Origin of the sequence: Pseudomonas sp. R2-7-07 (genome assembly GCF_003852355.1) — a bacterium.
In the GTDB taxonomy this organism is placed as follows: domain Bacteria; phylum Pseudomonadota; class Gammaproteobacteria; order Pseudomonadales; family Pseudomonadaceae; genus Aquipseudomonas.
This window is the reverse complement of record NZ_CP027759.1, coordinates 641,543-699,213: the sequence shown is the minus strand read 5'-3', so window position 1 is coordinate 699,213 and position 57,671 is coordinate 641,543. Positions and strand designations below refer to the sequence as shown.

Here is a 57,671-nt window from a genome sequence, read left to right as displayed (position 1 = left end):
GGTCAGCGGCATGCTGTCTGTGGATGGCACGGTGCGCGACGGCACACAGCGTATCTGGGCGCAGGCTGAATACCTGCGGGCATTGACCTTGCGGCCCGGCAGCGAAGCGGTGCTGCAACGCCAGTTGCTGGCGCTGCAGAACAACTTCCTGCACGACAAGGGCTGGCATGAATGCCTGGATGCCCAGGGTGCGGTGAGCCGACGGGACATGCCTTCTACTACCCCTTACCATTTGGCTACTTGCTATCAGGGGCTGATCCAGCACCAGGGCTGACCTTCAGGGCCTCATCGGGGGCAAGCCCCCTCCCACACGTTGATTTGTGAATGCATTCAAATGTGGGAGGGGGCTTGCCCCCGATGGCCTCACCTCGGTCTAACTGACTTCACGCAATCCACTTGCGATCCCCAGTAAAACTGATCGTCAACCAGCGCGCCGCATCCGGCGTGCCTAGCCCTGTGGATATCTCCTCGCGCAGCAGGTCGAGGGTCGCGACGTTATCCACCGGGTAATCCGCCGGCAACACCACATGGATTTCGATGAACCGCGCCCGCCCGTGCTTTTGCACATAGGACACGTAGTCATCGAAACCATGCCTGGCCTTGGCCGCGTCCATCACTTCGCGCACGGTGTCGTCCAAATGATCCGGGGCAATCCCCAGCACCTCACGCAACGCCGGGCGCAGGATCTTGAAGGCCGGCGCCAGCATGCTCAGGGCCAACAGGATCAGGATCAGCGGGTCGACATACACCGCCCATTCGCCATACCCCTGGGACTTGAGCAGCAGTGCCGCCAGAAAGCTGATCAACAGGCCTACCGACAGCATCGCGTCCACCAGCCAACTGATGTTGTCGAACTGGATCAGCGAGGATTTCAGCGTGCGATTGCGATAGCGCACATAGAAGAAGTAGGCGAACTCCACCACGGTAAACACCGCCGCATAAATGATCACCAGGCCCAACTCGATCTCGCGCCCGCCGTTGATGATGCCGAACACGCCGTTGAGAAACGCATAGATGGCGATCAACAGCAGAAAGCTGCCTTCGATCAACAGCACCATAGGCTCCAGGTGCCAGTAGCCGAACTGGAACCGCTCGTTGCTTTTCTTGACGATCAGCTTGGCCGTGATCAGCATCAACACCTTGATGGCGGTGGCGATCAGCGAGAAAAAGCCGTCGAACAGAATGGATTGGGCGCCGGATATCACACCCGTGACAATCCCGGCGATCGCAACTGCGAACATCAGGATGGTCGATTGTTTGAGCAGTGCCTGCTCACCTCGGTTACTCACATTTCCTCCCGTCAAAACCTTTAAACCGCACAGTGCGGAGGGTTTTCAGGAGCGGAGTGTACCTTTGATCGTTCCCACGCTCTGCGTGGGAATGCATGGTGTGACGCTCTGCGTCACCAGCAAAGCGCGACGCAGAGCGTCCCCGGCGGTATTCCCACGCGGAGCGTGGGAACAATCAGTTGAGCCTTACTTGGCCCCGCGCTCAATCGCAAACCCAGCCCAGGTCTGGCTCACCGGCATCAGCTCCAAGCGGTTGATATTTACGTGCGCCGGCGTATTCAGCACCCAGAAGATCGTGTCGGCAATATCCTGCGGCTGGATCGGCTCGGCGCCCGCGTAGGTCGCGTCATAACGCGCCTGATCGCCGCCGAAACGCACCAGGGAAAATTCGCTCTCGCACAAGCCCGGCTCGATGTTGGTCACACGCACACCGGTGCCTTGCAGATCGCAGCGCAGGTTCAGCGAGAACTGCTTCACGAACGCCTTGGACCCGCCATACACATGGCTGCCCGGGTAAGGGTAGTTACCGGCGATGGAACCCAGGTTGATGATCCCGGCGCCACGGCCATGGGCGATCAGGCGCGGCAGCAGCAGGTTGGTGGTGGTCAGCAACCCTTTGATATTGGTGTCGACCATGGTTTCCCAATCGTCGAGGTTGCACTTGGGCGCGGGATCGGTGCCCACGGCCAGGCCGGCGTTGTTGATCAGCCCGCGCAACGTGGCGAACGAGGGCGGCAGGTTGGCAATGGCGTCTTCCATGCCTTTGCGATCACGCACGTCCACCACCAGGCCATGCACTTCGGTTTGCTTGGAAAGTTCTTCGACCAGCGCATTCAAGCGCTCGGCACGCCGACCGGTGAGCACCAGTTTCCAGCCAGCTTCGGCAAAACGGCGGGCACAGGCTTCACCGAAACCTGAAGTGGCGCCAGTAATAAACAGCGTGTCGGACATGGTGGTCTCCTTGCGGGCAACGGGAAAAGTTGCCAGCAGAATGCCCTTACGCTGCCCTCGCGGCAACCGCTACGCGCGCATCTTCCTACTCGCCTGATCACTTTTTAACCACGCCGGGCAGAGCTATGCAGATCAAGGCCTGCAGCCACATACGCGCAGGTTATCCACAACTGCGCCCACAGTCTTTGGGGGCAAGTGCAAATCGCCTTGAGCCGCGTGATACAAGGCCTGCAGGAGCTTTTAGAAAGTTTTTTGCTTGACCTGGACAGAGGCGTATGTAGGCGTTTTCCCCGGTGAACATCTAGACGATGGCTCCAGGCCAGTCATTCCGGCCTCTGCGGCAGTCTTTCCAGAGTTTAGTCACAGACTTATCCACAGGCAGGAGTGACATGCAACGGTCATATACCTGTGTCTTTAAACAGGTTGACAAACCCCTCGAAGGGTCGCGAAAAAGTGGCTGATCAAATACTAACCACACCGCTGCAAGCCACGGTTTCAGAGGCCTGCAGCCAGCTACTCCCACCTTACCCACAGCCGGTTCCACAGCGGATGGGGACAAGTCAAAACTGTGACAAAACAGGGATTTGCGGCGGCTATATGTCGCGCTTTGGAGGGGAGCTGAATTTGTTTTCCACAATTTGGTGGAAGGCCTTGTGGATCACACAAAACAATGTGGGAGGGGGCTTGCTCCCGATGGCGTTTTGTCAGTCAGCACATCTGAAACTGACACTCCGCTATCGGGAGCAAGCCCCCTCCCACAGGGTACCGCGCAGTCAGTGACCGCCCAGGTAGGCGTTGCGCACTTCTTCATTCACCAGCAGTTCCTTGCCCGTACCGGTCAGGCGAATCTCGCCGTTGACCATTACATAGGCGCGGTCCGACAAGCGCAGGGCGTGGTTGGCGTTCTGCTCCACCAGGAAGATGGTCATCCCGGTGGAGGCCAGCTCGCGCAGGGTGGAAAAGATCTGCTTCACCACGATCGGCGCCAAGCCCAGGCTGGGCTCATCAAGCAGCAACAGCTTGGGCCGGCTCATCAGCGCGCGGGCGATGGCGAGCATTTGCTGCTCGCCACCAGACATGGTCATCGCGCGCTGGTTACGCCGCTCCTTGAGCCGTGGAAACAGCTCGAACATGCGTTGCATGTCTTCCTGCGCGAACTTGTCGCCAATGGGGATGGTGCCCATCAGCAGGTTTTCCTCGACGGTCATGTCGGGGAATACCCGCCGCCCTTCCGGCGACTGCGCGATGCCGTTGGAGGCGATGTAGTGGGACGACTTGTGGGTAATGTCCACGCCGTTATAGAGAATCTGCCCCGACTCGGCCCGTGGCTGGCCGAAGATCGACATCAGCAGCGTGGATTTGCCCGCGCCATTGGAGCCGATCAGGCTGACGGTTTCGCCTTCGTTGATGTACAGCGAGACTTTTTTCAGGGCCTGGATCGGGCCGTAGAACACGTCCAGGTCCTTCATTTCGAGGATAGGCCCGTTCATACGAGTTCCTCTTCGTCTGCGCCCAGGTAGGCGGCGATCACTTTCGGGTCGTTGCGGATCGCGTCCGGCCCGCCTTCGGCGATCACGTTGCCGTGGTCCAGCACCACGATGTGGTCGGAAATACTCATCACCATGCCCATGTCGTGTTCGATCAGCACCACCGTGAGGTCGTGTTCGTCGCGCAGCAGGCGAATCATCGCGCTGAGGGCTTCGGTCTCCTGGGGGTTGAGGCCCGCCGCCGGTTCATCCAGGCAGATGATCTGCGGCCGCGTGCACATCGCGCGGGCGATTTCCAGGCGGCGCTGCTGGCCGTAGGAAAGCTCGCCGGCGAGGCGGTTGGCGCAGTCCACCAGGTCGACCACTTCCAGCCAGTAGAACGCGTGGTCGAGGGCATCGCTTTCGGCCTTGCGGTAGCCCTTGGTGTTGAGGATACCGGCGAGCATGTTGCGGTTGACCCACATGTGCTGGGCCACCAGCAGGTTCTCCAGCACCGACATTTCCTTGAACAGGCGAATGTTCTGGAAGGTCCGCGCCAGGCCCGCGCGGTTCACCAAGTGGGTGCCGCCGAACATCTTGTAGTACACCCGGCTGAAAAAGCTTTTGGGCGAGACGAAATCGGTGGCCTGGAAGCGCTCACCCAATAACTGGATCACATTGGTCTGCTTGCCACGCACGTTGAGTTCGATCTTGCCGCCACTGGCCTTGTAGAAACCGGTGAGGCAGTTGAACACGGTGGTCTTGCCGGCGCCGTTGGGGCCGATCAGGGCAAAGATCGAGTTGCGCTTCACCTTGAGGCTTACATCGCTCAAGGCCTTGATGCCACCGAAGTGCATCATCAGGTGTTCAACGGAGAGGACGACTTCCTTGCTCATGGCGCCACTCCTTTACGTGGTGTCACACCGGTGCGGCTGATGCGGATCAAGCCGCGCGGTCGCCAGATCATCATCACCACCATCAACACGCCAAACAGCAGCACGCGGTATTCAGAGAAGCTGCGCAGCAGTTCCGGGGCAACGGTCAACACGAACGCCGCGATCACCACACCGACCGTCGAGCCCATGCCGCCCAAGACCACGATGGCCAGGATCAACGCCGACTCGAAGAAGGTAAACGACGACGGGTTGACGAAGCCCTGGTAACTGGCGAAGAACACCCCGGCCAAACCAGCCGTGGAGGCACCGATGGTGAACGCCGAAAGCTTGACCAGTACGTGGTTCAGGCCCATGGAGCGACAGGCGATTTCATCTTCGCGCAGGGCTTCCCAGGCACGCCCGACCGGCATGCGGGTCAGGCGATGCTTGATGTACAGCACGGCCAGCACCACCAGAAACAGCACGATGTAGATGAACATGAACTTGATATTGGGGTTGTAATCGATGCCGAAGAACTCGTGGAACGGGATGCCGCCGTCCTTGGCACGCTTGCCGAACTCCAGGCCGAGGAAGGTCGGCGAAGGCACCGGCATCCCGTTCGGGCCACCGGTGAACGACAGCCAGTTGTTGAGCACCAGGCGAATGATTTCACCGAAGCCCAGGGTCACGATGGCCAGGTAGTCACCATGCATTCGCAATACCGGAAAGCCGAGTATGCACCCCGCCAACGCCGCCGCGATGGCCGCCAGCGGCAGCACCGTCCAGAAACCCAGGCCGAGGTATTGGTAACCCAGCGCCAGGCCGTAGGCGCCGATGGCGTAGAACGCCACATAACCCAGGTCGAGCAGACCGGCCAGGCCGACCACGATGTTCAGGCCCAGGCCGAGCAATACGTAGATCAGCCCGAGGATCACCACGGTCAGCAGGTACTTGTTGGCAAAGATCGGAAACACGATGGCGATCACGATCAGCGCCGGAATGATCCAGCGCAGCCGCGACTTGTAGTCCGGCGCCCGCACGTGCACGCCGGAGCCGCTGCTCTCGAAACCCTGCAGGATCTTCACGCCCTTGGGGGTTTGCAGGAACAGGCTGAGGGCAAAGCGCCCGGCCATCACGATGGCGACCAACGTGGCCACGCGCGCCGGTTCCAGGTTGAAGCTGTAGCCGTCGAGCACCACGCCGACGATCGGGCCGAACACGATCAGCGAAATCAGCCCGGCGAGGACCGTATCGACCACACTTTTCTTGATATCGATAGATTTGGCAGCAGACATGTTTACACCTTCGCCACAAGTGGGCGACCAAGCAGGCCCTGGGGACGGAAAATCAGAATCACCACCAGCAGGGAGAAACTGAACACGTCTTTGTAGTCGGAGTTGATCAACCCCGAGAACAGCGACTCGGAGATACCGAGGATGATCCCGCCCAGCATCGCCCCAGGCAGGGAGCCGATGCCGCCGAGTACCGCTGCGGTAAACGCCTTGATGCCGATGATGAAGCCGGCGTAGAAGTCGAAGGTGCCGTAATTGAGAGTGATCAGCACGCCGGCCAGGGCGGCCATGGCGGCGCCGATGACGAATACGTAGGAGATCACGCGGTCGGTGTTGATGCCCAGAATCGAGGCCATCTTGCGGTCTTGCTGGGTGGCGCGGCACATGCGGCCGAGCTTGGTGTATTTGATGATGTAGGTAAGCAACGCCATGCCGGCGAATGCCGCCACGAGGATGAACACTTTGGTGTAGGTGAGTTGCACGAACCCGGTGCCGATATCGACGCGCCAGGCGCCGGCCAGCAGGGTGGGAATGCCTTGTTGCTTGGCGCCCTGGGCGATCTGCGCGTAGTTCTGCAGGATCAGTGAGATACCGATGGCGCTGATCAGCGGAGCCAGTCGGGTGGAGTTGCGCAGCGGTTTGTAGGCGACACGTTCGATGACCCAACCGTACACGCCGGTGACGACGACGGTGAAGACCAAAGTGCCGAGAATGAGCAGCGGGAAGGATTCGATGCCGAAGTAAGCCAGCAGTGCCAGACTGATCGCCGCGAGGTAAGCGGAAATCATATAAACCTCGCCGTGGGCGAAGTTGATCATGCCAATGATGCCATAGACCATTGTGTAGCCGATGGCGATCAGGCCATAGACCGACCCGAGGGTCAGGCCGTTGACCAGTTGCTGCAGGAAAATACCATCCATAACGCAATCTCACGCGGTGAGCACCTGCACACCGGTGGGTGTGCGGCGCTTCTGGAGGAAAAGACAGATCTTGATAACAGCACGGTCTCCTGTGGGAGGGGGCTTGCTCCCGATTGCGGTGTGCCAGTCAATAGATTTGAACCTGATCCACCGCTATCGGGAGCAAGCCCCCTCCCACATTGGGACTGTGGTGCAGAGCCTTACTTCTGCTTTTCCAGCTGGTGGTATTTACCGTCTTTGTCCCACTGGTAAACCACATAGTCGGAGATTTTCAGGTCGCCCTTGGTATCCCAGGCCTTTTCGCCCATGACGGTTTTAACCGGGTGAGCCTTCAGCCACTTGGCTGCGTCCTCGCCCTTGTTCGACTTGGCGCCGTTGAAGCCGGCGGCCAGGGCCTGGATCGAGGCGTAGGCGTACAGGGTGTAGCCTTCGGGCTCGGTGCCGTTTTTACGGAACTGCTCGACCACCGCCTTGCTGTCCGGCAGCAGGCGCGGGTCGGCGCCGAAGGTCATGTAGACGCCATCCACGTACTGCGCACCACCGGCGGTCGCCACCAGTTCGTCGGTTACGATGCCGTCGTCGGACATGAACTTGACGTCTTTCAAGCCAGCTTCACGAATCTGGCGAACCAGCGGGCCGGCTTCCGGGTGCAAGCCGCCGAAGTACACAACGTCGGCGCCCAGGGAACGGATCTTGGTGACCAGGGCGCTGAAATCTTTCTCGCCACGGGTCAGGCCTTCTTCCAGCACCGGCTTCACGCCGCGCTTGGTCAACTGGGCAGCGGTGGCGTCGGCCAGGCCCTTGCCGTAGGTGTCCTTGTCGTTGATGACCGCGACTTTCTTGCCCTTGAGCACGTCGACAATGTAGTCGCCGGCGACGATGCCTTGCTGGTCGTCACGCCCGCACATGCGGAACATGGCGCCCAGGCCGCGCTCGGTCACCTGTGGGTTGGTGGAGCCGGGGGTGATGGCGATGATGCCCGCTTCGTCATACACCTCGGAGGCCGGGATGGTGTTGGAGGAGCAGAAGTGCCCGACCACGCCGATTACTTTGTCCTGGTCGGCCAGGCGGTTGGCCACGGCCACTGCTTGTTTCGGCTCGCAGGCGTCATCGCCGGCCACCAGCACGATTTTCTCGCCGTTGACGCCACCCGCCTTGTTGACCTCATCGGCTGCCGCCTGGGCACCCTTCATGTACTGCTCACCGAAAGCGGCGTTGGCACCCGTCATCGGGCCTGCCACGCCAATTTTCACATCAGCTTGAACAAACGTAGAAACACCCAGCGCCGCTGCAACGGCGAGGGCCAGAAAACCTTTCTTGTAAAACGTCTGGGACATGAGTGGTGCTCCGATATTTTTGATTTTTGGCACGACAACTTGCGTTCAAACTTTTCACTGAAAGCTCAGAGCAAGCCGCGTGCCATTACTTTTTTATTCTTCAAAAAGACACGGTGTCATTGTTATTGCTGGCGTTTCGAGTCCTTTCGCCAGGACGTGCAACCGTCTAGCTCCGACAGGTGCAACCGGCACACCAAAAAAGTACAACCCAGAACGGTGGCACCTGCAACCGGAGGGATAAACGACAGCTCCACTACTTGTAACCAGCTGCGTAACGGAACTGCACATTTACAGTGCGCGATTGCTACGACTTGCACCAATACAGATGGGTAGCCGGCTAAGAAAATGCCGGCTTCCGCGCGCTATTTCGTGGATCAGATCACGATCCGCAGGCATTGCCCGGCGTGATACAGCGAGAATCCCGCTTCATACAGGCAACTGCGCAGGCATGCGCCCGCCAGGGGTTGCATCGGTGTAAAGGGAATCGGCAGCGCCTGGGGATTCTGGTGACACAGATAGTCGGCAAACGCTTTACCGACCACGCTGCCGGTGGTCACCCCGCGGCCGTTATAGCCGGTGACCGCCACCAGCCCAGGCGCCGGCTCAAACAAACGCATCAAATGGTCGGGTGTAAAGGCAATGCAGCCGGTCCAGGTGTATTCCCACTGCACCGATTTGAGATACGGAAAGTAGTGCTGCTGCACTCGATCGGCCCACGCCTTGAGGAACCAGGCCGGCTTCTGGTTGCCATTGCCCAGGCTGCCGAGCAACAGGCGGCCATCGGCATCACGGCGGATGCTGCTCAACACTTGGCGCGTGTCCCATGAACCCTGGCCACCCGGCAGGATGCGTGTGGCGGCGTCATCGGTGAGCGGTGCCGACGCAACCTGATAGTAATAACCGGGGAAGAAATTGCGGCGCAGCTCGGTCCATTCGCCTTCGGTGTAGGCATTGGACGCGATCACCACCTGTGCGGCGCGCACCGCGCCCTGGGCGGTCTGCACCAGCCAGTCTGCGCCCTGGCGTTCAAGCTGGGTCACCGGGGAATGATCGAATAACTGCCCGCCCAACCCGGCCGCCGCATTCGCCAGGCCGCTGGTGTAGGCCATCGGGTTCAAGGTGCCGGCGCGTCGGTCCAGCAACGCGGCGGCGATTTTCGTGGTGCCGGTGGCCTGCTCGCACGCCTGCCCGGTCAGCAACTCGACCGGCGCACCCCGGCGCTTCCATTGCGCTTCCCGGCTGCGCAAGTCCGCCTCGCCACGGGCGTTGTGCGCCATGTGCAAGGTGCCCTCGCGGCGCAGTTGGCAATCGATGGCGTATTTGTCGATCAGGCCGAATACCAGCGACGGCGCGGCGCCCAACATGCGATTGAGCTGACTGCCCACGGCGTCGCCGAAACCGGCTTCGATCTCGTCCGGCGGGATCCACATGCCGGCGTTGACCAGCCCGACGTTGCGCCCCGAACCGCCATGGCCGGTGCGGTGAGCCTCCAGCACCGCGACGCTTTTACCCTGTTCCAGCAAGTGAATGGCCGCCGACAAACCAGTGATGCCTGCACCGATCACGCATACATCCACCTTGATTTCGCCTTTGAGCGCGGCGCGATCCGGCCGGCTCGGGGTGAGGTGTTCCCACAAACATGTTTCGCGTAAGGGCATTGCCAGACTCCGATGAGACCTAACAAACAACTTTTCAGAATTGAAAATCCGGCCGAATGTGGGAGGGGGCTTGCTCCCGATAGCGGTGGGTCAGCTACAGAGTCGCTGACTGAAGCACTGCTATCGGGAGCAAGCCCCCTCCCACATTTTTGCTCTCACTTCGACTTGAGGGGGCTTCAGTCGAAGGTGATGCCCTGAGCCAGCGGCAACTCCAGCGAGTAGTTCACGGTATTGGTCTGGCGCCGCATATACCCGCGCCACGCATCCGAGCCCGACTCACGCCCGCCGCCCGTCTCCTTCTCACCGCCAAACGCACCACCGATTTCCGCGCCACTCGGGCCGATGTTGACGTTGGCAATCCCGCAGTCACTGCCCACCGCCGACATGAACTGCTCGGCTTCGCGCACATCGGTGGTGAAGATGCATGACGACAAGCCTTGTGGCACCGCGTTGTTCAGGCGCAGGGCCTCGGCAAAGTCGGTGTAGCCGATCACATACAGAATCGGCGCGAAGGTCTCGGTGCACACCACGTCGCTCTGCTCGGGCATTTCCACAATCGCCGGCGACACGTAGTAGGCGTTGGGGAACTGGTCTTCGAGCTGGCGCTTGCCGCCGAACACCTTGCCGCCCTCGCTCAGGGCTTGCTCCAGGGCGTCCTGCATGTTGTCGAAGCCGTGCTTGTCGATCAGCGGACCGACCAGGTTGCCTTCCAGCGGATGGCCGATGCGCACCTTGGCGTAGGCGGCCTTGAGGCGGGTGACGATGTCGGCCTTGACCGATTCATGGGCGATCAGCCGGCGCAGGGTGGTGCACCGCTGGCCGGCGGTGCCGACCGCACTGAACAGGATGGCGCGCACGGCCATATCCAGGTCAGCGCTGGGGCTGAGGATCATCGCATTGTTGCCGCCCAGTTCGAGGATGCTGCGGGCAAAGCGCGCGGCAACTTTCGGCGCCACTTCGCGGCCCATGCGGGTGCTGCCGGTGGCGCTGATCAGCGCCACACGCGGGTCATCCACCAGCGCGGCGCCGGCATCGCGACCGCCGATAATCACTTGGCTGAGGTACTGCGGTGCATCCTTGAAATTCTTCAATACCCGTTCGAACAGCGCCTGGCAGGCCAGCGCGGTGAGCGGGGTCTTTTCCGACGGCTTCCAGATCACCGCATTGCCGCACACCAGCGCCAGCGTGGTGTTCCACGCCCACACGGCAACCGGGAAATTGAACGCGCTGATCACGCCGACCACGCCCAGCGGGTGCCAGGTTTCCCGCATATGGTGGCCGGGGCGCTCGGAGGCGATGGTCAAGCCGTAGAGTTGGCGTGACAAGCCGACGGCGAAGTCGCAGATGTCGATCATTTCCTGCACTTCCCCCAGGCCTTCCTGGGTGATCTTGCCGGCTTCCCAGGAGACCAGCTCGCCAAGGTCGGCCTTGTATTGGCGCAACATGTCGCCCAACTGACGCACCAGCTCACCGCGACGCGGGGCCGGCACTTTGCGCCAGGCGTCGAATGCATGCTCGGCGCGACTGACCTGCTGCTCCACCTCGGCGGCGCCTTCCCAGTGCACACTGCCGATACGGCTGCCATCGATCGGCGAATGCACGGGTTGTGTACCCGCCTGGTACAGCGCCGGGTCTACCCCGAGACGGTCAAGCAATGCGGCAACCATGGGTCACTCCTTCAAACAAAAACAGAAAAATGTGCGCCGCAACCGGCGCGGCGATCCAGGCCTCATTTGTAGCTGGCCCAAGACTTGCCAACAAACGACGATTAGGCGAGATATCATTCCGTTTATTCATGCAAAGAATAAAAAGAGGCATGCCGTGCTGAACAAAAGACATTTGCCTTCGATCACCGCCCTGCAGTGTTTCGAAGCCGCCACCCGCCACCTGAGCTTTACCCGCGCCGCCGAGGAACTGAACCTCACGCAAAGCGCGGTGAGCAAACAGGTGGCGCAGCTGGAAGAGTTGCTGCAACACCTGCTGTTCCGCCGGGTGCGGCGCCGCTTGCAGATGACCCCGGCGGGCGATCTGTACCTGGTGGAAGTGCGCAAGATCCTCACCCAGGTGGAGATGTCTACTCACTATCTGCGTTCCTACGGCGGCGAAACCGAAGTACTGCGCGTGTCCACGCCCTACACCTTCGGGGCACGCTGGCTCGTGCCGCGCCTCAAGGGCTGGCGCCTGCGCCACCCGCAGATTCATTTGGACCTGTGCAACGAACAGGAACCGGACGAACTGCTGCAAGGCAAGGCCGACATGGCGTTCTACTTCGGCCAGGGTTCACGCCCCGGCACCGAAAGCTTGAAGTTGTTCAGTGAAGAACTCATCCCTGTGTGCGCCCCGGAGAGCCTGCCGACAGCGCCGTTCACCGACCCCACCCAACTGAGCGAGCTGGTGCTGCTGCAAAACGCCTCACGCCCCCAGGGCTGGCATGACTGGTTCGCCAGCCAGGGTTTCCACACAGAGCACAGTTATCACGGGCCGCGCTTTGACACCTTCTATATGTGCATTCGCGCGGCGCAAGTCGGCTGCGGCGTGGCGCTGCTGCCGCGGTTTCTGGTGGAGGAAGAACTGGCCGACGGCAAGCTGGTGATTCCCTGGCAGCATGCGATGCCGAGTCAGGATGCGTATTACCTGGCTTATCCGGAGCATTCGGCGGAGGTGCCCAAGGTGCGCGAATTTGTGAAATGGATGATGGAGCAAGTTGTTTAGTGCCTGAAATACCGCTATCGGGAGCAAGCCCCCTCCCACAGGTTGGAATGCATTTCAAAATGTGGGAAGGGGCTTGCCCCCGATGGCGCCAGTGGCCTTGGCAAAAAAATCACTGGCAAACCGACCCAGGTCTATGCGCCACTAGCCCCCTTCCTCAATTGAGCGTAAAGGCCGGCGCCCCTCGCCGACCCGTCTGGAGATTCCCGTTATGAGCGAGAGTGTGTTTGCCGATCGCATCGTGCAGAACCTGCTCGACACCGACTTCTACAAGCTGACCATGATGCAGGCGGTGCTGCACAACTACCCGAACGTGGAGGTTGAATGGGAGTTTCGTTGCCGCAACAGCGAAGACCTGCGCCCTTACCTGGCGGAGATTCGCTACCAGATCGAGCGCCTCGCCGAGCTGAGCCTGAGCCCGGACCAACTGGGTTTCCTGGAACGCATCAGCTTCATGAAGCCGGATTTTTTGCGTTTTCTCGGGCTGTTCCGCTTCAACCTGCGCTACGTGCAGACCGGTATCGAGAACGGCGAGCTGTTTATCCGCCTGCGCGGGCCGTGGCTGCATGTGATCCTGTTTGAAGTGCCGATGCTGGCCATCGTCAGCGAAGTGCGTAACCGCTACCGCTACCAGACCGTGATCCTGGAACAGGCCCGCGAGCAGCTGTACCGCAAGTTCGACTGGCTGACCGCCAACGCCAGCAGCGATGAGCTGTCCGAGTTGCAAGTGGCCGACTTCGGCACGCGTCGGCGCTTCTCGTACCGGGTGCAGGAGGAAGTAGTCAGCGTGCTCAAGCACGACTTCCCTGGGCGTTTTGTCGGCACCAGCAACGTGCACCTGGCCCGCGAGTTCGATATGAAGCCGTTGGGCACCATGGCCCATGAGTGGATCATGGCCCACCAACAACTCGGCCCGCGCCTGATCGACAGCCAGATCGCCGCCCTCGATTGCTGGGTCCGCGAGTACCGTGGCCTGCTGGGCATCGCCCTGACCGACTGCATCACCACCGACGCGTTCCTCGGCGACTTCGATTTGTACTTCGCCAAGCTGTTCGATGGCCTGCGCCACGACTCCGGCGACCCGGTGCAGTGGGCCGAAAAAGCCATCGCCCATTACCATAAGCTCGGCATCGAGCCGATGAGCAAGACCCTGGTGTTCTCCGACAGCCTGACGTTGCCCAAGGCCCTGGAGATTTTCCGTGCGCTGCGCGGTCGCATCAATGTGAGCTTTGGCATCGGCACCAACCTGACCTGCGATATTCCAGGGGTGGAACCGATGAGCATCGTGCTTAAAATGACCGCCTGCAATGGCCAGCCCGTCGCGAAGATTTCCGATGAAGCGGGCAAGACCCACTGCACCGACCCCAATTTCGTCGCCTATTTGCGTCACGTTTTCAAAGTACCTGCCCTATCCAGCAAGGAGTGAATCATGCAAGCCGTACAGCGTGAGATTGCGCAGCAGCTCAAGGTGCAAGCGCCGTTCAAAGACCAGGCCGCCCTTGAGGCAGAAGTCGCCAGGCGCGTGGCCTTTATCCAGGACTGCCTGCGCAATTCCGGGCTCAAGTCGTTGGTACTGGGCATCAGTGGCGGTGTCGACTCCCTGACCGCAGGCCTCTTGGCCCAGCGCGCCGTGCAGGAACTGCGCGCCAGCAGCGGCGACGAGGCCTATCGGTTTATCGCCGTGCGCCTGCCCTACGAAACCCAGTTCGACGAACTTGAAGCCCAGGCGTCGGTGGACTTCATCGAGCCGGACGAGCGCCACACCGTCAACATCGGCCCGGCGGTCAAAGCCCTGGCCAATGAAGTCGCGGCGTTCGAGGGCAAACCGGTAGCCTCCCGCGATTTCGTGCTGGGCAACACCAAGGCGCGCATGCGCATGGTCGCGCAGTACACCATCGCGGGCGCGGCCGGTGGGCTGGTGATCGGTACCGACCATGCGGCGGAAGCGGTCATGGGCTTTTTCACCAAGTTCGGTGACGGCGCCTGCGACCTGGCGCCGCTGAGCGGGCTGGTGAAAAACCAGGTGCGGGCGATTGCGCGGCATTTCGGCGCGCCGGAGTCGTTGGTGGAGAAAGTGCCGACCGCCGACCTGGAAGACCTGTCGCCGGGCAAGCCGGACGAAGCGTCACATGGCGTGACCTATGCCGAGATCGATGCGTTCCTGCACGGCGAGCCGGTGCGTGAGGAGGCGTTCAGGATTATTTGCGAGACGTACCGCAAGACTGAGCACAAGCGGGTGATGCCATTTGCGCCTTGAGGTGAGGCAGGTAGTGTTGCGTTGATTGTCAGAATGCTATCGGGGGCAAGCCCCCTCCCACAGTTGACCGAGTTCCGGCATGAGAACGCGGTCGAATGTGGGAGGGGGCTTGCCCCCGATAAACGATAACGCGGTCTTATTTCAGAACCACAGCACCCTTCATCATGGAGTTATGGCCTGGGAACGAGCAGAAGAACTCGTATTCAGTGCCCGCTGCCAACTTGGACACATCGAAGGTCACCGAATCTTTCTCACCAGCGCCAATGATCTTGGTGTGGGCAATGACGCGAATGTCATCTTCTTTCAGGTAGTTTTTGTCGATGCCGGCGGCCATGCCGTCGGCGGCAACGCCAGGCATGTCGGCCTTGGTGGTCAGCACCCAGTTATGACCCATGACGTTTTTCGGCAGGCTGCCAGAGTGAGTCAGCTCAACGGTGAACTGCTTGCAGCTCTTGTCGATTTCAATCGCTTTGGTGTTGAAAGACATCTGGTCGGTGGAGTCGACAGTGACCTTGCACTCTGCGGCAAGCAACTGGCCGCTAGCCAGAGTCAGCAGGGAAACAGCAACGAGTTTGGCGAACATGTGAATCTCCAAGGCAGGGTTGAATAACGCGTATTGCGACAAGGGTGCCTCATTCAGGCGTGAGTTCTTATGATCTGCATCAACAGATTGTATACAACTTTAGGCTATCAGACTGATCAATACAATCTACCAGCCAACGTCGCGGCAACCGAATATGATCGGCCCATCCCCCCTTGGAGCCTGAGCCATGCACCTCAATCAACTGTTCCACGGCCTGCTGGCCGCTTACGCCAGCGGTAAGTGAAGGCCAAGCGCGCTGCTAAGCTGCTACCATAGCGACCCAAGGCAGCCGCGCGCCGCCCACCCTCACCTTCGTACCCTAGAGGATCGCCCATGGCCAAACCTAATTACTCCTTCGCCAAACGTCAGAGAGACTTGGCCAAGGAACAGAAGAAAGAGGAAAAGCTGCAACGCAAGAAAGCCGCTGCAGATGAAGAAGCAGGTGCACTGAACCCGGATGCGGAAGGTGAAGTGGCAGCAGACGAGACTGAAACCCCGAAAGACCCGGCTGAATAATTGATCGTTCCCACGCTCTGCGTGGGAATGCAGCCTTGGACGTTCCGCGTCCCGGCGCACAGTGACGCTGAGCGTCACCGCAGGCGTTCCCACGCAGAGCGTGGGAACGATCCCGTTACATCAGCGGCATTACCGTCACCCGCACCTCCGGGTCATGGCTCCCTCCTCCCAGGATCACCCCTCGCAACGGCGACACATCGGAAAAATCCCGGCCCCACGCCAGGGTGATGTGCTCCAGCGCCGGCTGCACATTATTCGTCGGATCAAAATCCACCCAGCCCGACTCCGGGCAGAACACCGACACCCATGCATGCGACGCATCGGCGCCGATCAGCCGTGGCTGGCCGGGCGGTGGCTGGGTCAGCAGGTAGCCGCTGATATAGCGTGCCGCCAGCCCGCGCGAACGCAGGCAGGCGAGCATCAGGTGGGCGAAGTCCTGGCACACGCCGCGACGGCGTTCCAGCACTTCCACCAGCGGCGTGGCAACTTGCGTGGCTTCGGCATCGAAGGTGAATTCGCTGAAGATCTTGTGCATCAATGCCTGCACGCCTATCAACAAGGGCGCGCCAGGCGGGAAGCAGCTTTCGGAGAATTCGACGAAGGTTTTTTTCAAATGCACGTAAGGCGATTCGAAGCGATAGCGGCAGGCTTCGATCACCTCCAGCGACAGCGGTTGGCTGCTGTAGGTGAGGCTGTCACGGGTTCGGTCCCATGGCGGCGATTGCCGGAAGTCCAACGCGGGTCGCGCCAGCACTTCCACGGTCAGCCCGGCATTGACCAGCAGTTCATCATGGGGCCGCTCGAACGCCAGGCGCGTGATCGGGTTGCCGAATACGTCCAGTTCATCGCGGCGTGAAGAAGGCGGCGGGCTGATATCCAGGGTTTGCCAGGTGCAGCGTTGCCACGCACAGGGCCGTGGCCATAAATGCGCCAGCTGCTGGGCCAGGGACACCGGGCTGTCGTAGTGATAATGGGTGTCATGGAAAATCTGGTAGCGCGCACTCATCACACCGACACCGTTTGCTGGCTGACATCATCTACATGGGCAAAGTGACGCAAGGCCAGGCGATCCGACACTTGCCCGCTCTCATCGGCCACCGCTTGCAGCAGGTCGGCCAGGCCGTCCAACGCGGCGCGCACGCTGGATTCACCGAACAGCGGGTTCTCCAGGCAACCCAGGTCAAAGCGCGCCAACTGCTCCACCAACGGCCCCAGGCCGGTTTCCCGTGGCACGCCGAAATCATCGTTCAAGCGCCGCAAGGTACGGCTCACCAGTTTCAGCTGGAACAGCACCGCATGGGGGTTCTGCTCGTCGAGCAACAGCAGGTCGAGCACCGGAATCAGTTGCGGCACCGCCAGGTAACGCGAGCGGTAGGTGATGCTGCTGTTGCCCAGCTCCAGCAACCACTCCAGCCCGGCCTGATCGAATACCGCCACACCGCGCAGGAACGCCGCAAGGCTGCTGCTGAGAAACTGCAGGCGCTCGATACGCCGGCCCATCATCAAGAAGCGCCAGCCTTCATCGCGGGTCATATCGTCCAGGGCAAACCCCGACAGCGCCGCCAGGGACATCACCAGGCGGTTGAGGAAATCCAGCAACTCGCCGAAGTCCGGGGTTTCGCTCTCCAATTGCAGGGCTTCGCGTTGCAGCTCCACCAGGGCCTGCCAGTTTTCCCGGGACAACTTGCCGCGCACCTGGGACGCCGCCCACTGCAAACGCTGCAAATTGGCGCGCAGGCTCGACGGCCAATCATCGCCGAGCAACGCGGCCAGCAAGCGTTCGGGAAGCGCCCCTTCATCCGGCAACAATCGCAGGCTCTCACCCAGCTCCACCGCCGCCTGTAGCGCCAACGGATCGTCACCGTCGACATAGCGCGCCAGCACGATGCGCAACCAGCGCGCGCTGTCATCGCAGCGCTCGCAATAACGGCCAAACCAAAACAGGTTTTCCACCACGCGTGACGGCAGATACGGATCGCGGCGCACCAGGTCGTGTGCGCCGATCGCGCGCTGGGCGCGCCATTGCTCGCCACCGGGGGCACGTTCGCCGAGTACCCAGGTGTCCTTGCTCGCACCGCCGCGCTGCATCGACACCACTTCGGCGTCGGCGTCGGCGGCCACGCGGGTCAAGCCGCCGGGCAGTACGCGGTAGCCGTCGTCACTGGCCACGGCGTACACGCGCATGCCGATGGCACGATGTTGCAAGTGGTCATCCACGGTGTGCCACACCGGCGCCTGGGACAGCTGCGCCAATTCCTGGGCAACGTAGGCGTAGGGCCGCGCGCGCATGCGTTCGGCCAGGGCCTGGCGTTGTTCGGCGTTCAGGTCGCGCCCGAATACCGGGGCAAAACTCTGCGAGGGGAACGCCGGTTTGATCAGCAACTGCGGCAGCTTTTCCAGCGCCTCGGCCAGCACCGGCGCCTCACCGCACCACCAGGTGGCGATGGACGGCAGGATCAGTTGTTCACCAAATAAAAACTCGTTGATCTTCGGCAGGAAACCGAGCAGCCCCGGCGACTCCAGCACGCCGCTGCCCAGGGCATTGGCCACCAGCACATTGCCTTGGCGCACGGCATCGAGCAGGCCGGGTACGCCGAGGGCCGAATCGGTGCGCAGCTCCAGGGGGTCGCAAAAGTCGTCGTCCAGGCGACGCATGATCGCGTTGACGCGGCGCAGGCCACTGAGGGTCTTGAGGAACACCGTGCTGTCACGCACGGTGAGGTCGCCGCCTTCCACCAGCGGGTAACCGAGCTGACGGGCGAGGTAGAGATGCTCGAAATAGCTTTCGTTGAAGCGCCCCGGCGTGAGCAGCACGATCAGCGGCGGCTGGTCATCGCCGGGCGCCTGGCGGGCCAAGGTGTCCTGGAGGGTGCGGAAGAAACCGGTGAGGTGTTGCACCTGCAGGTCACGGTACAGATCCGGGAAGGCGCGGGACACGATGGTACGGTTTTCCAGGGCGTAGCCGGCGCCCGACGGGGCTTGGGTTCGGTCGGCAGTCACCCACCAGCGACCATCCGGCGTGCGGGCCAGGTCCACGGCGAACAGGTGCAGAAAGGTCCCGTCCGGCGGCTGGATACCCTGGCACGGCCAGAGAAAGTTGTTGTGGCCAAAGACCAGCTCGGCGGGCAGCAGGCCTTCTTTGATCAGGCGCTGCGGGCCATAGAGGTCGGCGAGGACGGCATTGAGCAGACGCGCCCGCTGGGCGATACCGGCCGACAGGTGCTGCCACTCATCAGCAGCCAGCACATGGGGCAACAGGTCCAGTTCCCACGGACGATCGGCGCCCTTGGGGTCGGCGTAGACGTTGTAGGTCACGCCGTTTTCCTGAATCTGCCGGGTCAGCAATGCCTGGCGCTGGGCCAGTTGGGCCGGCGTGCTGCGTTGCAGGTGGTCGAGCAGGCGCTGCCAATGGGCACGCACTGCGCCGCTGTCATCCAGCAGTTCGTGATAGGTGCCTGGGGTCAGGGGGTAACGGTCGAGCAAATCGGACATGGAACGCTCGGCAGAGGCAAGGGAAGTCAGGTTAACTCAACAAACACTGCAAATCCCCTGTGGGGGGGGGCTTGCTCCCGATGGCGGTGCATCAGCAACAGATATTCTGACTGACAGACCGCTATCGGGAGCAAGCCCCCTCCCACATTTGGATCGCATTCAATCATTTTTATTGGGGAAGCGGCGTAAATCCAGGGTCATTGGCAATTCATCGTTGATAACGACAGTTGGTACGTCCAGCTTGCCTGGACTATGCCCCAAGCGGAAAAACCGCGCCATCCGCCGGCTCTCGGCTTCATTGGCATTCACCGGCAGGCTGTCGTAATTGCGCCCGCCCGGATGGGCCACATGATACTGGCAGCCGCCCAGCGAGCGCTGCATCCAGGTGTCCAGCAGGTCGAACACCAGCGGTGCATGCACGGCGATGGTCGGTTGCAGGCAGTTGGACGGCTGCCAAGCGCGGTAACGCACGCCGGCGACGAACTCGCCGACGCGGCCGGTGGGCTGCAGCGGTACCGGGATGCCATTGCAGGTCAGCAGGTAGCGTTGCGGCGGCAAGCCGCTCAACTTCACCTGCAGGCGTTCCAGGGACGAATCCACATAACGCACCGTGCCGCCCACCGCGCCCTCCTCGCCCAGCACATGCCAGGGTTCCAGGGCCTGGCGCAGCTCCAGCTCGATACCACTGACGGCATAGTCGCCGACCTTGGGGAAACGGAACTCCAGATGCGCGGCGAACCACTCGGCGCGCAGCGGATAACCGGCGGCGTTGAGCTCGACGATCACATCCGCGAAATCCTGTTCGATAAAGTGCGGCAGCAAATAGCGGTCATGCAGTTCGGTGCCCCAGCGCGCCAGCTTCGGTGGCGCGTAAGGTTCACGCCAGAAACGCGCGACCAGCGCCCGCAACAGCAACTGCTGGGTGAGGCTCATGCGCGCATGGGGCGGCATTTCAAATGCGCGCAGTTCCAGCAGACCCAGACGGCCGGTGGCGCCGTCGGGGGAATAGAGCTTGTCGATGCAGAACTCGGCACGATGGGTATTGCCCGTCACGTCGATCAGCAGGTTGCGCAGCAGCCGGTCGACCAGCCAGGGCGGGCACTCTTCGCCCGGCGCGGGCATTTGCGCAAAGGCGATTTCCAGCTCATACAGCGCGTCGTTGCGCGCTTCATCCACCCGTGGTGCCTGGGATGTCGGGCCGATAAACAGGCCGGAAAACAGATAGGACAACGATGGATGGTTGTGCCAGTAACTGATCAGGCTGCGCAGCAGGTCGGGCCGGCGCAGGAACGGTGAGTCCTTGGGTGTCGCGCCGCCCAACACGAAATGGTTGCCGCCGCCGGTGCCGGTGTGGCGGCCGTCGATCATGAATTTCTCGGTGGTCAGGCGGGTTTGCCGCGCTTCTTCGTAAAGAAACTCGGTGCGCTCCACCAACTCGTCCCAGGTGGCGGACGGCTGTACGTTGACCTCGATCACGCCAGGGTCCGGCGTGACGCGAAAGTTGCTCAGGCGCGTATCGGCCGGCGGCTCATAGCCCTCCAGCAACACCGGGCAATGCAGTTCTTCAGCGGTGGCCTCAATGGCCGTCACCAGCTCCAGATAGTCTTCCACGCGCTCCAGCGGCGGCATGAACAGATAGAGGCGCCCTTCCCGTGCTTCGGCACACAGCGCGGTGCGGGTCAGCCAGTCGGCGGATTCATCCAGCTGTGGCTCACGCTCCTCACTCGGCGCGGGCTCGCCATGGCTTTGCAGTTGCGCGGTGGTCGGCAGTTGCGGTTGATCCTGATTCGGGTCGGTCGGATGCACGAACGGATATTCCGCTGCCGTCACCCAAGGTTGCGAGGCCAACGGCAGCCGATAACCCAACGGCGAGTCACCCGGCACCAGGCGGCAGTGATTGTCGCGCAGGTACCAGCGCCCGCTCTGCCAGCGATCATTGGCGGCGGTGCGCGCCAGCGGCAGCACCTGGCCGATGATTTTATCCAGGCCTTGGCCGAAGACTTTGCGCAGGCGTTCGCGTTCTAGATCGTCGCTCAGGCGCGGGTCCTGGGCGCTGACGTTTTGCGGTAGCGCACCTTCGCGCCACAGGTAGTAGAAATTGTCTTCGAACGCCGGAAACACAAAGTGCACCGGTAGCTTGAGGCGTTCGGCGACGCTGGCCAGGAAGCGCCCGGCCAACAGGCCATCCGCGCCATAGTCTGCTTGCTCATCGGCGATCAGCGCACTGTTGTGCCAGATCGGCACCCCATCGCGGCGCCAGTAGCAGTTAAGCGACCAGCGCGGCAATTGCTCGCCGGGGTACCACTTGCCCTGGCCGAAGTGCACCAGGCCCTGGGGCGCGTAGTGCTTGCGCAGGCGTTGGAACAGTTCAGCGGACAAGCGACGTTTGTCCGGCCCCAGGGCGGCGGTGTTCCACTCGGCGCCGTCGGGGTCGTCGATGGACACGAATGTCGGTTCGCCGCCCATGGTCAGGCGCACATCGTCCCTGAGCAGGTCACCATCGATCTGCCGACCCAGGGCCTGGATCGCCAGCCACTGCTCTTCGGTGTAGGGCTTGGTGACCCGTGGGGCTTCCCAGATCCGTTCTACTGACATTTCGTGAGTGAATTCGCACTCGCACGGTTCCACCAAGCCACTGATGGGTGCGGCAGACGACGGATCGGGACTGCAAGCCAAAGGAATATGCCCTTCACCGGCGAACAACCCGGAGGTGGCATCCAGGCCGATCCAGCCGGCGCCGGGTAGATACACCTCGCACCAGGCGTGCAGGTCAGTGAAGTCCACTTCGGTACCGGAGGGGCCGTCCAGGGCTTTGACGTCGGCGGTGAGCTGGATCAGGTAGCCAGAGACAAACCGCGCTGCCAGCCCCAGGTTGCGCAGCAGTTGCACCAGCAGCCAGGCCGAATCGCGGCACGAGCCCGAGGCGTTTTCCAGGGTGAATTCCGGGGTTTGCACGCCCGGTTCCATGCGGATCAGGTAGCCGATATCGGCGGCCAGGCGCTGGTTGAGCCCGACCAGGAAATCCACGGCCGGCAACGGTGTGCGGTCGATACCGGCCAGGTAGGCGGCAAACTTCGGCGTCAGCGGCAAGGTTTCCAGGTAAGGCGCCAGCTCGCGCTGCTCATCGGCGGCGTAGCTGAAAGGGATGTTCTCGGCGCAGGGCTCGAGGAAAAAGTCGAAAGGGTTGAAGACCGCCATCTCGGCGACCAGATCGACTTCGATGCGCAGCTGGTCAGTCTTTTCCGGAAACACCAGGCGTGCCAGGTAGTTGCCCTGGGGGTCTTGCTGCCAGTTGATGAAATGCTGCTCGGGCAGCACTTTCAGCGCATAGGACAAAATCCGCGTGCGGCTGTGGGCAGCCGGGCGCAAGCGCACAATCTGCGGCCCGAGTTCGACAGCGCGGTCGTAGCGGTAATGCGTAACGTGGTGCAACGCGACATGAATCGACACGGCGGCCTCCTGCGAGCCAGGGCATGGGCACAACGCGCGCAAGACTTATGCCAGAGCGGCAGTCATTGCGCTTTATCGTGGAGCCCGGTGCAGTACAGCACCAAAACAACGCCATCGTACGTGCCATGGTGCAGCCGCCGCACATATTTGTGGCGAACCTTTGGAGGGAGGTGGCGAATCTACCCAGTCATGGGGCCTTGTGCCTGGCGCCGAGGGCTTGGCGCAGGTGGCGAATTTCAACGAGTTTGGCGCGCATCTCGCGCTGCCCCTTGCTGTTGAGTATCAGCAGCCCGAACAGTGGAAAAACCAGCGCCAACCCATAAAGAACACGATGAGGGCCGTATTGGATCATCGGCAACACAAACAGCAGGCAGGCGACGTAGATACCGACCATCACCCATGTCCAAGCGGGCTTACCGCGCAAGATCATAAAGTTGCTATGCACCGTCAGCAGCGTGAACACCGCCCCGGCCAGCATGATCTTGAGCCCGACTTGAGCAAGGGGCGCATCATCAAAATAGGTGACGAACGCCAGCGCCACGGCCAACGCCAATGAAAAATACGCCGCAAATACGCCGCCCAGAAACGTCAGAAAGTAATGCCTGAAAAAGTCCCGGAGCGTCATCAATTCGCCCATTCTTTTACTTCCTCGTACAGCCCGATCGCGATGGTATTGACGTTTCCGGAGTAGGCGCTCCCGCCGAACCCTACTACTGCGCTCAGGGCGTCCTTAATCTGGGTCGTTGTGCCGTGCTTGAGCTGCGTAGGGGTGAAACGCTTGGTGAGTTCACCCGACGCCTGCCTCAACTTGAGCATCTTCGCGGTCAAGCTGGGATGGTTGATGCTCAGCAGCTCTTTCGTCAGCCTGGCTCTTTCCTGGCGATTCAAACCGCGCAGCACATCACGCAGGCTCTTGCCCGTCGAGGCTTTAGCGGCCCTGACCAGCTTGACCGTCGTGAGGGTCGAAGCGCCCACGCCGACCAGCGACGCTGCGTCGAGCACAATGGAAGCATTCTGGTACCAGCCTTCACTGTCGAGCCAATCGTTGACCTCGGGCTTGGCCACCTCAAGCGTCGTGCGGGCAAGGCCATTGATGCATTGCAGCGAACTCGCGCCCGCCGCCGCGTACCCTATCACCACAACGACGGAACTGGCGCCCGCACTGAACGGCACCAGGAGAGTACCGCTGGCAATCGCAGCCCAACTGATGACAGCGCCCAGACAAGAGATACCGGTGTTCACAGCCTCGCCGATCAGCCTGGACTCTCTGGGGTTGCTCGTCACATGTTGAGCGAATTGTGTGGGTGCAACGTATTTCTGCGCCTCCCGCAGGATGATGCGCTTGGGCTGGATGCTGCAGATGGGCTTGAATTCGCGCAGGGTAATGACGTTGAAGTCGGCGTCGATGTAGACAACGCCTGCGCCAACGATGCCTGGATCGGCGTCGATGGCCGCGAACAGGCGCGGCAGGTTGATCTGGCTTTCAATACGCTGGCGCGCCATGAACTGGGAGCGGTTGGAGTCCATGCCGATGGTGAGCAGGGGGTTGCTCATGGGGCGTTCTTCCTTGGTTTGGGTGGGGACTGGACGGGCGCTATCGGGAGCAAGCCCCCTCCCACATTTTGAATGTATTCACAGGTCAGAATGTGGGAGGGGACTTGCTCCCGATAGCGATCCAATGCCCGCCACCTTACCAAACAGGCTCACCACCGGCCAGAAAGCAAAACGCCAGCACTAGGCTGGCGTTTGGCATGTTCAGGTTGCGATCAACGCGGCACAACCGGCTTACGCGCAGGCTTGCCGCCTTTGCCCTTCGCCGCATCGGTACGTTCCTTCGCCGCCTGCTTGTTCCGCGCCTGGGCCGCTGCCTTGGCTTGTTCACGCTTGTCCCACGGGTTGCTGCCGTCGCTGCCACGGGGTGGCAGGCCGGTGTGCTGGGTGAGAATTTTGGTGGTGGTTTCCTTGGCGACCTTATGGCTGCCGGCCGGCGTCGAGTTCTTGCGACGGGCGCTCTGGTAGCTGTCGGTGGACGGCTGGTGCAGCGGGATCAGTTGGTCCTTGCCCGGCCCGATCAGGTCGGCGCGGCCCATGCGGGTCAGCGCTTCACGCAGCATCGGCCAGCCTTTCGGGTCGTGGTAGCGCAGGAACGCCTTGTGCAGACGGCGCTGCTCCTCGCTCTTGACGATGGTTACCGCGTCGCTCTTGTAGGTGACCTTGCGCAGCGGGTTCTTGCCCGAGTGGTACATCGCGGTAGCGGTGGCCATCGGCGACGGGTAGAACGCCTGCACCTGGTCGGCGCGGAAGCCGTTGCCCTTGAGCCACAGGGCCAGGTTCATCATGTCTTCATCGGTGGTGCCGGGGTGGGCGGCGATGAAGTACGGGATCAGGTACTGCTCCTTACCCGCTTCCTTGGTGTACTTCTCGAACATGCGCTTGAACTTGTCATAGCTGCCGATGCCCGGTTTCATCATCTGGTTGAGCGGACCTTCCTCGGTGTGCTCCGGGGCGATCTTCAGGTAGCCGCCAACGTGGTGGGTAACCAGCTCTTTCACATATTCCGGCGACTCGACGGCCAGGTCATAGCGCAGGCCGGAGGCAATCAGGATCTTCTTCACACCCGGCAACGCACGGGCGCTGCGGTACAGCTGGATCAAGGAGGAGTGGTCGGTGTTCAGGTTAGGGCAGATGCCGGGGAACACGCACGAAGGCTTGCGGCACGCGGATTCGATTTCCGGGCTCTTGCAGGCGATGCGGTACATGTTTGCGGTCGGGCCGCCGAGGTCGGAAATCACCCCGGTAAAGCCCGGCACCTTGTCGCGGATCTCTTCGATTTCGCGAATGATCGACTCTTCGGAACGGTTCTGGATGATGCGGCCTTCGTGCTCGGTGATCGAGCAGAAGGTGCAGCCGCCGAAGCAGCCACGCATGATATTCACCGAGAAACGGATCATGTCGTAGGCCGGAATTTTCTCCTTGCCATACGCCGGGTGCGGTACGCGTGCGTACGGCATGCCGAACACGTAGTCCATTTCTTCAGTGGTCATGGGAATGGGCGGCGGGTTGAACCACACGTCCACTTCACCGTGCTTCTGCACCAGGGCGCGGGCGTTGCCTGGGTTGGTTTCCAGGTGCAACACGCGGTTGGCGTGGGCGTAGAGCACCGCGTCGCCACGGACTTTTTCCACCGACGGCAGGCGGATCACGGTCTTGTCGCGGGTCATGCGCGGGCTGGCCAGGATCTGCACGACCTTGGCTTCTTCCGGATCGTCGACAGGGCCTTTCTCTTGCTCGATAGCGCAAGCCTGGGTGTCCTGGGTATTGACGTACGGGTTGATGATCTTGTCGACCTTGCCCGGACGGTCGATGCGCGTGGAGTCCACTTCGTACCAGCCGGCCGGAGTATCACGACGAATGAACGCGGTGCCGCGCACATCGGTGATGTCTTCGATCTTGTGGCCCCACGACAGGCGCTGGGCGACTTCGACAATCGCGCGCTCGGCGTTGCCATACAGCAGGATATCGGCGGTGGCGTCGATCAGGATCGAGTTGCGCACGCGGTCCTGCCAGTAGTCATAGTGGGCGATGCGGCGCAGGGAGGCCTCAATGCCGCCGAGCACGATCGGCACGTTCTTGTAGGCTTCCTTGCAGCGCTGGCTGTACACCAGGCTGGCGCGGTCCGGGCGTTTGCCGGCCATGCCGCCTGGGGTGTAGGCGTCGTCGGAACGGATTTTCTTGTCGGCGGTGTAGCGGTTGATCATCGAGTCCATGTTGCCGGCCGCGACGCCGAAAAACAGGTTCGGCTCGCCGAGCTTCATGAAGTCGTCTTTGGACTGCCAGTTCGGCTGGGCAATGATCCCGACGCGAAAGCCCTGGGACTCCAGCAGCCGGCCGATGATCGCCATGCCGAACGACGGATGGTCAACGTAGGCATCACCGGTGACGATGATGATATCGCATGAATCCCAGCCAAGCTGATCCATCTCCTCCCTGCTCATCGGCAGGAATGGCGCAGGACCGAAACATTCGGCCCAGTACTTGGGATAGTCAAATAACGGCTTGGCTGTTTGCATGACGGTGACCGGTGTTGAGATGAAAAATCGCGGGCGCGGAATATAGCACAAATTTTGACCAATTCCGACGATGGCGGTCGGCTTTTAAGCCATAGGCTCACGGGGCTGCAGACCACGCTCCTTTAATAGAACGCGCGGGGGCTAATCCGTTAACCGTTGATCGAAAATTCCATGGGTAATCTGCGGCAGGTCAATCATCACTCCGGATGGCCTAGCCCATGAGCAGTCCCTTGCCACAATCGCCCCACAAGGCATTCATCAAATCCAACTTACCGGCCTGGCTGACCCAGGCGCCGGCTTCGCAGCTCGCCGATTTTCGCCGCGACCTGATCAGCAGCAATCAGGCCAGGCACGACCTCAAGGCCCTGATGGATGAACTGCAGAACCCCGAGGAGTTTGCCCGGCCTTTGTTACGCCAGACCCTGCGAACCGAGTTTTTCGGTTTGCAGGACGATGAAAACGCCATCCTGTCCCGTGAATGGAAAAACCATCACCTGTTGGGCCTGATCCGTACACACGCCCGCACCACCCGGCAGACGCTGCTGGAAGCGGCCCTGCAGAATTTCGAAGCGACCGAAGCCGAGACCGGCGGCATGGAAACAGGCACCGCCATTTACAATCCCGGCCCCACCGGCGAAGTGCTGAGCATTATTGCTGCGACACGCTTCGCCAGCGTCTGCCGCAACCTGGATATCGGCAGCCAGTACCTCGCGCATATCGATAACGTGCTTGAACCCGCGCCCAACTCCGGCACGTCCCGTACCGCCGCCGAGGTCATGCAACTCTTGTCCAGTCAAGAGCAGCTTGCCTTTGGGGTCGCACTGCATATCGCCTACCTGCAGAAGGCGTTCACCACCTGGCAGTTTCTGCAGCTGCGCAGCCTCCAGACCACTGGAAATAACATCGACATACGGTGCAGCCTTTTGACCCTCCAGGATGTTGTTCTGCCCAATGTCATGGTGATTCAGGCGTCGGCGATCGGGCTGCCGATGGTTCTCTACACACCCCAGGACCCCAGCGCGGCGTTTCGCCTGCATCCAACCTGGGAGGATCTCTACCACGGCCTGGCCGAACGCCTGGAACAGCCGCAGTACCTGGCTTTTTTCACTCGCCTGGTACCGTTGCAACATCAGGACAGCCTGTTGCATCTGGCCCCGCGACCGTCGCTGAATGCGCGCCCGAGCCTGGTGAGCACGCTCAGCCTGACCCCGGTCCCCGTACGCATGTGTTTCAGGACATGGCTACGCAACGCATCATCCAGATCAGGAATGACGCACGCATCCTGGCGGTGCCCACTGCCGACGTCGACCTGGTGAGCCGGCAGAAGCGTCTGCAGGGCTATCTGGAACTGGGTAAGTCACTGTTGTTTTTTGCCGCGTCATTCATTCCAATCGTCGGTGAAGTGCTGTTGGCCGTCAGCGCCTTGCAACTGCTCAATACCGTCTATGACGGCTTCGCCGCCTGGAGCCGCGGCGATAGCGAAGAGGCCTTGAACGACTTTCTCGACGCGGTGGACGACGTCGCGATGGCAGTCGCCACCGCAGGCGTGGTCAAGACCGCCGGCTTCGGTGTAAAACTGCTGAAAGTGCACGTGGCCAACAAGGGCTTGCGCCTGTGGAACCCCGACCTGACCCCCTATCGGCATCCCAAAGTGCTGCCCGACAGCCTGGTCGCGGATAAGCAGGGTTTGTATAAACATGCGCAGCGGCATTACCTGAAGCTCGATGATCAGGTTCATGCCTTGCAACGGGCGCCCGATAGCCAGCAATGGCAGCTGTCCCACCCCACCGACCCCGACGCGTACGCGCCGCCCGTGCGGGGCAACTCTGTCGGCGGATGGCGCGCCGAGCATGAGACGCCCGCCGACTGGAACAACCTCAAGCTGATCCAACGCCTGGGACCGGACGGGGCCTCGATCAAACAGCCCGCCGTTGAGCCGATCCTGCTGCTCGGCGGCATGGACAGCGCCGGCCTGCGCGAGCTCCACCAGGATATGCTGAGGCCGCCGCCGTTGCTGCGGGACACGATCAAGCACTTCAACCTGGACCAGGAGATCGCCGATTTCAACCTCGATCGCGCCGAAGGCACTAAGGTCACACCGCAGTCCCCCTTCATCCAGTTCCACCTGGTGTGTGCATTGCCGGAATGGCCTGCGACCCGGCGGCTGAAAATCGTCGACGAACGGCAACAGGTACTGATCAGCCACGGTAGCGGCGCCAACGCGATCGAGGTGAGCGCTTCACGCTTCAGAAAAGGCGAACTGCTGCATGCACTGGAGGAGCAGATGCCGCGGGAAGAATTCAATCAACTGCTACCTGCGCTGTACATCGACTATTTCACCCCGGTCGAAAACCTTGCCTCACGCCTGCTGGAAAGCGTTCCGGCACAACGCCAGCGCCTGTTTTCGTTGCTCGATAGCCACGGCGAGGAACCCGTTAGCCAGGTTGAACAGGACCTTCGCGTAACCATGCCCGAACTGTCCAAGCGTCACCTTGAAGAAATGGAAACCACCCTCAGCCCGCAGGAACGGCAACACCTGCACCAGGAGAAAAAACTGCCGTCAACACAAGAGTGGGAAGCCACCCAATACCGCGACGTGGCGCGCAGCGCACGCATCCACAAAGGCATTTTTCTCGATTCGATGAGCAGTAACGAGAGCGTGCCACTGGTGCTGCACACTCTGGAACAGTTGCCAGGCTGGCCAGGCGCACGCCGCATCGAAGTGTACGAGAATGATAACAGCGGCCCGCTGCTGGGACATATTGGCAGCGAACAGGACAGTGTGCGTCACATCCTGATCCGCCAGGGCGAACAGTACGCCGTGCAGGACGCCGAGGCGACAGAGCTGCATGCACCGAGCACGCTGTTCAGCGCGCTGGAACATACGCTGACCGAGGCCGAGCGCAGCGCGCTTTTGCGTGAGTCGAATGCAGGCACGCTCAAACAAGCCATCCACCAGCATAGCCTGGCAATGATCGCCAAACCGCCGCTGCCGCCGCTCGCCAGGCTAGCCCCAACGGCGCCCATGCAGGCCCTCGGGATTGCGCTTGATCCACTGTTCGCCACGCAAACCGCCCCGGCAGGCCTGACGCTGCGCGCTGATGGTATCCATCAGTCAGCTCCGCTGCCCAACGGTGGCTATCACTATTACGTCCTGGAGGGCGGGAACTACTTTCAGGTCAAAGCCGAAGGGCAGAAATGGCGACTGATCGATGCCCGCAGCCCGTTCCGGGCTTACCGGCCCTACCTGCGCGCAAAAACCTCCGGTGGCTGGGATATCGATCCGAGCAGCCAGGGGTTGATGGGTGGCATGCAAGCGGCTGCTTTGCCGTCGGGAGAGCCGATGGAGCTTAGCGACGAGTTTGAGTCGGCGCACTCATCCAGCGAATACGACTCAGCAGAAGAAGGCACGGTCAACAGCCTGTATACGCCGCAGGAGATGGAGACCATGCGGTCCACACGAAGCTATCAACACAGCCAGAACTATCGACGCATTTATGATCGCGCCAACAATGGCCGCTACCCCCTGCGCGATTTAACAGGTCGCCCATTGCGGATTAGAAGCATACAAATCCGCAGCAAATCGCTCACGTCCGATCAAACTTTCAGCAAGGAACTGATCCTGCCTTTTTTGCAGTGGGAAGGGTATGAACGGGTTGCACGCCTCTATGAAGACAAACTAGAAGTGACACCCTTCACCGCAGCCCACCAAAAGTGTGTGCAGGAGGCAGTGATGATCGGCGAGCAGACCGTCATAAGCAGGAAGCCGCTGATAAAAGGTGAGGCGCTCGGCGTCTATGGCGGGGAACTGGTGCCGTATTATGTGGCGGCTTATCGGCAGGATCCCTATTTGATCGACGTCAAACCTTTTGAACCCATTCCCGCTGCACCACAGCCGGTCATTTTGTCGGGTGACAACGTACTTTCGCGAATAAATACGATTTTTGAGTACGAAGCAAATCTGCCGGTCAGGCAGGCATCCACGGGCTATAACGTAGAGGTTGCGCGGTTCAACGTCACGACACAGATTGCCGAGCAACCCAGGGACAACTTTTTCCTCAGTGCATTCTTTGCCAGTGAAGATATCCCTGCCGGTACCGAGTTGCGCTGGAACTACCAATACAACGAGCCCACGGTGAGGGCGCTGTTCGGTGCGCTCCCTCAGGCAAACGCCTGAAGCCGATTACTCATCGTCATCGAAGTTGTAGCTGCCCGGCGCGAGGTTCTCAAAGCGTGTGTACTTACCGATGAACGCCAGGCGGATAAAGCCGATCGGCCCGTTCCGCTGCTTGCCGATGATGATTTCGGCAATGCCCTTGTGCTCGGTTTCGGGGTGATACACCTCGTCGCGGTACACGAACATGATCACGTCGGCATCCTGCTCGATCGCGCCGGATTCACGCAAGTCGGAGTTCACCGGACGTTTGTTGGGACGTTGTTCCAGGGAACGGTTGAGCTGGGACAGCGCCACCACCGGGCAGTTGAATTCCTTGGCCAGGGCCTTGAGGGACCGAGAGATTTCGGAAATCTCGTTGGTGCGGTTGTCGCCGCTGGAACCCGGAATCTGCATCAACTGCAGGTAGTCGATCATGATCAACGCAATGTCGCCGTGTTCACGCACCAGGCGACGGGTGCGCGCGCGCATTTCGGACGGGCTGATACCGGCAGTGTCATCGATGAACAGCTTACGGTCGTTGAGCAGGTTGACCGCCGAGGTCAGGCGCGGCCAATCGTCATCCTCGAGTTGGCCGGAACGCACTTTGGTCTGGTCGATACGGCCGAGTGACGAAAGCATACGCATGATCAGCGATTCGCCTGGCATCTCGAGGGAGTACACCAGCACCGCCTTGTCACTGCGCAGTACGGCGTTTTCCACCAGGTTCATCGCAAAGGTGGTCTTGCCCATCGACGGACGGCCGGCCACGATGATCAAGTCGGACGGCTGCAGGCCGCTGGTCTTCTCGTCGAGGTCGGTGTAGCCGGTGGAAATACCGGTAATCGCGGCATCGGTGTTGAACAAGGTGTCGATGCGGTCGATGGCCTTGGTCAGCAGGTCATTGACGCTGACCGGGCCGCCGGTTTTCGGGCGGGCTTCGGCGATCTGGAAGATCTGGCGCTCGGCTTCGTCGAGGATCTCGGCGGCGGTGCGGCCTTCAGGGTTGAAGGCGCTGTCGGCGATTTCGGTGCTGATGCCGATCAACTGGCGCAGGGTGGCGCGCTCGCGGACGATCTGCGCATAGGCCTTGATGTTGGCGACGGACGGCGTGTTTTTCGCCAGTTCGCCGAGGTAACCCAGGCCGCCGACTTGGGAGGTCTGGCCTTCCTTGTCCAGTTGCTCGGCCAGGGTCACCACGTCGATCGGTGAGTTCTGGTCGGCCAGCTTGGCGATAGCACGGAAGATCAGGCGGTGGTCATGACGATAGAAATCCCCGTCCGAGACTTGATCCAGCACGCGTTCCCAGGCGTTGTTGTCCAGCATCAAGCCACCGAGCACGGCCTGTTCGGCCTCGATGGAATGCGGCGGCACCTTCAGGGCAGCGGTTTGCAGATCGTATTGCTCAGGAGCGGAGATTTCGTTCATGGCCACTTGGAATTTAGGGGTGTGTAGAAAAACAAAAGGCACGACCTGTAAACAGGATCGTGCCCGATGTTAACCGGCTGACACGCGAGGTGCCAGTCAGTTAGGTGCGGCTTAAGCTGCTACCACGACAACGCGTACGGTGGCTTCAACTTCGGCGTGCAGGTGCACGGCCACGTCGAATTCGCCTACGTTGCGGATGGTGCCGTTCGGCAGACGAACTTCGCTCTTCTGCACTTCAACGCCGGAGGCGGTCAGTGCATCAGCGATGTCGTGGGTGCCGATCGAACCGAACAGCTTGCCTTCGTCACCGGCGGTGGCAGTGATAGTCACTTCCAGCTCAGCCAGTTGGGCAGCGCGAGTTTCGGCCGAAGCTTTTTTGTCTGCTGCTGCTTTTTCCAGCTCAGCACGACGCTCTTCAAACGCAGCCAGGTTGGCAGCGGTTGCAGCGGTGGCTTTGCCGTATGGCAGCAGGTAGTTACGACCGTAGCCGGCCTTAACGTTCACTTTGTCGCCCAGGTTGCCCAGGTTGGCGACTTTTTCCAGAAGGATCAGTTGCATGTGAAAATCCTCTAACTTTTAACCTTCACCGTTCGCGCTATCGGCATCTTTCGACGCCAGACGTCCGCGAAAATCAATCAGGCCGTCGACAATGGCCAAAACCACGAGTAACGGATAGATCAGCTGCATGAACAGCAACAGCGTGACGTACAACCCCACCAGCCAGAACCTGGCCAGGCGCTTGCGCGCAACCAGCCCATGAATCAGGGCCAGCCCGGCAAACACCAGCGGTACGCTGCAAATCGGCGCCAACAAGGCCATCTGTGGACCGAAGTTCGGCCCGACAACCATGCACGCCAGCAGCAACATCGCCGGCCCCGCAGGAATTCTGATACTGCGAAATTCGCGACCAAAACCACCCGGGTTGTACAACAACGCCTGCCAATAACGCCCAAGAATCAGGCTCAGCACGCTGACAACCTGCAACAAAGCCGCAATCAGGCCGGTCAGGACCGGCGCAATCAGTGACGCAAACCGCGCTCGCTCATCTACCGACAATTGCTGGTAGAGATCCCCGAGGGCCAGCGGCAGGATCTTGACGATTTCCTGCGCCAGCGCCTCGATTTGCGGGCGGAAAGCCGCGCCAAGCATCACTGAGTACACCAACCCCAATGCCACGCTGACCAGCAGCGTGCGGACCCAGGACTCACTTGCGCGTAAAACCAACGCAAGGCTCGATGACCCCAGCAGTACCAGAAGTACCCGTGGATCACCCATTTGCAGCCACCAGATCAAGGCCGGCAACAAACCCAGGGCAAGAACGCCAAGAGCGTCCTTCAAACCGCGCCGCAGGAGCACAAGGCAACCTGCGGCAGCACCCAACCAATAAAGCAACGGCAATGCCGCACAGCCAGCCACTACCAGAGTGGCCTGCATACGACCGCGCATGATGAACTCAGCTAAGGCGCGCATGCATTCAATCCCTTACTACTTGTCGACTGCCCGGTCTCAGCGGCCGTGGCTGTCGGTGTAGGCCAGCAGGGCCAGGAAGCGGGCGCGCTTGATAGCGGTGGCCAGCTGACGCTGATAACGTGCTTTGGTACCGGTGATACGGCTTGGAACGATTTTGCCGGTCTCGGATACGTAGGCTTTCAGAGTGTTGAGATCTTTGTAATCGATCTCTTTCACGTCTTCAGCGGTGAAGCGGCAGAATTTACGACGACGGAAGAAACGTGCCATTTGATAGGCTCCTTAAAAGGTCCGTGGATTACTCGTCAGCGTTATCGCTGTTGTCGCTGTCATCACTATCAGCGCTATCAGCGCCTTCGTGCTCAGGACGGTCGCGACGCTCACGGCGCTCACTGCGGTTTTCTTCAGCCTTGAGCATCTCGGATTGGCCGGTAACGGCTTCTTCGCGACGGATGACCAGGTTACGGATCACTGCATCGTTGTAGCGGAAGTTGTCTTCCAGCTCGGCCAGGGCCTTGCCAGTGCATTCAACGTTCAGCATCACGTAGTGAGCCTTGTGAACATTGTTGATTGCGTAGGCCAGTTGACGACGGCCCCAATCTTCCAGACGGTGGATTTTGCCGCCGTCTTCTTCGATCAGCTTGGTGTAACGCTCAACCATGCCGCCGACTTGCTCGCTTTGATCCGGGTGGACCAAAAAGATGATTTCGTAATGACGCATGAATGCTCCTTACGGGTTGTAGCCTGCCGCTCAAAAACGGTCAGACAAGGAGTGAATGACACTTATGGATCTTGCCGCAGGGGAGGCACATGCGTGCCTGCCAGGTGGGCAAGGGGCGCAATTGTAGAGAAGGGGAAGGAGCGGCGCAAGGTGATTGGTGATTATTTGAACAATCCCCCAAACACCACAAAAACAAATGTGGGAGGGGGCTTGCTCCCGATGGCGGTGTTTCAGTTACAGATGTTGTGACTGACTCACCGCAATCGGGAGCAAGCCCCCTCCCACAGTTTGATCCAGGCCAGGCCTGGCTTACTTCTTGGGCTTGGCCTTCGCCTTGGCACCGCGCTGACGCTGGGCTTCAAACAGGCACACGCCCGTTGCCACCGAAACGTTCAGGCTGCTGACGCTACCGGCCATCGGCAAGTGCACCAGGTAATCGCAATGCTCACGGGTCAAGCGACGCATGCCCTTGCCTTCGGCGCCCATGATCAGGATGGTCGGGCCGGTGAGGTCCTGGTCATAGATGCTGACTTCAGCCTCCCCCGCCGTGCCGACAATCCACAAGCCGCGTTGCTGGAGCTTTTCCAGGGTGCGCGCCAGGTTGGTCACGGCCACCAGCGGAATCACTTCCGCCGCGCCGCAGGCGACTTTACGCACGACCGGCGTGAGGGTCGCCGACTTGTCTTTAGGCACGATCACCGCCAGCGCGCCGGCGGCATCCGCCGAACGCAGGCAGGCGCCGAGGTTGTGCGGGTCGGTCACGCCGTCCAGCACCAGCAGCAACGGCGCGCCTTCAGTACGGTCGAGCAGCTCGTCGAGCATGGCCTCGCCCCACACCTGGCTCGGGCTGACGTCGGCAACCACGCCTTGGTGAACGCCTTCTACCCATACGTCCATTTCACGGCGTTCAGCCTGGCCGATGGCAACCTTGTTCTGGTTGGCCAACTCGACCAGCGCCTGCACGCGTGGCTCGCTGCGACCTTCCGCCAACCACACTTGCTTGACGCGCTTGGGGTGGTGACGCAGCAGTGCTTCTACGGCATGCACGCCGTAGATTTTTTCCAGACTCATGGCTTGGCCTTAGGTTTGCGCGACCCGCCGCTTTTCGCGGGGGCCGAACCCGCTTTGGGCGGGCCTTTACGGTGTTTACTGGGTTTGCTCGAGGGTTTTTCCGCCCCTTGGGACTTTCCCCCAGACGCCGCTTTACCACCGCTTTTGGCTTCGTTGAGCAACTGCTGCTTCAACTCGCGACTCTTGCGCAGCTCGGCATTTTTCGCCGCAGCGTCGCTTGGGCGATAGGCTTCCGGGGCCTTTTCCTTGGCCGACGAACGACGACCAGCCTTGGCCGGCGCAGGCTCGGCGGCCGCCGCTTTCGCAGGAGCCCCTTTGCCTTTGCTGGCCGGTGCGGTGGTTTCGCCGCCACGCTTTTTGCGACCCGCAGGCTCGGCCGGCTTGTCAGGCATACCGAAGTCGATCTTGCGTTCGTCGAGGTCGACGCGCATGACCTGTACTTCTACCGTGTCACCCAGGCGGAAACTGCGCCCGGTGCGCTCGCCCGCCAGGCGGTGATGCACAGGGTCGAAGTGGTAGTAGTCACCCGGCAAGGCGGTGACGTGCACCAGACCCTCGACGTAGATGTCGGTCAGCTCGACGAACAGGCCGAAACCGGTCACGGCGGTGATCACACCCGGGAACGACTCGCCCACGCGATCCTTCATGAATTCGCACTTGAGCCAATTCACCACATCGCGGGTGGCTTCATCGGCGCGGCGCTCGCTCATGGAGCACTGCTCGCCCAACTGTTCCAGGGCCGCTTCGTCGTACGGATAGATCCGTGCCTTCGGAATGGTCATGGCACCGGCGCGCTTGACGTGCGGAGTGTTCTGCTTGGAATGGATCACGCTGCGGATCGCGCGGTGCGTGAGCAGGTCCGGGTAACGCCGGATCGGCGAAGTGAAGTGGGTGTACGCCTCGTAATTCAGGCCGAAGTGGCCCTGGTTATCGGCGCTGTACACCGCCTGGCTCAACGAACGCAGCATGACGGTCTGGATCACGTGATAATCCGGACGGTCCTTGATGCTGGCCAACAGAGCCTGGTAGTCCTTCGGCGTCGGGCCGTCCTTGCCTTTGTGCAGGGACAGGCCGAGCTCACCGAGGAAGGCGCGCAGTTTTTCCAGGCGCTCCGGCGGCGGGCCGTCGTGCACCCGGTACAGCGCTGGAATCTCGTGCTTTTTCAGGAATTCAGCGGTGGCCACGTTGGCGGCCAGCATGCATTCCTCGATCAGCTTGTGCGCGTCGTTACGCGTCGTTGGGGTGATCGCGGCGATCTTGCGCTCGGAACCGAAGACAATCCGGGTTTCCTGGGTTTCAAAATCGATCGCGCCACGCACATGACGGGCACCCAGCAACACTTTGTACAACGAGTACAGCTGCTTGAGGTGCGGCACCACGTCGGCGTACTCGGTACGCAGGGCTTTGGCTTCGCTGGTCTTCGGCGTTTCCAGGATGGTGCTGACCTTGTTGTAGGTCAGGCGCGCCTGGGAATGGATCACCGCTTCGTAGAACTGGTAGTCGGTCATTTCGCCGGTTTTCGAGATGGTCATCTCGCACACCATGGCCAAACGGTCGACTTTCGGGTTCAGGGAGCACAGGCCGTTGGACAGCTGCTCGGGCAGCATCGGGATCACGCGCTCAGGGAAGTACACGGAGTTGCCGCGCACCTGGGCTTCGTTATCCAGGGCCGAACCGATCTTCACGTAGCTGGACACATCGGCAATCGCGACGTACAACTTCCAGCCGCCGGAGAACAGGCGCAGTTTGCCAGGCTTGGCTTCGCAGTAGACCGCATCGTCGAAGTCACGGGCGTCTTCGCCGTCGATGGTGACGAACGGCAGATGGCGCAAGTCGATGCGCTTCTCTTTGTCCTTGTCTTCGACTTCCGGCTTGAGCTTGGCGGCTTCCTTGAGCACAGCGTCGGGCCAGACGTGGGGAATATCGTAGGTGCGCAGCGCGACGTCGATTTCCATGCCCGGCGCCATGTAGTTGCCGACCACTTCAACGATATCGCCTTGGGGCTGGAAGCGCGCAGTTGGCCAGTGGGTGATTTTCACCTCGACGAACTGGCCGACCTTGGCGGCGCCATTGCGGCCCGGGGTGATCAGCACTTCCTGCTGGACCTTCGGGTTATCCGGCACGACAAAGCCGATACCGCCTTCTTCGAAGTAACGGCCGACGATGGACTCGTGGGCACGGGACACCACTTCGACGATCACGCCTTCACGACGACCACGACGGTCCAGGCCGGAAACACGCGCCAGCGCACGGTCGCCGTCGAACACCAGGCGCATTTGCGCGGGGCTCATGAACAGGTCGTCGCTGCCATCATCCGGGATCAGGAAGCCGAAGCCGTCCCGGTGGCCGGCGATGCGGCCGAGGATCAGGTCGAGCTTGTCGACCGGCGCATAGGTGCCACGGCGGGTGTAGATCAGCTGAGCGTCGCGCTCCATCGCACGCAAACGGCGGCGCAGGGCTTCGAACTGGTCTTCGGTGGTCAGACCGAATTCTTCAACCAGCTGCTCACGGCTAGCAGGCGAACCACGATCGGCGAGGTGCGCCAGGATCAGTTCGCGGCTAGGAATAGGGTTTTCATATTTTTCCGCTTCACGAGCGGCCTCGGGATCGAGGGACTGCCAATCGGCCATTAGAGAGTTTTCACCTTGTCTATATGCGGGTTAGTTTGGCATACGCGTATTGAAACGGGAAATTTCAGGCATCAACAAGTGTTTAAAAGCCCTTTGTAGCCCACCGACGCATACCTTGCACGACCATTGAGGGAATTTTCCAGGCTTTTTTCATACCGGGGGTTTACAGCTGAAAAAGGGCTCCGTATAGTGCGCGCCATCGACGACGGCAACGTTGTTGATGCTGCCCAGGTGGTGAAATTGGTAGACACGCCAGCTTCAGGTGCTGGTGATCGCAAGGTCGTGGAAGTTCGAGTCTTCTCCTGGGCACCAAATTCAGATCAAACCCGCGAAAGCGGGTTTTTTCGTTTCAGGCCTTTGATTCTTAACGTAAAGCCTGATTTATTTTTTTGAATCAGGGGTTTACAGATTAAAAAGCCCGCCGTATAGTTCGCCCCATCAACAGCGGCAACGTCGCTTGATAATGCCCAGGTGGTGAAATTGGTAGACACGCCAGCTTCAGGTGCTGGTGATCGCAAGGTCGTGGAAGTTCGAGTCTTCTCCTGGGCACCAAATTCAGATCAAACCCGCGAAAGCGGGTTTTTTCGTTTCTGGGGTTTAAAACTTGGTAATGGGGCCTGCTCATGCGCACTTGAGAAGGTTTATCGTTTATCCTTGTAAGAATTTGTAGCTTACAAGTGAGGAAAACCCCGGATGATGATCCGCGATACCCGTCTCAAGACCTCCCTTCTGCGTGGCCTGACCATCACTCTGCTCGGCCTGACCCTGCTCTCGCCCGCCGCCCATAGCGCCGAAAAGATCTCCCTGACCCTGTACAACGGCCAGCACAAGGAAGTCGGCGATGAACTCGCCAAAGCCTTCGAAGCCAAGACCGGCATTCACGTCAATGTACGCAAGGGCAGCAGCAATCAACTGGCCAGCCAAATCGTCGAAGAAGGCGACCGCTCGCCTGCCGACGTGATCTACACCGAAGAATCGCCGCCGCTGAACAAGCTGGGCGAGCAAGGCCTGCTAGCCAGGATCGACGCCAGCACCCTCGATGTATTGCCCAAGGACTACGTCGGCAGTAACGGTGACTGGATGGGCGTGACCGCACGCACCCGCGTCGTCGCTTTCAATCCCAAGCTGATTGCCGAAAAAGACCTGCCCAAATCGGTGCTGGATTTCGCCGGTCCCGAGTGGCAAGGCAAGGTTGGCTTCGTGCCCACCAGCGGTGCGTTCCAGGAGCAGGCGGTGGCTATCATCAAGCTGCACGGGCGTGAAGCCGCAGAAGAATGGCTGACCGGCCTGCGCGCATTCGGCAAGGTGTACAGCAACAATATGGTTGCGCTCAAAGCCGTGGAAAACGGCGAAGTCGCCACCGTGCTGGTGAACAACTATTACTGGTTTGCCTTGAAGAAAGAGAAAACCAACCTCGACTCCCAACTGCACTATTTCACCGACGGCGATGCCGGCGGCCTGATTACCGTGTCTTCGGCTGCCGCGCTGAAATCCAGCAAACACCCCAAGGAAGCCCAGCAACTGCTGGCGTTCATGGCCAGTGAAGAAGGCCAGCGCGTGATCACCAACACCTCGGCTGAATACCCGCTGCGCAAAGGCATGCAGTCCAATCGCGGCCTCAAGCCTTTCAACGAACTGCAGCCGCCGAAAGTCACCCCCGCCGACCTGGGCAATGCCGAAGAGGCCCTGGACCTGGAACGTGACGTTGGCTTGAACTGATGAACCCATCGCTCAGCGCCGCAGGTTTTCGCCCCCGGCGCAAACGCCCTTCGATCTGGCTGCTGTTGCCGGTGCTATTCCTGGTAGGCCTGAGTCTGTTGCCGCTGGCCTATGTCGGGCTCAAGACCTGGCAGGCTGGTTGGGCGCAGGCGGTGCATCTGCTGTGGCGACCTTATGTCTTCGGGCTGCTGCGCAACACCCTGGCGCTGATGGTGGGCGTGACGGTGGTGTGCGGCGTGGTCGGCCTGTCCCTGGCCTGGTTGCTGGAGCGCAGCAACCTGCCTGGACGGCGCCTCTGGGGGGTGATCCTGTGTCTGCCGTTTGCGGTGCCGGCGTTTGTCAGCAGCTTCACCTGGGTGTCGCTGAGCGCCAACTTCGAAGGCCTCGGCGGCGCGATCCTGGTGATGAGCCTGTCCAAATACCCGCTGGTGTTTCTGCCGGTGGCCGCGACACTGCGTAATCTTGATCCCGCCCTGGAAGAATCAGCGCGCACCCTGGGCCTGAATCGCTGGGGCGTGTTTCGACGCATCACCTTGCCGCTGTTGTGGCCCTCGCTGGTGGCCGGCGCGCTGCTGATTGCGCTGCACATGCTGGTGGAGTTCGGGGCTTTGTCGATCATCGGCTTGCAGACCTTCACGACCGCGATCTATCAGCAATTCGAGCTGGAGTTCAGCAACGCCAATGCGGCGATGCTCTCGGCGGTACTGCTGGCGATGTGCCTGACCCTGTTGTGGCTGGAGCTGCGCATGCGTGGCAAGGGCCGCCATGTGCGTATCGGCCAGGGCGCGGCGCGGCACGCTGAACAGGTGAAATTGGGCAAGTGGGCGCCGCTCGGTCAGCTGTATTGCCTGGCGCTGGCAGTCATCGGCAGCGGCATTCCGCTGGGGATGCTCGGCTATTGGCTGGCCGTGGGTTCGTCGGCGGCGTTTCCGGTGGCCGAGATCAGTGAAGCGTTGTTATCGTCCCTGGCGCTGTCCCTGGGTGGCGCAGCGGTGTGCCTGGCGTTTGCGGTGCCGGTAGGCTTGCTGGTGGTGCGCTATAAAGGCCGACTGGCGATCTGGGCTGAACGCCTGCCCTACCTGCTGCACGCACTGCCCGGCCTGGTGATTGCACTGACCCTGGTGTATTTCGCCCTGCATTACGTGCCGGCGCTGTATCAAACGTCGGCGCTGCTGCTGATCGCCTACGCGCTGTTGTTTCTGCCGCTGGCCCAGGCGCCGATACGCACGGCATTGAACAAGGCCGCGCCCCAGCTGGAAGAGGCTGCGCGGACGCTGGGGGCATCGCCCTTCAGTGCGTTTTGCCGGGTGACACTGCCGATCATCTTCCCGGCATTGGGTGCGGCGTTTGCCCTGGTGTTTCTGGATGCGATGAAGGAATTGACGGCGACCTTGCTGCTGAGTCCGACCGGGCTGAATACCTTGGCGACTGCCGTGTGGGCGCATACGTCGAATGTGGAGTTTGCGGCGGCTGCGCCTTATGCGGCGTTGTTGATCCTGGTGTCGGGGTTGCCGGTTTATTTGCTGACGACGCGGATGTATCTGAGTCGCTGAGACCGCTATCGGGGGCAAGCCCCCTCCCACATTTGGAATGCGTTCCCATGTGGGAGGGGGCTTGCTCCCGATGAGGCCAGAACAGGCAACACTAAGCTCGGAACTGCCCCAGACTCGCCTTCAACTGCGCCGCCAACCCGTCCAGCACCTTGCCACTGGCCGTGGTTTCCACCACCGCCTGCGCAGCACGCTCGGCCTGGGCGTGGATCACCTCGACGCGCCCACGCACCGCATGCGCGCCCTGTGCCTGGTGCTCGGCCGCGCGGGTCGCCAGGCCGATTGCCGCGTGCACCTGCTCCACCGAAGCCTGCACCGTCTGCTGCAAACGCACGCTCTCGCGCAGTACCAGCAAGCCCTCACTGGCCTGGCGCCCGGCTTTGCCGATGGTGTCCACCGCCTCACGCGCGCCCTGCTGCAACGCCACGATATGCGCCTGGATATCACCGGTGGAGCTTTGGGTTTTACTGGCCAGTGCGCGCACTTCGTCTGCAACCACCGCAAAACCGCGCCCCGTTTCACCGGCGCGTGCCGCTTCGATGGCGGCGTTCAGGGCGAGCAGGTTGGTTTGCTCGGCGATCCCATGGATCACCGTCAGCACCACTTCAATCTGCTCACTCTGTTGGGCCAGGCGCTCAATAACCTGGGACCCCGCCTGCACCTGCCCCGCCAACGCTTCGATCAAACTGCCAACTTCGGCCGACGTGCGTGAGTTCTCATCCGTCGCCTGCCGAATCTCCACCACCTGTTGCAGCGCCGCCTGCATGGCATGGCTTTCGGCCTGGGCCTCATCGGCCATCTGCGACAGTGCGCGCAGGCTCTCGGCGACTTCATCACGCTGCAAACCGGCAGCCTTGTCGGCGCCCGCATTGCGCAAGGTCATCGCGCCGATTTCCACACCGGTGCGCTGGGCCACCTCCCCCGCTTCGCGCACGATGGGCTGCAACTTATCCACAAAGCGATTGACCGCCGAAGCCATGTCGCCGATCTCATCCTTGCTGCTGATTTGCACCCGCTTGGTAAGGTCGCCCTCGCCCGCCGCCAAATCATCCATGGCAGCGATCAGCAGCTTCAAGCGGTTGACGACGCGGCGACCGAGCACGATGGCGATCAGCAGTAATACGCCAAGACCGACCAGCGCCAAGCCCATGCCGATGCGCCAGCGCAGGGTGCCGGCAGCCTCTTGAACCGCGCTGGTGGTGTTGGCGGTCATCTGGGTGGCCGTGGCTTGCGCTGATTGCAGGCGCGCGCCCATGGCCGCAGCGCTATCCGCCGCTGCGCCTTTGAGGCTGTCACCGACCAGTTGATCACCGCTGGCAATCAGCGCGGCAAAACGCTTGTCCAGCGCTTGCAGATCGGCCTCGACCGACGCGGTGGAAACCCCCATGCGGACCTTGCCGATCTCCACGCCGTTGGGGCTGATCGAGGCTTCGACGTAATACACCGCAGGATCAGTCTTGGCCGCGTCCAGCACTTTATCCAGGGCCCGCTCCCCCGCGCCCTTTGCCAACAGGGCCTGGTTGATCGGGTTTTCACGGTTCAGGTAACGGGTCAGGTGCTCGCCCGCCGCGTCGTCATACACCACGAACAACACGTTGGGATTGCGCTGCGCACGCCGGGCGAACTCCGACAGGGTCGGCACATCGCTGTCCCACATGGCTCGCGGCGCCACCGACGCCAGCAACTGCGCCATGTCATTGGCAGAGTCCTGCAAGTCTTTTTCCAGGGTCGCACGCAATTGCTTCTGCTCTTGCTGAAGGCGCGTGGAAAGCCCTGCGGTCAGACGCTGACGGGTGCTGGTGGACAAACTGTCCAGGCTGGACGTGACTTCCTTGCCGGCCTGGGCCAATTCGCCGGACAGCTTCTGGCTGTCGATGCCCAGGCGATTACCCAAATCTGCCTCCAAGGCGGTGACGGTGCTCCGCGTCAGCGCGACGGCCACCAGCACTTGCACCAAAAGAGCGATACCTAGGGTAACGAACACTGGTCGCAACAGACGACTTTGTAACAACGAGAGAACGGCAGACACTGGGAATCCCTCCACCACGGGTGCCATTAAATTGATAGCACCTCGGAAAGAAGGAAACACAGCAAGGGTCGTGCCGCTTGCCAGACACAAACGACAAAGGGCTCCCGAAGGAGCCCTTTGCTTTTTACATCAACAGCTTATTAAGCGAACGGATGACGCAGAACGATGGTCTCGTTGCGGTCCGGGCCCGTCGAAATAATGTCGATCGGCGCGCCAATCAGTTCTTCAACGCGCTTGATGTAAGCACGGGCATTGGCTGGCAGCTCTTCCAGGGTCTTCGCGCCCACGGTCGACTCGCTCCAGCCCGGCACTTCTTCGTACACAGGCTGCAGGCCCACGTAGCTGTCGGCGTCCGTTGGAGCGACGTCATTACCTGCGGCGTCTTTGTAACCGGTGCAGATGTTGATGGCTTCCAGACCGTCGAGCACGTCCAGCTTGGTCAGGCAGATGCCCGAGATGCTGTTCACATCGATAGCGCGACGCAGGATAACCGCGTCGAACCAGCCACAACGACGGGCACGGCCGGTGGTTGCGCCGAACTCGTGGCCTTGCTTGGCCAGGTGCGCGCCGACTTCGTCGAACAGCTCAGTCGGGAACGGGCCAGAACCTACGCGGGTGGTGTAAGCCTTGGTGATGCCCAGGATGTAGTCCAGGAACATCGGGCCGACGCCCGAACCAGTAGCAACGCCGCCAGCGGTGGTGTTGGAACTGGTCACGTACGGGTAGGTGCCGTGGTCGATGTCGAGCAACGAACCCTGGGCGCCTTCGAACATGATGTCTTTGCCGGCGCGACGCAGGTCGTGCAGTTCGGCCGTCACATCCAGCATCAGCGGCTTGAGCAGCTCAGCGTATTCCTTGCACTCGGCCAGCGTCTTTTCGAACTCGATGGCCGGTTCTTTGTAGTAACCCACCAGCATGAAGTTGTGGTAATCCACCAATTCACGCAGCTTGTCTTCAAAGCGCGGCATGTTGAGCAGGTCGCCCACACGCAGGCCACGGCGCGCCACCTTGTCTTCGTAGGCCGGGCCGATGCCGCGACCGGTGGTGCCGATCTTCAGCTCGCCACGGGCCTTTTCACGGGCCTGGTCCAGCGCCACGTGGAAGGACAGGATCAGCGGGCAGGATGGGCTGATACGCAGGCGCTCACGCACCGGTACGCCTTTCTCTTCCAGCTTGGTGATCTCGCGCAACAGGGCGTCCGGTGCAACCACCACGCCGTTGCCGATCAGGCACTGCACGCCTTCGCGCAGGACACCCGACGGGATCAGGTGCAAGACGGTTTTTTCGCCATCGATGACCAGGGTGTGACCCGCGTTGTGGCCACCTTGGTAGCGCACTACGGCGGCAGCATGTTCGGTCAGCAGATCAACGATCTTGCCTTTGCCCTCATCACCCCATTGGGTGCCCAGGACTACGACATTCTTACCCATAACACTTGTCCTCATTCGCGCAAACTTGGTGCCGGCGATGGCCGGCAGGAAAACTCAAGAAGCCAGTGGCGATACTTGCCAAAGCCCGTTCTGCTGAATCAATTGCCGGTCGCAGTCCGCTTCACGGGCGGCGGCCAATGGCTGCCCAGGCAAGGCCTGGACGACACGCTGACCCTCACTGCGCAACTGGCAAACCTGCTGCCAGAGTGCCGCGTCCGTACTGTCGGGCATCCAGATGCCACCAGACGGCAGCTCGACCTCAGCACGCCCCAGGGTCACCAGGGTTTTCAAATCAGTGGAAAAGCCAGTGGCCGGACGGGCGCGACCGAAGTCGGCGCCGATATCGTCGTAGCGACCGCCCTGGGCGATGGCTTGGCCAACACCCGGAACGAACACCGCGAACACCACACCGGTGTGGTAGTGGTAGCCGCGCAACTCGCCCAGGTCAAAATACAGCGGCAATTGCGGGAAGCGCGCCGACAACTGCTCGGCAATCGCCAGCACATCGTCCAACGCCGCCAGCACCGGCGCTGGCGCATTGGCCAGACGCTCACGTGCAGCCACCAGCACTTCACGGCCGCCGCACAGGTTGACCAACGCGCGCAACATCTGCGCGAGGTCAGCCGGCACGCCTTCGGTGAGGGCGATCACTTCGTCAATCGCCTTGCGTTGCAGGGCGTCGAACAGTTGTTGCTCGGCTTCACCGGACAAACCAGCGGCACGAGCGAGGCCACGGTAGATACCGACGTGGCCCAGGTCCATGTGCACGTCCGGCACATCAGCCAGTTGCAGCATGGCCAGCATCAGGCTGATCACCTCGACGTCGCTGCTCGGGCTCGCATCGCCATACAGCTCGGCGCCCAACTGGATCGGGCTGCGGGACGATGACAAGGCTCGCGGCTGGGCGTGCAGCACGCTGCCGGCGTAGCACAGGCGGCTCGGGCCCTCGCGGCGCAGGGTGTGCGCATCGATACGCGCCACTTGCGGCGTGATGTCGGCACGGAACCCCATCTGCCGGCCCGATTGTGGGTCGATAACCTTGAAGGTGCGCAGATCCAGGTCCTGGCCCGCGCCGGTCAGCAGGGATTCCAGGTACTCGATATGGGGAGTCACGACAAACTCGTAACCCCAGCTCTGGAACAGATCCAACACCTGGCGACGCGCTATTTCAATGCGCGCAGCTTCTGGTGGCAGTACTTCTTCGATGCCATCTGGCAGCAGCCAGCGGTCTACCGTTGCCATTACGCCATTCCCCTATGATCCGGGCGGCCAGCCCTCGGCCGAGCCTTGAGTGAAGCAGAAAATACCCGCCGCCTGCATAAACCACGCGCAAGAGCGACGTGACGAACGACCTGTAACCGGCCTCGTCGGGCACTTTCCTCGAAAAACCTGTCACGCCTGCCGAATCGAACATGCAGACGCAAAAAAGCCGGGAATTTCCCGGCTGCCGCATCATACACCCGTTTTCTGAAAGGATCACCCCGCCAGGCATTTTAGCCGCCCGACGGAGTGGTTCCTACAAAGAGACAGGCCTGTTACTTGGACTTTTCCAGGTAGCGGAAGAAGTCGCTGCTTGGGTCCAGCACCAGCACGTCGGTCTTGTTCGCGAAGCTTTCACGGTAGGCACGCAGGCTGCGGTAGAACGCGTAGAACTCCTGGTCCTGGCCGTAAGCCTTGGCGTAGATCGCCGCGGCTTGAGCATCACCATCACCACGGGCCTCTTCAGACTCGCGATAGGCTTCTGCCAGCAGTACACGGCGCTGACGATCGGCATCCGCACGGATACCTTCGGCCAGCTCGTTACCCTTGGCGCGGTGCTCACGGGCCTCACGCTCACGCTCGGTGCTCATGCGCTCGAACACGCTGCGGTTCACTTCCTTCGGCAGGTCAATGGCCTTGACCCGCACATCGACCACTTCGATACCCAGCTCTTTCTCCGCCATGGTGTTCAGCGAACGAGTGATGTCAGCCATCAGCGCATCACGCTCACCGGATACCACCTCATGCAGGGTGCGCTTACCAAACTGGTCGCGCAGGCCCGATTCCAGACGGCGCGACAAACGCTCGTCAGCAATCTGCTTGAGGCCGGAAGTCGCGGTGTAGAAGCGCTCGGCGTCCTTGACGCGCCACTTGGCGTAGGCGTCAACCATCACGGCTTTCTTTTCCAGGGTCAGGAAGCGCTGTGTCGGTGCATCCAGGGTCATCAGGCGGGCGTCGAACTTGCGCACCTGGTTGACGTAGGGGACTTTCACATGCAGGCCCGGCTGGACATCCGCCTGGACCACGCGACCGAATTGCAGCAGCACCGCACGCTCGGTCTGAGCCACGATGTAGAAGCAGTTCCAGGCAGCGATGACCACGACGACGCCCACAATCAGGGCGGTCAGCGATTTATTGCTCATCAACGGCTCTCCCTGGTACGTGTTTGCTGTTGCAGCAAGTCAGCGGCCGCACGGGCGCTCGCTTCGTTGGCAGCGGCATTCGAACCGGTGGACGGCGCGCTGGCGCCGCTACGACCACCTTCGATCATCTTGTCCAGCGGCAGGTACAGCAGGTTGTTCTGCCCACCCTTGCTGCCGGTCACGAGAACCTTGCTCGTATTGCTGAAGACTTCCTGCATGGTGTCCAGGTACAGACGCTCACGGGTCACTTCAGGTGCCTTGCGGTACTCGGCAACCAGTTTGGTAAAGCGGTCTGCCTCACCCTTGGCACGGGAGACCACTTCGTCGCGGTAGCCGTTGGCATCTTCGAGGATGCGCTGGGCTTGACCACGGGCTTCCGGCACCACGCCATTGGCGTAGGTTTCTGCCTGGTTGCGCGAACGCTGCTCGTCTTCACGGGCACGGATCACGTCGTCAAAGGCTTCCTGCACTTCACGCGGTGCGGCAGCGCTCTGTACGTTGACCTGGGTGACGGTGATACCGGTGCGATAGGTATCGAGGAACCGTTGCAGGCGCTCCTTGATTTCGCTGGCCATCAATTCACGCCCTTCGGTCAGCACCTGGTCCATGGCGGTGGAACCCACCACATGGCGCAAGGCACTTTCGGTTGCGTGTTGCAGGCTGATTTCCGGCTGGTCGACGTTCAGCACGAAGTCCTGCAGGTTGGTGATCTTGTACTGCACGGTCAGCGGCACTTCGACGATGTTCTCGTCTTCGGTCAGCATCTGGCCCTGCTTGGTGTAGGCACGCTCACGCGTGACGTTCTCCATGTACTTCTTGTCGATCGGCGGGAAATAGATGTTCAGGCCTGGCCCGACAGTCTCGTAGTACTTGCCGAAGCGCAGCACCACGGCTTGCTCCTGCTCGTCCACTACATAGACCGCGCTGTACAGCCAGACGGCCGCAAGCACGACAAGGCCCAGGCCCAGCAGGCCATAGCCACCGCCCTTGCTTGTGCGACCACCCTCGTCACTACCGCGTTTTTTTCCACCACCGAACAACCCATTCAGGCTTTCCTGCAGCTTTCGGAAGGCCTCGTCGAGATCCGGTGGCCCCTTGCGGTCGCCATTATTGCGGCGCTTACCACCCCAAGGATCCTGATTATTCGAGTTGCCACCCGGCTCATTCCAAGCCATAGCGCTCTCCATCTGATAAAGCAAAGACGCACCCACGGCGCGCCGACCAATGCTACAGAATGCCTGCCACCGCGGCACAACCGCTTTCTCAGGCTTTTATTGCAAAGTGTGTTGCTCGATGAACTCTGCCGGTACGACACCCTCGCGACTGACCAGTCGATTGAGCTCCGAGCGCGGCAATCGAACGTCCAGCAAGCTGACACCTTCTTCGTCGTGTTCTTCTTTCTGTACCGCGCCCAGCTCGAAAAACTGTGCACGCAGTCGAGCAAAACGCTGCGGCAAGCGCAAGGTGCCCACGAACAAATCGCTGCCGAGCAACTCGGCAATGGCTTGTTCCAGCAGCTCCAGGCCACTGCCATCACGCGCCGACAGCCAGACCCGTTGAGGCTTGCCGTTCTCGTCGCGCTGAATTTGTGGCTCGACGCCTTCAAGCAAATCGAGTTTGTTATAGACCTCGAGGATCGGCAAGTCCTGTGCACCAATCTCGCCCAGCACTACCATCACCTGCTCGATCTGCAGCATGCGATCCGGTTCAGCCGCATCGATTACGTGCAACAGCAGGTCGGAATTGCTCGACTCTTCGAGCGTAGACCGAAATGCCTCGACCAGCTTGTGCGGCAAGTGCCGGATGAAACCCACGGTATCGGCCAGGACGATCGGCCCCAGGTCGCCGATATCCAGGCGGCGCAGGGTCGGGTCGAGCGTGGCGAACAGTTGGTCTGCCGCGTACACGTCCGATTTCGTCACGTTGTTGAAGAGTGTGGATTTGCCGGCGTTGGTGTACCCCACCAGTGACACGGTAGGGATATCCGCACGCGAACGGCCTCGACGCGATTGCTCGCGCTGGCTGCGCACTTTTTCCAGGCGGCCCTTGATCTGGCGCAGGCGAACCTGCAACAGACGCCGGTCGGTTTCCAGCTGGGTTTCACCCGGACCACGCATGCCGATGCCGCCGCCCTGGCGCTCAAGGTGAGTCCAGCCGCGCACCAGACGGGTGCTCATGTGGTCAAGCTGGGCCAGTTCGACCTGCAGTTTGCCTTCATGGGTACGCGCGCGTTGGGCGAAGATATCGAGAATCAGACCGGTGCGGTCGATCACGCGACACTCGAAGACACGTTCGAGGTTACGTTCCTGACTGGGCGTGAGGGTGTGATTGAAGATCACCAGATCGGCTTCTTCAGCGTGGACCAGGTCGCGCAATTCCTCGACCTTACCGCTGCCAATCAGGTATTTGGCGGTTGGCCGATGACGCGGCACGTTAAAAAACGCAACGGTCTCGGCGCCGGCCGAATTTGCCAACTCCTGAAACTCCTGCGGATCTTCGCGCGCCTCAGGGTCCTGTCCATCCAAGTGAACGAGGATCACTCGCTCACCACCACCGTGGCGCTCAAAGAACAAAGGAGACTCCTATCAGGCGTTACCTGGCTCAGCGTCAGCTGCTTCATCACCTGCTGCGCTAGGCAGACGGATCGGACGAACAGGGACGACTGTCGAGATAGCGTGTTTGTAAACCATCTGGCTGACGGTGTTTTTCAGCAGGATCACGAACTGGTCGAACGACTCGATCGTACCTTGCAACTTGATACCGTTGACCAGATAGATGGAAACCCCCACTTTCTCTTTACGTAAAGTATTCAAGTAAGGGTCTTGTAGCGAATGCCCTTTTGACATGTGCCGCACTCCTTTAAGGATCAATAATAAAAATCGGAAAATAAATAGCTCATGGCCGTCACACCCCCAAGGATAGACGGCAATTGCAAGGACTCAGCTCAATATGGAGACCGTTCCCAAGTATTTCAAGGCGCGTGACAGATTGTCGCTGTCCAGGCTGTCCAACCAGTGCAAATCGCTCCAGCTGCGCAGCCAGGTGAACTGGCGCTTCGCCAATTGGCGCGTGGCAATGATGCCGCGCTCCTGCATTTCGGCTGACGTCAGCTTGCCATCCAGATGATCCCAGACTTGGCGGTAGCCTACAGCACGTATCGAAGGCAATCCTGGATGCAGATCACCTCGGGAACGCAGTGCTACGACCTCCTCCACAAACCCCTGTTCCAACATAATTGTGAATCTTTGTGCAATTCGTTCATGCAGCACCTGGCGATCTGCCGGAGCGATGGCCAGATTCGCCACAGTATAGGGCAATTGTGACTGACCAGATGCGTCTGCATCAGCACTTTGCGCAGTTTGTTTCAGCCTGTGTTCAGTCATGGTCTGGCCGCTGACGCGCCAGACTTCCAGCGCACGGGTAAGTCGCTGGGGGTCGTTGGGGTGGATGCGCGCCGCAGACACCGGGTCTACCGCCGCCAGCTGGTCGTGCAGGGCCTGCCAGCCGAGGCGCGCGGCTTGATCTTCAAGCTCGGCGCGCACCTGGGCGTCAGCGGGCGGCATGTCCGCCAGGCCCTCCTGCAGAGCCTTGTAATACAGCATCGTGCCGCCGACCAGCAGCGGGATGTTGCCCCGCGCGGTGATTTCAGCCATGGCGGCCAGGGCGTCGGTACGGAAATCTGCGGCCGAATAGCTTTCGGACGGGTCGATAATGTCGATCAACCGATGCGGATGCCGGGCCAACAGCTCTTTTGAAGGCTTGGCCGTGCCGATGTCCATGTCCCGGTAAACCAGGGCAGAGTCGACGCTGATCAGCTCGCACGGCAAGACCTTGGTCAGTTCGATGGCCAGGTCGGTCTTGCCCGCGGCCGTCGGGCCCATCAGGAAGATCGCGGGGGGCAAGGCACTCATCAGCGACCGCGCAGGAACAGTTTGTCCAGATCATCCAGGCCCATCTGGGTCCAGGTCGGCCGGCCATGGTTGCATTGGCCACTGCGCTCGGTGTTTTCCATGTCGCGCAGCAGGCCGTTCATTTCCGGCAGGGCCAGTCGGCGGTTGGCGCGGATGGCACCGTGGCAGGCCATGGTGCCGAGCAGTTCGTTGATATGCGCCTGGATACGGTCGCTGGTGCCGTATTCCATCAGGTCCGCCAGTACGTCGGACACCAGGCGATTGGCCTCAGCCTGCTTGAGCAGCGCAGGAATCTGACGGATCGCCAGGGTCTCCGGGCCCAGACGTTGCAGTTCGAAGCCCAGCTTCTGGAACACGCCGTGGTGTTCCTCGGCACAATCGGCTTCCCGCTGGCTGACTGCCAGGGATTCCGGCACCAGCAGTGGCTGGCCGCTGAGCCCTTCACTGGCCATGGCGATCTTCAGGCGCTCGTACATGATCCGCTCGTGGGCGGCGTGCATGTCTACCAGCACCAGGCCGTGGGCATTTTCCGCAAGGATGTAGATGCCCTTGAGTTGCGCCAGCGCGTAGCCCAGCGGCGGAATATCACCGCCGCCCTCGGGCAAGGCAACCGTGCCCGGCTCGGCACCCGGCAACGGCGCGAAGAATTCACGATAAGCCGCCTGGGCCTCAGCCACCGGCACGGTCGATTGCGGCCGTGGGGTGTATTGATATTGATAACCCGCGCCGGCTCCCGAATTGGGCGCGGTGTAATTCGGCTGCGGCTGCGATGATTGCAGAAGGTTACCAGCAAGGCTCATTTCGCCCTGGGGACCGAACTCGCCAGCCTCGGGGCCGCTCGGGCGGACCACCGCCGTTACGATTGGCGCGGATAACTGGTCATCCGGGCGCACATCACCCAAGGCACGGTGCAAGGTGCCGTACAAGAAGTCATGCACCATGCGCCCGTCACGGAAGCGCACTTCGTGCTTGGTCGGGTGCACATTGACGTCGACCACCGAGGGGTCGACCTCGAAAAACAGCACAAACGTCGGATGCCGACCGTTGAACAATACGTCGCGGTACGCCTGGCGAACCGCATGGGCCACCAGTTTGTCGCGCACCGCACGGCCGTTGACGAAGAAATACTGCAAATCGGCCTGGCTGCGGGAGAAGGTCGGCAAACCGACCCAGCCCCATAGGCGCAAGCCATTGCGTTCGATTTCAATCGGCAGCGCCTGCTCCAGGAACCCGGCACCGCACACGGCCGCCACTCGCCGAGCGCGCGCGGCGTCATCATTGGCTTCGTGCAGGCTGAGGATGGTCTTGCCGTTGTGGCGCAGATGGAACGCCACATCGAAGCGCGCCAGGGCCAGGCGCTTGATCACTTCCTGCAGGTGGTCGAATTCGGTTTTCTCGGCCTTGAGGAATTTGCGCCGCGCCGGGGTGTTGAAGAACAGGTCGCGCACTTCCACCGAGGTGCCCACCGGATGGGCCGCCGGCTGGACCCGAGGCGCCATGTCGCGGCCTTCGGTTTCCACTTGCCAGGCCTGTTCGGCGTCGCGCGTGCGGGAAGTCAGGGTCAGGCGGGCCACGGAGCTGATGGAGGCCAGGGCCTCACCGCGAAAGCCCAGGCTCATCACCCTTTCAAGGTCTTCCAGGTCGCGAATCTTGCTGGTGGCGTGACGGGCCAGGGCCAGCGGCAGGTCATCCGACGAGATGCCGCTGCCATCGTCACGCACCCGCAGCAGCTTGACGCCGCCCTGCTCCACGTCCACGTCAATGCGCCTGGCGCCGGAATCGATACTGTTTTCCAGCAGTTCCTTGATCACCGACGCCGGGCGCTCGACCACCTCACCTGCGGCGATCTGGTTAGCCAGGCGCGGGCTGAGCAGTTCGATGCGCGAGCCACTATTCAACACAGATTCGCTCATTACTGCGCCGCCAATTCAGTGCCGGGGATGGTCAACATCTGGCCAATTCTCAACTCGTCGGTTTTCAGGTTGTTAGCGCTGCGCAAGGCGGCGGGGGTGACCTGGAAACGTACGGCCAGCATGGCCACGGTGTCGCCAGGCTGCACGCGGTGGTCACGCGGGCCCTGGGCGATTTTGCCGGAGTCACGCAACCAGGCGATGTAAGTGCCCGGTGGCGGGTTCTGTTGGAAGAACTGGCGCACGCCGGCGCTGATCGAGCGCGCCAACGCTTGCTGGTGGCTGGCACTGGCCAGCTTCGAGGCCTCGTTGGCGTTGGAAATGAAGCCGGTTTCGACCAGGATCGACGGGATATCCGGCGACTTCAACACCATGAACCCGGCCTGCTCCACGCGCTGCTTGTGCAGCGAGGTGACCCGGCCAATGTTACTCAGGACTTTCTGGCCGACATTCAGGCTGGAGGTCAGCGAGGCGGTCATCGACAAGTCGAGCAGTACGCCGGCGAGCATTTTGTCTTTGTCATCGAGGGAGACGTTGCCGGCCCCGCCGATCAAGTCGGAACGGTTTTCACTGTCGGCCAGCCAACGGGCGGTCTCGGACGTGGCGCCACGATCGGACAAGGCAAACACCGACGCACCGAACGCCGCCGAGGATGGGGCGGCGTCGGCGTGGATCGATACGAACAGGTCCGCGCCCTTCTTGCGGGCGATTTCGGTGCGCCCGCGCAATGGGATGAAGTAGTCACCGGTACGGGTCAGTTCGGCGCGATAGCCTTTCATGCCGTTGACCTGGCGTTGCAGTTCGCGGGCGATGGCCAGCACCACGTCTTTTTCATGCTGGCCGCGCGAGCCGGACGCGCCGGGGTCTTCGCCACCGTGGCCGGCATCGATCACCACGATAATGTCGCGCTTGCCTGCCGGAGCGGGCGGCGGCGGTGGCAGCTTGACCTGCGGCTGCGAGGGGTTGACCGGCACCGCCGGCACCGTCGCCACGCTGGGCGTCGGCGCAGGCGGTGGTGCGGCATCGGCGGGGTTGTCGAACAGGTCGACCACCAGGCGGTTGCCATATTGGGCGTTGGGCGCCAGGGAGAAGCTTTTGGGGGTGACCGCTTTTTTCAGGTCGATGACCACGCGCAAATCGGTCGGCGTGCGCTGCGCCGAACGCATCATCGTAATCGGGGTGTTGGCGGTGGAGACTTTCAGCGGCGCGGCCAGGGTCGCACCGTTGATGTCGATCACCAGGCGATCAGGCGCCGTGAGGGTAAAGACGCTGTGCTGGACCGGGCCCGACAGGTCGAACACCAGTCGCGTGTTATCCGGCGCTCGCCACAGGCGGACACTCTTGACCTGTGAAGCAGCCACAGCATTGACAGTCATTGCCGCAAGCAACACCCCCACGACAGCAACCAACGCGCGAAAGCGCATACCTAACCCCACCAATTATTTGAATTCCAATGCCAGAGCATCACGCCACGCTTCACCGCGCGGGCTCTGGGGCAACAACTTCAGCTGACGTCCGTGCTCGTGCGGCGTAATGGTAATGGTCATGTCAGGCTTTGGCAAAAAGCCTGTGCCTTTATCTGGCCACTCGATCAGGCACAGCGCGTCTTCGTCGAAGTAATCACGAATGCCCATGAACTCCAGCTCTTCAGGGTCGACCAGGCGATAGAGGTCGAAGTGGAACGCACGCACCTCACCGATCTCGTAAGGTTCGACCAGGGTGAACGTCGGGCTTTTTACCGCACCGGTATGGCCCAACCCGCGAATGATGCCCCGGGACAGCGTGGTCTTGCCCGCCCCCAGGTCACCTTCGAGAAAGACCAGCCCCGCCCCGCCCGTCACTCGCGCAATAGCGTGACCGAACGCGACCATCGCGTCTTCATCGGCCAGGAAAAGATTTACTTCAGGCACGGCGACTGCTCCTCCAGCAATTGACGAATGGCAGGTATCAGGTCGCTCGCTACCAGCCCGCGACCGAACGTGCCCTGGCGATCCCCTGCCGTAGCGTGCAACCACACGGCCAGGCAAGCTGCCTCATACGCCGGCATGCCCTGGGCGAGCAACGCGCCCACGAGGCCAGCCAATACGTCACCGAGCCCCGCCGTCGCCATGGCGGGATGGCCTTGGTCACAACGTGAAACGCGCCCGTCCGGGCTTGCAATCAAACTGCCAGCACCCTTGAGAATAGCCACTGCGTCGAATTTACGGCTCAACGCGCGCGCCACCTTAAGACGGTCGGCCTGAACCTCGGCTGTCGAAATACCCAGCAGCCGCGCGGCTTCGCCTGGATGCGGAGTGATCACGCAGTTGGCAGGCAGGCTGACGCTGCCGGTCGCCAACTGATTCAAGGCATCGGCGTCCCAGACCTGTGGCAGGTGCGCGTTGGCGGCGACGGATAGCAGGCTTTTACCCCAGGACGCATCGCCGAGACCGGGCCCGATCACAATGACCGAGATTTTTTCCAGCAAGCCCATCAGTTGATTGGCCGAACTCACGCCCACGGTCATCACTTCCGGCAAGCGCGCCAGCGCGGCGGGAACATGTTCCACGCGGGTCGCCAGGGACACCATACCGGCGCCACTGCGCAGCGCGCTCTCGGCACTGAGCAGCGCGGCGCCGCCAAAGCCTCGGTCGCCGCCAATCACCAATAGATGGCCAAACTGCCCCTTATGGGCGTCCGGGGAGCGCGCAGCCAGTTGCGGCAAGTGGCCGGGCAACAGCGGCTGCACGTCGGTTATTTCGTGTTTTGTCTGAGGCATGCGTCTTCAAGCTCCGATGTCTGGCAGAATTATACGCATCTAACCTGTGGTTTCCCGTGTCTCATGCCCGCTATTACCTCCGATCTGCCCGCCCTCGCCCAATCGATCAAAGACTGGGGCCGCGAGCTGGGTTTCCAACAAGTCGGCATCAGCGGCCTCGATCTGGCTGAGCATGAACAGCACCTGCAACGCTGGCTCGACGCGGGCTACCACGGCGAGATGGACTACATGGGCGCCCATGGCAGCAAACGCTCCCACCCCGAAGAACTGGTGCCCGGCACCTTGCGCGTGGTGTCACTGCGCATGGACTACCTGCCCGGCGACACGCAAATGGCACAACTGCTGGCCGAGCCGGAAAAAGCCTATGTCTCGCGTTACGCCCTGGGCCGCGACTATCACAAGCTGATCCGCAAGCGCGTGCAGCAACTGGCTGACCGTATCCAGGCGCAGATCGGGCCGTTCGGCTTTCGAGCCTTTGTCGACAGTGCACCCGTACTGGAAAAAGCCATCGCCGAACAGGCCGGCCTCGGCTGGATCGGCAAGAACACCCTGGTACTCAACCGCAAGGCCGGCAGCTATTTCTTCCTGAGCGAACTGTTTGTCGATTTGCCGTTACCGGTCGACCCACCCCATACCACCGAACACTGTGGCCGCTGCACGGCGTGCCTGGACATCTGCCCCACCAACGCGTTCGTCGGCCCTTACGTGCTGGATGCCCGGCGCTGCATTTCCTACCTGACCATCGAGCTCAAGAGCGCCATTCCCGAGGACCTGCGCCCACTGATCGGCAACCGGGTATTCGGTTGCGATGACTGTCAGATCGTTTGCCCGTGGAATCGTTTCGCCCGACCCACTGGCGAAAGCGATTTCAAGCCACGGCACAATCTGGATAACGCGACCCTGGCCGAACTGTTTATGTGGGACGAGGATAAATTCCTCAGCAGCACTGAGGGCTCACCCTTGCGCCGGGCCGGATACGAGCGCTGGCTGCGCAACCTGGCGGTGGGCCTGGGTAACGCACCCTCGAGCATTCCGGTGTTGGAAGCCTTGAAGGCGCGGCGCGACTACCCGTCGGAACTGGTGCGTGAGCATGTGGAATGGGCACTGAACCAGCACGCCGCACGCTAGTGGACGTCGTCGTTGTAGACGAACTTGGGCATTTCCCAATGAAACCGGATCGCCAGCAGGCGCAGTAGAAAGCCGCTGAACAAGGTCAGCAGGATCGCCTGTTCGCTGGGCAATTCCAGATACAGGCACAGCAAGTAAAACCAGGCGGCGAGGAAGGACACGCTGGCGTACAGCTCACGACGGAAGATCAGTGGGATGTCGTTACAGAAAATATCCCGCAGGATGCCGCCGAATACGCCGGTGATTACGCCACTGACCGACGCGACCAGCATGCCATGCCCCATTTCCAGGGCGGTCATGCAGCCGATCAAGGTGAACGCCACCAACCCCACGGCATCCAGCGCCAGGAACAGCGAGCGCAGATGGCGCATCAGCGGTGCGATAAAGATAGTCACCAGTGCGGCGACGGAGGTCAGCACCAGGTATTCAGGGTGCTTGACCCAGGTCAGCGGGTAATGCCCCAGCAACATATCGCGCACAGAACCGCCACCCAGCGCCG

At 61.2% G+C, this 57,671-nt stretch carries 47 protein-coding genes, 2 tRNA genes and 1 pseudogene (2 of these 50 running past the window's edge); 12 read left to right on the top strand and 38 right to left on the bottom strand.

Going from position 1 to position 57,671, the window contains the following annotated elements; translation table 11 throughout:
- On the top strand, positions 1-274 hold the final stretch of the coding sequence (locus C4J86_RS02900; RefSeq protein WP_124369407.1) for an AGE family epimerase/isomerase. It extends 827 nt beyond the left edge of the window; the window shows 274 of its 1,101 coding nt (coding positions 828-1,101); its start codon lies beyond the left edge, outside the window; it ends in the stop codon at positions 272-274.
- A gap of 109 nt (positions 275-383) precedes the next feature.
- Here C4J86_RS02900 and C4J86_RS02895 read toward each other — a convergent pair whose 3' ends face one another.
- From C4J86_RS02895 to C4J86_RS02850, 9 genes are all read right to left on the bottom strand, one after another.
- Positions 384-1,289, bottom strand: a complete 906-nt coding sequence (locus tag C4J86_RS02895; RefSeq protein ID WP_124369406.1) for a cation diffusion facilitator family transporter — start codon at positions 1,287-1,289, stop codon at positions 384-386.
- 186 nt (positions 1,290-1,475) lie between these two features.
- Entirely contained in the window at positions 1,476-2,240 is a 765-nt protein-coding gene (locus C4J86_RS02890) for an SDR family oxidoreductase (protein ID WP_124361050.1), read from the bottom strand.
- Positions 2,241-3,013: 773 nt separating this feature from the next.
- Positions 3,014-3,730: an ABC transporter ATP-binding protein gene (locus tag C4J86_RS02880; protein WP_124361049.1), complete on the bottom strand. Its 717-nt coding sequence runs from the start codon at positions 3,728-3,730 to the stop codon at positions 3,014-3,016.
- Positions 3,727-4,602, bottom strand: coding sequence for an ABC transporter ATP-binding protein (locus C4J86_RS02875; protein WP_124361048.1), 876 nt, complete (start codon positions 4,600-4,602; stop codon positions 3,727-3,729). Before C4J86_RS02875 ends, C4J86_RS02880 begins: the two co-directional genes overlap by 4 nt.
- The gene (gene livM / locus C4J86_RS02870; RefSeq protein ID WP_124361047.1) at positions 4,599-5,876 is read right to left on the bottom strand and encodes a high-affinity branched-chain amino acid ABC transporter permease LivM; all 1,278 of its coding nucleotides are present in this window, start codon (positions 5,874-5,876) and stop codon (positions 4,599-4,601) included. Before livM ends, C4J86_RS02875 begins: the two co-directional genes overlap by 4 nt.
- A gap of 2 nt (positions 5,877-5,878) precedes the next feature.
- A complete protein-coding gene (locus C4J86_RS02865; RefSeq protein ID WP_048727385.1) occupies positions 5,879-6,793 on the bottom strand; it encodes a branched-chain amino acid ABC transporter permease in 915 nt (304 codons plus the stop codon).
- Positions 6,794-6,993: 200 nt separating this feature from the next.
- Positions 6,994-8,130, bottom strand: coding sequence for a branched-chain amino acid ABC transporter substrate-binding protein (locus C4J86_RS02860; RefSeq protein WP_124361046.1), 1,137 nt, complete (start codon positions 8,128-8,130; stop codon positions 6,994-6,996).
- A 374-nt stretch (positions 8,131-8,504) separates the two neighbouring features.
- Positions 8,505-9,788, bottom strand: a complete 1,284-nt coding sequence (locus C4J86_RS02855; RefSeq protein ID WP_124369405.1) for an FAD-binding oxidoreductase — start codon at positions 9,786-9,788, stop codon at positions 8,505-8,507.
- Between the two features lie 176 nt (positions 9,789-9,964).
- On the bottom strand, positions 9,965-11,455 hold the full coding sequence (locus C4J86_RS02850; RefSeq protein WP_124369404.1) for an aldehyde dehydrogenase family protein: 1,491 nt from the start codon (positions 11,453-11,455) through the stop codon (positions 9,965-9,967).
- 154 nt (positions 11,456-11,609) lie between these two features.
- Between C4J86_RS02850 and C4J86_RS02845 the strand changes: the two genes are divergently transcribed.
- The 3 genes from C4J86_RS02845 to nadE all read left to right on the top strand — a co-directional run bounded on the left by C4J86_RS02845 (position 11,610) and on the right by nadE (position 14,754).
- Complete coding sequence (locus tag C4J86_RS02845) at positions 11,610-12,500, top strand: LysR family transcriptional regulator (RefSeq protein ID WP_124369403.1); 891 nt, start codon at positions 11,610-11,612, stop codon at positions 12,498-12,500.
- Positions 12,501-12,708: 208 nt separating this feature from the next.
- Complete coding sequence (gene pncB, locus C4J86_RS02840; RefSeq protein ID WP_124361042.1) at positions 12,709-13,923, top strand: nicotinate phosphoribosyltransferase; 1,215 nt, start codon at positions 12,709-12,711, stop codon at positions 13,921-13,923.
- 3 nt (positions 13,924-13,926) lie between these two features.
- Positions 13,927-14,754, top strand: coding sequence for an ammonia-dependent NAD(+) synthetase (gene nadE / locus C4J86_RS02835; protein ID WP_124369402.1), 828 nt, complete (start codon positions 13,927-13,929; stop codon positions 14,752-14,754).
- A 136-nt stretch (positions 14,755-14,890) separates the two neighbouring features.
- Here nadE and azu read toward each other — a convergent pair whose 3' ends face one another.
- Positions 14,891-15,337: an azurin gene (azu, locus tag C4J86_RS02830; RefSeq protein ID WP_124369401.1), complete on the bottom strand. Its 447-nt coding sequence runs from the start codon at positions 15,335-15,337 to the stop codon at positions 14,891-14,893.
- Positions 15,338-15,670: 333 nt separating this feature from the next.
- Between azu and C4J86_RS02825 the strand changes: the two genes are divergently transcribed.
- On the top strand, positions 15,671-15,853 hold the full coding sequence (locus C4J86_RS02825) for a hypothetical protein (RefSeq protein ID WP_057724239.1): 183 nt from the start codon (positions 15,671-15,673) through the stop codon (positions 15,851-15,853).
- 115 nt (positions 15,854-15,968) lie between these two features.
- Here C4J86_RS02825 and C4J86_RS02820 read toward each other — a convergent pair whose 3' ends face one another.
- The 6 genes from C4J86_RS02820 to C4J86_RS02795 form a co-directional block, all read right to left on the bottom strand.
- Complete coding sequence (locus C4J86_RS02820; protein ID WP_124369400.1) at positions 15,969-16,859, bottom strand: transglutaminase family protein; 891 nt, start codon at positions 16,857-16,859, stop codon at positions 15,969-15,971.
- Positions 16,859-19,345, bottom strand: coding sequence for a circularly permuted type 2 ATP-grasp protein (locus C4J86_RS02815; RefSeq protein ID WP_124369399.1), 2,487 nt, complete (start codon positions 19,343-19,345; stop codon positions 16,859-16,861). The genes C4J86_RS02820 and C4J86_RS02815 overlap by 1 nt, the downstream gene beginning before the upstream one ends.
- A gap of 159 nt (positions 19,346-19,504) precedes the next feature.
- The gene (locus C4J86_RS02810; protein WP_124369398.1) at positions 19,505-22,795 is read right to left on the bottom strand and encodes a DUF2126 domain-containing protein; all 3,291 of its coding nucleotides are present in this window, start codon (positions 22,793-22,795) and stop codon (positions 19,505-19,507) included.
- 187 nt (positions 22,796-22,982) lie between these two features.
- Positions 22,983-23,432: a hypothetical protein gene (locus C4J86_RS02805; RefSeq protein WP_124365636.1), complete on the bottom strand. Its 450-nt coding sequence runs from the start codon at positions 23,430-23,432 to the stop codon at positions 22,983-22,985.
- Positions 23,420-24,349, bottom strand: coding sequence for an NAD synthetase (locus tag C4J86_RS02800; protein ID WP_124369397.1), 930 nt, complete (start codon positions 24,347-24,349; stop codon positions 23,420-23,422). Before C4J86_RS02800 ends, C4J86_RS02805 begins: the two co-directional genes overlap by 13 nt.
- A gap of 212 nt (positions 24,350-24,561) precedes the next feature.
- Positions 24,562-26,865, bottom strand: coding sequence for a YgiQ family radical SAM protein (locus tag C4J86_RS02795; protein ID WP_012721927.1), 2,304 nt, complete (start codon positions 26,863-26,865; stop codon positions 24,562-24,564).
- A 218-nt stretch (positions 26,866-27,083) separates the two neighbouring features.
- Between C4J86_RS02795 and C4J86_RS26950 the strand changes: the two genes are divergently transcribed.
- Positions 27,084-28,181, top strand: a complete 1,098-nt coding sequence (locus C4J86_RS26950; RefSeq protein ID WP_256681721.1) for a dermonecrotic toxin domain-containing protein — start codon at positions 27,084-27,086, stop codon at positions 28,179-28,181.
- Positions 28,103-31,042, top strand: a complete 2,940-nt coding sequence (locus tag C4J86_RS02790) for a DUF6543 domain-containing protein (RefSeq protein WP_256681720.1) — start codon at positions 28,103-28,105, stop codon at positions 31,040-31,042. Before C4J86_RS26950 ends, C4J86_RS02790 begins: the two co-directional genes overlap by 79 nt.
- Before the next feature lie 6 nt (positions 31,043-31,048).
- Here the strand turns inward: C4J86_RS02790 and dnaB are convergent, their stop codons facing one another.
- From dnaB to rnr, 7 genes are all read right to left on the bottom strand, one after another.
- Positions 31,049-32,446 carry a replicative DNA helicase gene (gene dnaB / locus C4J86_RS02785; RefSeq protein ID WP_003188079.1) on the bottom strand — a complete coding sequence of 466 codons (1,398 nt, stop codon included), beginning with the start codon at positions 32,444-32,446 and terminating at the stop codon, positions 31,049-31,051.
- Between the two features lie 111 nt (positions 32,447-32,557).
- Positions 32,558-33,004, bottom strand: a complete 447-nt coding sequence (gene rplI, locus C4J86_RS02780; RefSeq protein ID WP_003171376.1) for a 50S ribosomal protein L9 — start codon at positions 33,002-33,004, stop codon at positions 32,558-32,560.
- Between the two features lie 18 nt (positions 33,005-33,022).
- Entirely contained in the window at positions 33,023-33,916 is an 894-nt protein-coding gene (locus tag C4J86_RS02775; RefSeq protein WP_124361031.1) for a hypothetical protein, read from the bottom strand.
- 36 nt (positions 33,917-33,952) lie between these two features.
- Positions 33,953-34,183 carry a 30S ribosomal protein S18 gene (gene rpsR, locus C4J86_RS02770; protein WP_002551829.1) on the bottom strand — a complete coding sequence of 77 codons (231 nt, stop codon included), beginning with the start codon at positions 34,181-34,183 and terminating at the stop codon, positions 33,953-33,955.
- A 28-nt stretch (positions 34,184-34,211) separates the two neighbouring features.
- Positions 34,212-34,634 (bottom strand): 30S ribosomal protein S6, encoded by a 423-nt coding sequence (gene rpsF / locus C4J86_RS02765; protein ID WP_003236224.1) that lies wholly within the window; start codon positions 34,632-34,634, stop codon positions 34,212-34,214.
- A gap of 309 nt (positions 34,635-34,943) precedes the next feature.
- Complete coding sequence (rlmB, locus tag C4J86_RS02760; protein ID WP_124365632.1) at positions 34,944-35,705, bottom strand: 23S rRNA (guanosine(2251)-2'-O)-methyltransferase RlmB; 762 nt, start codon at positions 35,703-35,705, stop codon at positions 34,944-34,946.
- On the bottom strand, positions 35,702-38,335 hold the full coding sequence (rnr, locus tag C4J86_RS02755) for a ribonuclease R (RefSeq protein WP_124369396.1): 2,634 nt from the start codon (positions 38,333-38,335) through the stop codon (positions 35,702-35,704). The genes rlmB and rnr overlap by 4 nt, the downstream gene beginning before the upstream one ends.
- Positions 38,336-38,560: 225 nt before the next feature.
- On the opposite strand from rnr, the gene C4J86_RS02750 reads away from it, so the two are divergent.
- Positions 38,561-38,647: transfer RNA gene (locus C4J86_RS02750), tRNA-Leu, on the top strand.
- Between the two features lie 8 nt (positions 38,648-38,655).
- Here C4J86_RS02750 and C4J86_RS26785 read toward each other — a convergent pair.
- The gene (locus C4J86_RS26785) at positions 38,656-38,826 is read right to left on the bottom strand and encodes a hypothetical protein (protein ID WP_164487761.1); all 171 of its coding nucleotides are present in this window, start codon (positions 38,824-38,826) and stop codon (positions 38,656-38,658) included.
- On the opposite strand from C4J86_RS26785, the gene C4J86_RS02745 reads away from it, so the two are divergent.
- The 3 genes from C4J86_RS02745 to C4J86_RS02735 all read left to right on the top strand — a co-directional run bounded on the left by C4J86_RS02745 (position 38,801) and on the right by C4J86_RS02735 (position 41,607).
- A tRNA-Leu gene (locus C4J86_RS02745) sits at positions 38,801-38,887 on the top strand. The genes C4J86_RS26785 and C4J86_RS02745 overlap by 26 nt on opposite strands.
- A gap of 141 nt (positions 38,888-39,028) precedes the next feature.
- Positions 39,029-40,054: an iron ABC transporter substrate-binding protein gene (locus tag C4J86_RS02740; protein ID WP_124369395.1), complete on the top strand. Its 1,026-nt coding sequence runs from the start codon at positions 39,029-39,031 to the stop codon at positions 40,052-40,054.
- A complete protein-coding gene (locus tag C4J86_RS02735; protein ID WP_124369394.1) occupies positions 40,054-41,607 on the top strand; it encodes an iron ABC transporter permease in 1,554 nt (517 codons plus the stop codon). Before C4J86_RS02740 ends, C4J86_RS02735 begins: the two co-directional genes overlap by 1 nt.
- A gap of 91 nt (positions 41,608-41,698) precedes the next feature.
- Here C4J86_RS02735 and C4J86_RS27310 read toward each other — a convergent pair whose 3' ends face one another.
- The 13 genes and pseudogenes from C4J86_RS27310 to C4J86_RS02675 form a co-directional block, all read right to left on the bottom strand.
- Positions 41,699-42,403, bottom strand: a complete 705-nt coding sequence (locus C4J86_RS27310; protein ID WP_372238008.1) for a methyl-accepting chemotaxis protein — start codon at positions 42,401-42,403, stop codon at positions 41,699-41,701.
- A 201-nt stretch (positions 42,404-42,604) separates the two neighbouring features.
- A pseudogene (locus tag C4J86_RS27305) lies at positions 42,605-42,658 on the bottom strand (hypothetical protein); the annotation flags it as partial.
- Between the two features lie 1,115 nt (positions 42,659-43,773).
- The gene (locus C4J86_RS02725; RefSeq protein ID WP_124369392.1) at positions 43,774-45,063 is read right to left on the bottom strand and encodes an adenylosuccinate synthase; all 1,290 of its coding nucleotides are present in this window, start codon (positions 45,061-45,063) and stop codon (positions 43,774-43,776) included.
- A gap of 54 nt (positions 45,064-45,117) precedes the next feature.
- Entirely contained in the window at positions 45,118-46,305 is a 1,188-nt protein-coding gene (locus C4J86_RS02720) for an ATP phosphoribosyltransferase regulatory subunit (RefSeq protein WP_124369391.1), read from the bottom strand.
- A 293-nt stretch (positions 46,306-46,598) separates the two neighbouring features.
- The gene (gene hflC, locus C4J86_RS02715) at positions 46,599-47,465 is read right to left on the bottom strand and encodes a protease modulator HflC (protein ID WP_003188064.1); all 867 of its coding nucleotides are present in this window, start codon (positions 47,463-47,465) and stop codon (positions 46,599-46,601) included.
- On the bottom strand, positions 47,465-48,640 hold the full coding sequence (gene hflK, locus C4J86_RS02710) for an FtsH protease activity modulator HflK (protein ID WP_124365625.1): 1,176 nt from the start codon (positions 48,638-48,640) through the stop codon (positions 47,465-47,467). The genes hflC and hflK overlap by 1 nt, the downstream gene beginning before the upstream one ends.
- Before the next feature lie 96 nt (positions 48,641-48,736).
- Entirely contained in the window at positions 48,737-50,038 is a 1,302-nt protein-coding gene (hflX, locus tag C4J86_RS02705; RefSeq protein WP_124369390.1) for a ribosome rescue GTPase HflX, read from the bottom strand.
- Between the two features lie 12 nt (positions 50,039-50,050).
- Entirely contained in the window at positions 50,051-50,311 is a 261-nt protein-coding gene (gene hfq, locus C4J86_RS02700; RefSeq protein ID WP_016976904.1) for an RNA chaperone Hfq, read from the bottom strand.
- Positions 50,312-50,404: 93 nt separating this feature from the next.
- Positions 50,405-51,376, bottom strand: a complete 972-nt coding sequence (gene miaA, locus C4J86_RS02695) for a tRNA (adenosine(37)-N6)-dimethylallyltransferase MiaA (RefSeq protein ID WP_124369389.1) — start codon at positions 51,374-51,376, stop codon at positions 50,405-50,407.
- A complete protein-coding gene (gene mutL / locus C4J86_RS02690) occupies positions 51,376-53,289 on the bottom strand; it encodes a DNA mismatch repair endonuclease MutL (protein ID WP_124369388.1) in 1,914 nt (637 codons plus the stop codon). Before mutL ends, miaA begins: the two co-directional genes overlap by 1 nt.
- The gene (locus C4J86_RS02685; RefSeq protein WP_124365623.1) at positions 53,289-54,710 is read right to left on the bottom strand and encodes an N-acetylmuramoyl-L-alanine amidase; all 1,422 of its coding nucleotides are present in this window, start codon (positions 54,708-54,710) and stop codon (positions 53,289-53,291) included. The genes mutL and C4J86_RS02685 overlap by 1 nt, the downstream gene beginning before the upstream one ends.
- A gap of 15 nt (positions 54,711-54,725) precedes the next feature.
- The gene (tsaE, locus tag C4J86_RS02680) at positions 54,726-55,196 is read right to left on the bottom strand and encodes a tRNA (adenosine(37)-N6)-threonylcarbamoyltransferase complex ATPase subunit type 1 TsaE (RefSeq protein ID WP_124369387.1); all 471 of its coding nucleotides are present in this window, start codon (positions 55,194-55,196) and stop codon (positions 54,726-54,728) included.
- The gene (locus C4J86_RS02675; RefSeq protein WP_124369386.1) at positions 55,184-56,044 is read right to left on the bottom strand and encodes an NAD(P)H-hydrate dehydratase; all 861 of its coding nucleotides are present in this window, start codon (positions 56,042-56,044) and stop codon (positions 55,184-55,186) included. Before C4J86_RS02675 ends, tsaE begins: the two co-directional genes overlap by 13 nt.
- A 63-nt stretch (positions 56,045-56,107) precedes the next feature.
- On the opposite strand from C4J86_RS02675, the gene queG reads away from it, so the two are divergent.
- Positions 56,108-57,172: a tRNA epoxyqueuosine(34) reductase QueG gene (gene queG / locus C4J86_RS02670; RefSeq protein ID WP_124365620.1), complete on the top strand. Its 1,065-nt coding sequence runs from the start codon at positions 56,108-56,110 to the stop codon at positions 57,170-57,172.
- Here the strand turns inward: queG and C4J86_RS02665 are convergent.
- Positions 57,169-57,671 carry the 3' portion of a trimeric intracellular cation channel family protein gene (locus C4J86_RS02665; RefSeq protein ID WP_177412764.1) on the bottom strand. Its footprint extends 115 nt past the window's final position, so 503 of the gene's 618 nt are visible here — the last part of the coding sequence; the start codon falls outside the window, past its right edge — the gene reads right to left on this strand; the stop codon is at positions 57,169-57,171. The genes queG and C4J86_RS02665 overlap by 4 nt on opposite strands.

Bases quoted from the DNA above. Each gene is read 5' to 3' on its own strand.
- C4J86_RS02890 (WP_124361050.1), bottom strand. From the start codon at position 2,240: ATGTCCGACACGCTGTTTATTACTGGCGCCACTTCAGGTTTCGGTGAA.
- C4J86_RS02880 (WP_124361049.1), bottom strand. From the start codon at position 3,730: ATGAACGGGCCTATCCTCGAAATGAAGGACCTGGACGTGTTCTACGGC.
- C4J86_RS02875 (WP_124361048.1), bottom strand. From the start codon at position 4,602: ATGAGCAAGGAAGTCGTCCTCTCCGTTGAACACCTGATGATGCACTTC.
- livM (WP_124361047.1), bottom strand. From the start codon at position 5,876: ATGTCTGCTGCCAAATCTATCGATATCAAGAAAAGTGTGGTCGATACG.
- C4J86_RS02865 (WP_048727385.1), bottom strand. From the start codon at position 6,793: ATGGATGGTATTTTCCTGCAGCAACTGGTCAACGGCCTGACCCTCGGG.
- C4J86_RS02860 (WP_124361046.1), bottom strand. From the start codon at position 8,130: ATGTCCCAGACGTTTTACAAGAAAGGTTTTCTGGCCCTCGCCGTTGCA.
- C4J86_RS02855 (WP_124369405.1), bottom strand. From the start codon at position 9,788: ATGCCCTTACGCGAAACATGTTTGTGGGAACACCTCACCCCGAGCCGG.
- C4J86_RS02850 (WP_124369404.1), bottom strand. From the start codon at position 11,455: ATGGTTGCCGCATTGCTTGACCGTCTCGGGGTAGACCCGGCGCTGTAC.
- pncB (WP_124361042.1), top strand. From the start codon at position 12,709: ATGAGCGAGAGTGTGTTTGCCGATCGCATCGTGCAGAACCTGCTCGAC.
- nadE (WP_124369402.1), top strand. From the start codon at position 13,927: ATGCAAGCCGTACAGCGTGAGATTGCGCAGCAGCTCAAGGTGCAAGCG.
- azu (WP_124369401.1), bottom strand. From the start codon at position 15,337: ATGTTCGCCAAACTCGTTGCTGTTTCCCTGCTGACTCTGGCTAGCGGC.
- C4J86_RS02825 (WP_057724239.1), top strand. From the start codon at position 15,671: ATGGCCAAACCTAATTACTCCTTCGCCAAACGTCAGAGAGACTTGGCC.
- C4J86_RS02820 (WP_124369400.1), bottom strand. From the start codon at position 16,859: ATGAGTGCGCGCTACCAGATTTTCCATGACACCCATTATCACTACGAC.
- C4J86_RS02815 (WP_124369399.1), bottom strand. From the start codon at position 19,345: ATGTCCGATTTGCTCGACCGTTACCCCCTGACCCCAGGCACCTATCAC.
- C4J86_RS02805 (WP_124365636.1), bottom strand. From the start codon at position 23,432: ATGGGCGAATTGATGACGCTCCGGGACTTTTTCAGGCATTACTTTCTG.
- C4J86_RS02800 (WP_124369397.1), bottom strand. From the start codon at position 24,349: ATGAGCAACCCCCTGCTCACCATCGGCATGGACTCCAACCGCTCCCAG.
- C4J86_RS02795 (WP_012721927.1), bottom strand. From the start codon at position 26,865: ATGCAAACAGCCAAGCCGTTATTTGACTATCCCAAGTACTGGGCCGAA.
- C4J86_RS26950 (WP_256681721.1), top strand. From the start codon at position 27,084: ATGAGCAGTCCCTTGCCACAATCGCCCCACAAGGCATTCATCAAATCC.
- C4J86_RS02790 (WP_256681720.1), top strand. From the start codon at position 28,103: ATGGCTACGCAACGCATCATCCAGATCAGGAATGACGCACGCATCCTG.
- dnaB (WP_003188079.1), bottom strand. From the start codon at position 32,446: ATGAACGAAATCTCCGCTCCTGAGCAATACGATCTGCAAACCGCTGCC.
- rplI (WP_003171376.1), bottom strand. From the start codon at position 33,004: ATGCAACTGATCCTTCTGGAAAAAGTCGCCAACCTGGGCAACCTGGGC.
- C4J86_RS02775 (WP_124361031.1), bottom strand. From the start codon at position 33,916: ATGCGCGCCTTAGCTGAGTTCATCATGCGCGGTCGTATGCAGGCCACT.
- rpsR (WP_002551829.1), bottom strand. From the start codon at position 34,183: ATGGCACGTTTCTTCCGTCGTCGTAAATTCTGCCGCTTCACCGCTGAA.
- rpsF (WP_003236224.1), bottom strand. From the start codon at position 34,634: ATGCGTCATTACGAAATCATCTTTTTGGTCCACCCGGATCAAAGCGAG.
- rlmB (WP_124365632.1), bottom strand. From the start codon at position 35,705: ATGAGTCTGGAAAAAATCTACGGCGTGCATGCCGTAGAAGCACTGCTG.
- rnr (WP_124369396.1), bottom strand. From the start codon at position 38,335: ATGGCCGATTGGCAGTCCCTCGATCCCGAGGCCGCTCGTGAAGCGGAA.
- C4J86_RS02740 (WP_124369395.1), top strand. From the start codon at position 39,029: ATGATGATCCGCGATACCCGTCTCAAGACCTCCCTTCTGCGTGGCCTG.
- C4J86_RS02735 (WP_124369394.1), top strand. From the start codon at position 40,054: ATGAACCCATCGCTCAGCGCCGCAGGTTTTCGCCCCCGGCGCAAACGC.
- C4J86_RS27310 (WP_372238008.1), bottom strand. From the start codon at position 42,403: ATGGCCGATGAGGCCCAGGCCGAAAGCCATGCCATGCAGGCGGCGCTG.
- C4J86_RS02725 (WP_124369392.1), bottom strand. From the start codon at position 45,063: ATGGGTAAGAATGTCGTAGTCCTGGGCACCCAATGGGGTGATGAGGGC.
- C4J86_RS02720 (WP_124369391.1), bottom strand. From the start codon at position 46,305: ATGGCAACGGTAGACCGCTGGCTGCTGCCAGATGGCATCGAAGAAGTA.
- hflC (WP_003188064.1), bottom strand. From the start codon at position 47,465: ATGAGCAATAAATCGCTGACCGCCCTGATTGTGGGCGTCGTCGTGGTC.
- hflK (WP_124365625.1), bottom strand. From the start codon at position 48,640: ATGGCTTGGAATGAGCCGGGTGGCAACTCGAATAATCAGGATCCTTGG.
- hfq (WP_016976904.1), bottom strand. From the start codon at position 50,311: ATGTCAAAAGGGCATTCGCTACAAGACCCTTACTTGAATACTTTACGT.
- miaA (WP_124369389.1), bottom strand. From the start codon at position 51,376: ATGAGTGCCTTGCCCCCCGCGATCTTCCTGATGGGCCCGACGGCCGCG.
- mutL (WP_124369388.1), bottom strand. From the start codon at position 53,289: ATGAGCGAATCTGTGTTGAATAGTGGCTCGCGCATCGAACTGCTCAGC.
- C4J86_RS02685 (WP_124365623.1), bottom strand. From the start codon at position 54,710: ATGCGCTTTCGCGCGTTGGTTGCTGTCGTGGGGGTGTTGCTTGCGGCA.
- C4J86_RS02675 (WP_124369386.1), bottom strand. From the start codon at position 56,044: ATGCCTCAGACAAAACACGAAATAACCGACGTGCAGCCGCTGTTGCCC.
- queG (WP_124365620.1), top strand. From the start codon at position 56,108: ATGCCCGCTATTACCTCCGATCTGCCCGCCCTCGCCCAATCGATCAAA.